Annotated in this window: 55 protein-coding genes (2 of these 55 running past the window's edge); 37 read left to right on the top strand and 18 right to left on the bottom strand. The window is 68.6% G+C overall.

Annotated elements, in window-relative coordinates; all coding sequences use genetic code 11:
• Positions 1 to 1,879, bottom strand: the 5' portion of a protein-coding gene (locus RCO38_RS12220) for a molybdopterin-containing oxidoreductase family protein (RefSeq protein WP_308328587.1). It extends 167 nt beyond the left edge of the window; the window shows 1,879 of its 2,046 coding nt (coding positions 1-1,879); its start codon is at positions 1,877 to 1,879; its stop codon lies off the left edge, out of view.
• Between the two features lie 126 nt (positions 1,880 to 2,005).
• On the opposite strand from RCO38_RS12220, the gene RCO38_RS12215 reads away from it, so the two are divergent.
• From RCO38_RS12215 to RCO38_RS12205, 3 genes are all read left to right on the top strand, one after another.
• Positions 2,006 to 3,151: an ABC transporter substrate-binding protein gene (locus RCO38_RS12215; protein ID WP_308328586.1), complete on the top strand. Its 1,146-nt coding sequence runs from the start codon at positions 2,006 to 2,008 to the stop codon at positions 3,149 to 3,151.
• A gap of 102 nt (positions 3,152 to 3,253) precedes the next feature.
• Positions 3,254 to 4,468, top strand: a complete 1,215-nt coding sequence (locus RCO38_RS12210) for a M20 aminoacylase family protein (RefSeq protein WP_308328585.1) — start codon at positions 3,254 to 3,256, stop codon at positions 4,466 to 4,468.
• On the top strand, positions 4,465 to 5,574 hold the full coding sequence (locus RCO38_RS12205; protein WP_308328584.1) for a M14 family metallopeptidase: 1,110 nt from the start codon (positions 4,465 to 4,467) through the stop codon (positions 5,572 to 5,574). Before RCO38_RS12210 ends, RCO38_RS12205 begins: the two co-directional genes overlap by 4 nt.
• 11 nt (positions 5,575 to 5,585) lie before the next feature.
• Here RCO38_RS12205 and RCO38_RS12200 read toward each other — a convergent pair whose 3' ends face one another.
• The 3 genes from RCO38_RS12200 to RCO38_RS12190 form a co-directional block, all read right to left on the bottom strand.
• Positions 5,586 to 6,245 (bottom strand): TetR/AcrR family transcriptional regulator, encoded by a 660-nt coding sequence (locus RCO38_RS12200; RefSeq protein ID WP_308328583.1) that lies wholly within the window; start codon positions 6,243 to 6,245, stop codon positions 5,586 to 5,588.
• A 1-nt stretch (position 6,246) separates the two neighbouring features.
• Positions 6,247 to 7,455 carry a patatin-like phospholipase family protein gene (locus tag RCO38_RS12195; RefSeq protein ID WP_308328582.1) on the bottom strand — a complete coding sequence of 403 codons (1,209 nt, stop codon included), beginning with the start codon at positions 7,453 to 7,455 and terminating at the stop codon, positions 6,247 to 6,249.
• Positions 7,456 to 7,576: 121 nt separating this feature from the next.
• On the bottom strand, positions 7,577 to 8,125 hold the full coding sequence (locus tag RCO38_RS12190; RefSeq protein ID WP_308328581.1) for a phasin family protein: 549 nt from the start codon (positions 8,123 to 8,125) through the stop codon (positions 7,577 to 7,579).
• A gap of 207 nt (positions 8,126 to 8,332) precedes the next feature.
• On the opposite strand from RCO38_RS12190, the gene RCO38_RS12185 reads away from it, so the two are divergent.
• The 11 genes from RCO38_RS12185 (at position 8,333) to RCO38_RS12135 (ending at position 21,873) form a co-directional block, all read left to right on the top strand.
• Entirely contained in the window at positions 8,333 to 10,318 is a 1,986-nt protein-coding gene (locus tag RCO38_RS12185; RefSeq protein WP_308328580.1) for an SDR family oxidoreductase, read from the top strand.
• A gap of 65 nt (positions 10,319 to 10,383) precedes the next feature.
• The gene (gene argB / locus RCO38_RS12180) at positions 10,384 to 11,295 is read left to right on the top strand and encodes an acetylglutamate kinase (RefSeq protein ID WP_308328579.1); all 912 of its coding nucleotides are present in this window, start codon (positions 10,384 to 10,386) and stop codon (positions 11,293 to 11,295) included.
• Positions 11,296 to 11,297: 2 nt separating this feature from the next.
• Positions 11,298 to 11,990 carry a response regulator transcription factor gene (locus tag RCO38_RS12175; protein WP_308328578.1) on the top strand — a complete coding sequence of 231 codons (693 nt, stop codon included), beginning with the start codon at positions 11,298 to 11,300 and terminating at the stop codon, positions 11,988 to 11,990.
• Positions 11,974 to 13,467, top strand: a complete 1,494-nt coding sequence (locus RCO38_RS12170) for an ATP-binding protein (RefSeq protein ID WP_308328577.1) — start codon at positions 11,974 to 11,976, stop codon at positions 13,465 to 13,467. Before RCO38_RS12175 ends, RCO38_RS12170 begins: the two co-directional genes overlap by 17 nt.
• A gap of 62 nt (positions 13,468 to 13,529) precedes the next feature.
• On the top strand, positions 13,530 to 14,207 hold the full coding sequence (gene slmA, locus RCO38_RS12165; RefSeq protein ID WP_308328576.1) for a nucleoid occlusion factor SlmA: 678 nt from the start codon (positions 13,530 to 13,532) through the stop codon (positions 14,205 to 14,207).
• A 180-nt stretch (positions 14,208 to 14,387) separates the two neighbouring features.
• Positions 14,388 to 15,089 (top strand): TetR/AcrR family transcriptional regulator, encoded by a 702-nt coding sequence (locus RCO38_RS12160; protein ID WP_308328575.1) that lies wholly within the window; start codon positions 14,388 to 14,390, stop codon positions 15,087 to 15,089.
• 39 nt (positions 15,090 to 15,128) lie between these two features.
• Complete coding sequence (locus tag RCO38_RS12155; RefSeq protein WP_308328574.1) at positions 15,129 to 16,925, top strand: acyl-CoA dehydrogenase C-terminal domain-containing protein; 1,797 nt, start codon at positions 15,129 to 15,131, stop codon at positions 16,923 to 16,925.
• Positions 16,926 to 16,968: 43 nt separating this feature from the next.
• Positions 16,969 to 17,400, top strand: a complete 432-nt coding sequence (locus RCO38_RS12150; RefSeq protein ID WP_374694538.1) for a DUF2147 domain-containing protein — start codon at positions 16,969 to 16,971, stop codon at positions 17,398 to 17,400.
• A 29-nt stretch (positions 17,401 to 17,429) separates the two neighbouring features.
• Positions 17,430 to 19,829, top strand: coding sequence for a 3-hydroxyacyl-CoA dehydrogenase/enoyl-CoA hydratase family protein (locus RCO38_RS12145; protein ID WP_308328573.1), 2,400 nt, complete (start codon positions 17,430 to 17,432; stop codon positions 19,827 to 19,829).
• Positions 19,830 to 19,838: 9 nt separating this feature from the next.
• Positions 19,839 to 21,047 (top strand): acetyl-CoA C-acyltransferase, encoded by a 1,209-nt coding sequence (locus tag RCO38_RS12140; RefSeq protein WP_308328572.1) that lies wholly within the window; start codon positions 19,839 to 19,841, stop codon positions 21,045 to 21,047.
• A gap of 4 nt (positions 21,048 to 21,051) precedes the next feature.
• Positions 21,052 to 21,873 (top strand): acyl-CoA thioesterase, encoded by an 822-nt coding sequence (locus RCO38_RS12135; protein WP_308328571.1) that lies wholly within the window; start codon positions 21,052 to 21,054, stop codon positions 21,871 to 21,873.
• Between the two features lie 90 nt (positions 21,874 to 21,963).
• Here the strand turns inward: RCO38_RS12135 and RCO38_RS12130 are convergent, their stop codons facing one another.
• On the bottom strand, positions 21,964 to 24,255 hold the full coding sequence (locus RCO38_RS12130; RefSeq protein WP_308328570.1) for a patatin-like phospholipase family protein: 2,292 nt from the start codon (positions 24,253 to 24,255) through the stop codon (positions 21,964 to 21,966).
• 145 nt (positions 24,256 to 24,400) lie between these two features.
• Between RCO38_RS12130 and RCO38_RS12125 the strand changes: the two genes are divergently transcribed.
• On the top strand, positions 24,401 to 25,165 hold the full coding sequence (locus RCO38_RS12125) for an enoyl-CoA hydratase (protein WP_308328569.1): 765 nt from the start codon (positions 24,401 to 24,403) through the stop codon (positions 25,163 to 25,165).
• Positions 25,166 to 25,250: 85 nt separating this feature from the next.
• Here the strand turns inward: RCO38_RS12125 and RCO38_RS12120 are convergent, their stop codons facing one another.
• Complete coding sequence (locus tag RCO38_RS12120; protein WP_308328568.1) at positions 25,251 to 25,526, bottom strand: AraC family ligand binding domain-containing protein; 276 nt, start codon at positions 25,524 to 25,526, stop codon at positions 25,251 to 25,253.
• Between the two features lie 129 nt (positions 25,527 to 25,655).
• Between RCO38_RS12120 and RCO38_RS12115 the strand changes: the two genes are divergently transcribed.
• The 6 genes from RCO38_RS12115 (at position 25,656) to RCO38_RS12090 (ending at position 29,246) form a co-directional block, all read left to right on the top strand.
• Positions 25,656 to 26,021 carry a YciI family protein gene (locus RCO38_RS12115; protein ID WP_308328567.1) on the top strand — a complete coding sequence of 122 codons (366 nt, stop codon included), beginning with the start codon at positions 25,656 to 25,658 and terminating at the stop codon, positions 26,019 to 26,021.
• An 82-nt stretch (positions 26,022 to 26,103) separates the two neighbouring features.
• Positions 26,104 to 26,547: an SRPBCC family protein gene (locus RCO38_RS12110; protein ID WP_308328565.1), complete on the top strand. Its 444-nt coding sequence runs from the start codon at positions 26,104 to 26,106 to the stop codon at positions 26,545 to 26,547.
• Positions 26,548 to 26,557: 10 nt separating this feature from the next.
• Positions 26,558 to 26,998: a VOC family protein gene (locus RCO38_RS12105; RefSeq protein WP_308328564.1), complete on the top strand. Its 441-nt coding sequence runs from the start codon at positions 26,558 to 26,560 to the stop codon at positions 26,996 to 26,998.
• Positions 26,999 to 27,103: 105 nt separating this feature from the next.
• The gene (locus RCO38_RS12100) at positions 27,104 to 27,529 is read left to right on the top strand and encodes a YciI family protein (RefSeq protein WP_308328563.1); all 426 of its coding nucleotides are present in this window, start codon (positions 27,104 to 27,106) and stop codon (positions 27,527 to 27,529) included.
• Positions 27,530 to 27,540: 11 nt separating this feature from the next.
• The gene (locus RCO38_RS12095) at positions 27,541 to 27,951 is read left to right on the top strand and encodes a VOC family protein (RefSeq protein ID WP_308328562.1); all 411 of its coding nucleotides are present in this window, start codon (positions 27,541 to 27,543) and stop codon (positions 27,949 to 27,951) included.
• 23 nt (positions 27,952 to 27,974) lie between these two features.
• Positions 27,975 to 29,246 (top strand): RNA polymerase sigma factor, encoded by a 1,272-nt coding sequence (locus tag RCO38_RS12090; RefSeq protein WP_308328561.1) that lies wholly within the window; start codon positions 27,975 to 27,977, stop codon positions 29,244 to 29,246.
• Here RCO38_RS12090 and RCO38_RS12085 read toward each other — a convergent pair.
• Complete coding sequence (locus RCO38_RS12085) at positions 29,237 to 29,722, bottom strand: hypothetical protein (protein WP_308328560.1); 486 nt, start codon at positions 29,720 to 29,722, stop codon at positions 29,237 to 29,239. The two genes, RCO38_RS12090 and RCO38_RS12085, sit on opposite strands and share 10 nt — an antisense overlap.
• Positions 29,722 to 30,114 (bottom strand): DUF6152 family protein, encoded by a 393-nt coding sequence (locus RCO38_RS12080; RefSeq protein WP_308328559.1) that lies wholly within the window; start codon positions 30,112 to 30,114, stop codon positions 29,722 to 29,724. Before RCO38_RS12080 ends, RCO38_RS12085 begins: the two co-directional genes overlap by 1 nt.
• Positions 30,115 to 30,326: 212 nt before the next feature.
• Between RCO38_RS12080 and RCO38_RS12075 the strand changes: the two genes are divergently transcribed.
• From RCO38_RS12075 to RCO38_RS12065, 3 genes are all read left to right on the top strand, one after another.
• Positions 30,327 to 31,289 (top strand): hypothetical protein, encoded by a 963-nt coding sequence (locus tag RCO38_RS12075; protein ID WP_308328558.1) that lies wholly within the window; start codon positions 30,327 to 30,329, stop codon positions 31,287 to 31,289.
• 154 nt (positions 31,290 to 31,443) lie between these two features.
• Entirely contained in the window at positions 31,444 to 32,721 is a 1,278-nt protein-coding gene (locus tag RCO38_RS12070) for a glycerophosphodiester phosphodiesterase family protein (RefSeq protein WP_308328557.1), read from the top strand.
• 123 nt (positions 32,722 to 32,844) lie between these two features.
• A complete protein-coding gene (locus RCO38_RS12065) occupies positions 32,845 to 33,243 on the top strand; it encodes an HD domain-containing protein (protein ID WP_308328556.1) in 399 nt (132 codons plus the stop codon).
• Between the two features lie 11 nt (positions 33,244 to 33,254).
• Here RCO38_RS12065 and RCO38_RS12060 read toward each other — a convergent pair whose 3' ends face one another.
• Positions 33,255 to 34,319, bottom strand: a complete 1,065-nt coding sequence (locus tag RCO38_RS12060) for a calcium:proton antiporter (RefSeq protein ID WP_308328555.1) — start codon at positions 34,317 to 34,319, stop codon at positions 33,255 to 33,257.
• Positions 34,320 to 34,337: 18 nt separating this feature from the next.
• Complete coding sequence (locus RCO38_RS12055; RefSeq protein WP_308328554.1) at positions 34,338 to 35,591, bottom strand: D-amino acid dehydrogenase; 1,254 nt, start codon at positions 35,589 to 35,591, stop codon at positions 34,338 to 34,340.
• Positions 35,592 to 35,801: 210 nt separating this feature from the next.
• Here RCO38_RS12055 and RCO38_RS12050 point away from each other — a divergent pair, with 210 nt between their 5' ends.
• On the top strand, positions 35,802 to 37,343 hold the full coding sequence (locus RCO38_RS12050) for a sigma 54-interacting transcriptional regulator (protein WP_308328553.1): 1,542 nt from the start codon (positions 35,802 to 35,804) through the stop codon (positions 37,341 to 37,343).
• Positions 37,344 to 37,408: 65 nt separating this feature from the next.
• Here the strand turns inward: RCO38_RS12050 and RCO38_RS12045 are convergent, their stop codons facing one another.
• Positions 37,409 to 38,308 (bottom strand): Tim44 domain-containing protein, encoded by a 900-nt coding sequence (locus RCO38_RS12045; RefSeq protein WP_308328552.1) that lies wholly within the window; start codon positions 38,306 to 38,308, stop codon positions 37,409 to 37,411.
• A gap of 179 nt (positions 38,309 to 38,487) precedes the next feature.
• Here RCO38_RS12045 and RCO38_RS12040 point away from each other — a divergent pair, with 179 nt between their 5' ends.
• From RCO38_RS12040 to RCO38_RS12000, 9 genes are read left to right on the top strand one after another with little or no spacing between them, the layout of a single operon-like run.
• On the top strand, positions 38,488 to 39,147 hold the full coding sequence (locus RCO38_RS12040) for a TetR/AcrR family transcriptional regulator (protein WP_308328551.1): 660 nt from the start codon (positions 38,488 to 38,490) through the stop codon (positions 39,145 to 39,147).
• Positions 39,144 to 40,034, top strand: a complete 891-nt coding sequence (locus RCO38_RS12035; RefSeq protein WP_308328550.1) for an SDR family oxidoreductase — start codon at positions 39,144 to 39,146, stop codon at positions 40,032 to 40,034. The genes RCO38_RS12040 and RCO38_RS12035 overlap by 4 nt, the downstream gene beginning before the upstream one ends.
• A complete protein-coding gene (locus RCO38_RS12030; protein ID WP_308328549.1) occupies positions 40,031 to 41,650 on the top strand; it encodes an acyl-CoA carboxylase subunit beta in 1,620 nt (539 codons plus the stop codon). Before RCO38_RS12035 ends, RCO38_RS12030 begins: the two co-directional genes overlap by 4 nt.
• Before the next feature lie 34 nt (positions 41,651 to 41,684).
• On the top strand, positions 41,685 to 42,857 hold the full coding sequence (locus tag RCO38_RS12025) for an acyl-CoA dehydrogenase family protein (RefSeq protein WP_308328548.1): 1,173 nt from the start codon (positions 41,685 to 41,687) through the stop codon (positions 42,855 to 42,857).
• A gap of 11 nt (positions 42,858 to 42,868) precedes the next feature.
• Positions 42,869 to 43,666, top strand: a complete 798-nt coding sequence (locus RCO38_RS12020) for an enoyl-CoA hydratase/isomerase family protein (RefSeq protein WP_308328547.1) — start codon at positions 42,869 to 42,871, stop codon at positions 43,664 to 43,666.
• The gene (locus RCO38_RS12015) at positions 43,663 to 45,585 is read left to right on the top strand and encodes an acetyl/propionyl/methylcrotonyl-CoA carboxylase subunit alpha (RefSeq protein ID WP_308328546.1); all 1,923 of its coding nucleotides are present in this window, start codon (positions 43,663 to 43,665) and stop codon (positions 45,583 to 45,585) included. Before RCO38_RS12020 ends, RCO38_RS12015 begins: the two co-directional genes overlap by 4 nt.
• The gene (locus RCO38_RS12010; protein ID WP_308328545.1) at positions 45,582 to 46,745 is read left to right on the top strand and encodes an acyl-CoA dehydrogenase family protein; all 1,164 of its coding nucleotides are present in this window, start codon (positions 45,582 to 45,584) and stop codon (positions 46,743 to 46,745) included. Before RCO38_RS12015 ends, RCO38_RS12010 begins: the two co-directional genes overlap by 4 nt.
• Positions 46,742 to 47,227 (top strand): thioesterase family protein, encoded by a 486-nt coding sequence (locus RCO38_RS12005; protein WP_308328544.1) that lies wholly within the window; start codon positions 46,742 to 46,744, stop codon positions 47,225 to 47,227. The genes RCO38_RS12010 and RCO38_RS12005 overlap by 4 nt, the downstream gene beginning before the upstream one ends.
• A gap of 4 nt (positions 47,228 to 47,231) precedes the next feature.
• Entirely contained in the window at positions 47,232 to 47,651 is a 420-nt protein-coding gene (locus RCO38_RS12000) for a signal peptide prediction (RefSeq protein ID WP_308328543.1), read from the top strand.
• 118 nt (positions 47,652 to 47,769) lie between these two features.
• Here RCO38_RS12000 and RCO38_RS11995 read toward each other — a convergent pair whose 3' ends face one another.
• The 5 genes from RCO38_RS11995 to RCO38_RS11975 all read right to left on the bottom strand — a co-directional run bounded on the left by RCO38_RS11995 (position 47,770) and on the right by RCO38_RS11975 (position 49,827).
• Positions 47,770 to 48,390 (bottom strand): YdeI/OmpD-associated family protein, encoded by a 621-nt coding sequence (locus RCO38_RS11995; RefSeq protein WP_308328542.1) that lies wholly within the window; start codon positions 48,388 to 48,390, stop codon positions 47,770 to 47,772.
• Complete coding sequence (locus RCO38_RS11990) at positions 48,387 to 48,779, bottom strand: DUF2784 domain-containing protein (RefSeq protein WP_308328541.1); 393 nt, start codon at positions 48,777 to 48,779, stop codon at positions 48,387 to 48,389. Before RCO38_RS11990 ends, RCO38_RS11995 begins: the two co-directional genes overlap by 4 nt.
• Positions 48,780 to 48,844: 65 nt before the next feature.
• Positions 48,845 to 49,066 carry a hypothetical protein gene (locus tag RCO38_RS11985; RefSeq protein ID WP_308328540.1) on the bottom strand — a complete coding sequence of 74 codons (222 nt, stop codon included), beginning with the start codon at positions 49,064 to 49,066 and terminating at the stop codon, positions 48,845 to 48,847.
• Positions 49,067 to 49,174: 108 nt separating this feature from the next.
• Positions 49,175 to 49,525 carry a hypothetical protein gene (locus RCO38_RS11980; RefSeq protein ID WP_308328539.1) on the bottom strand — a complete coding sequence of 117 codons (351 nt, stop codon included), beginning with the start codon at positions 49,523 to 49,525 and terminating at the stop codon, positions 49,175 to 49,177.
• A gap of 5 nt (positions 49,526 to 49,530) precedes the next feature.
• Complete coding sequence (locus RCO38_RS11975) at positions 49,531 to 49,827, bottom strand: hypothetical protein (RefSeq protein ID WP_308328538.1); 297 nt, start codon at positions 49,825 to 49,827, stop codon at positions 49,531 to 49,533.
• 106 nt (positions 49,828 to 49,933) lie between these two features.
• Here RCO38_RS11975 and RCO38_RS11970 point away from each other — a divergent pair, with 106 nt between their 5' ends.
• The gene (locus RCO38_RS11970) at positions 49,934 to 50,953 is read left to right on the top strand and encodes an extracellular catalytic domain type 1 short-chain-length polyhydroxyalkanoate depolymerase (protein WP_308328536.1); all 1,020 of its coding nucleotides are present in this window, start codon (positions 49,934 to 49,936) and stop codon (positions 50,951 to 50,953) included.
• Positions 50,954 to 50,991: 38 nt separating this feature from the next.
• On the opposite strand, the gene RCO38_RS11965 is transcribed toward RCO38_RS11970, so the two are convergent.
• Together RCO38_RS11965 and RCO38_RS11960 are read right to left on the bottom strand one after the other, a co-directional pair.
• Positions 50,992 to 51,570: an amino acid synthesis family protein gene (locus RCO38_RS11965; protein ID WP_308328535.1), complete on the bottom strand. Its 579-nt coding sequence runs from the start codon at positions 51,568 to 51,570 to the stop codon at positions 50,992 to 50,994.
• A gap of 41 nt (positions 51,571 to 51,611) precedes the next feature.
• On the bottom strand, positions 51,612 to 52,571 hold the full coding sequence (locus tag RCO38_RS11960; protein WP_308328534.1) for a LysR substrate-binding domain-containing protein: 960 nt from the start codon (positions 52,569 to 52,571) through the stop codon (positions 51,612 to 51,614).
• Between the two features lie 163 nt (positions 52,572 to 52,734).
• Here RCO38_RS11960 and RCO38_RS11955 point away from each other — a divergent pair, with 163 nt between their 5' ends.
• A complete protein-coding gene (locus RCO38_RS11955; RefSeq protein ID WP_308328533.1) occupies positions 52,735 to 54,465 on the top strand; it encodes a tannase/feruloyl esterase family alpha/beta hydrolase in 1,731 nt (576 codons plus the stop codon).
• A gap of 22 nt (positions 54,466 to 54,487) precedes the next feature.
• Positions 54,488 to 54,598, top strand: the 5' end (the start) of a protein-coding gene (locus RCO38_RS11950) for an acyl-CoA dehydrogenase (protein WP_308328532.1). 1,086 nt of this gene lie beyond the right edge of the window; the window shows 111 of its 1,197 coding nt (coding positions 1-111); its start codon is at positions 54,488 to 54,490; its stop codon lies off the right edge, out of view.

Raw genomic sequence — 54,598 nt, 5'->3', positions numbered from 1 at the left:
GCGCCTTGCAGCGGTGGCTGCCCCGTTCGTTGAACACGCGCACCACATCGCCGTCGGCGATGCCGCGCGGGGCGGCATCGGCCGCGCTGATTTCCAGCAGCGGCTCGCCCTCGATGTCGCGCAGGCTCTTCACGTTGACGAAGCTGGAGTTGAGGAAGTTGCGCGCGGGCGGTGAGATCATGGCCAGCGGGTGGCGGGGGTCGCTGCCAGCCGGCTCGTGGTTGGGCAGGTGGTCGGGCAGACCGTCCAGACCTTGCGCCGCGAGACGCGCGCTGAAGAACTCACACTTGCCAGATGGCGTCGGGAAGCCCCCCTCGGCGAACGGCGCCTCGGGCACCGGCAGCGTGACAAATCCTTGGTCGAGCAGTTGCTGGAAATCCACCCGGTCGCCGAAGGTCTGGCGGCACAGGGTTTGATCGTCGTCGGCGAAGCAGGGATCGCCGAAGCCCATGCGCCGCGCCAGCTGTCGGAACACCTCGGTGTTGGGGCGCGCCTGCCCAACCGGAGGGATGGCGGGGCGGTTGAGCAGCACGTCTGTGTGGCCGTAGCTGGTGTGGATGTCCCAGTGTTCGAGCTGGGTGGTGGCCGGCAGCACGATGTCGGCGTGGTCCGCGGTGTCGGTCATGAAGTGTTCAAGCACCACGGTGAACAGGTCCTCGCGCGCGAAGCCCTGCACCACCTTGGCCGACTCGGGTGCGACCGCCACCGGGTTGCTGTTGTAGACGATCAGCGCCTCGATCTTCGGGCCGAACGATGGCGAGGATTCGCGCAGCAGGTCGTCGCCGATGGTCACCATGTTGATGGTGCGCGGCGTGCGGCCGGCCAGCAGGTCGGGCCGGTGCAACGCTGCGCGGTCGACCGGGAAGTGGCCCGATGCCGAGAGCAGCAGGCCGCCGGCGCGATGGCGCCAGGCCCCGGTCAGCGCCGGCAGGCAGGCGACCGCGCGCACCGCGTTGCCACCGCCCCGCACGCGCTGCATGCCGTAGTTCAGGCGGATGGCCGCCGGCTGCGTGGTGCCATAGGCGCAGGCCAGGTCGGTGATCTGCTGCACCGGGATGCCGCAGACCTCGGCCGCGCGCTCAGGCGGCCACTGCAGTGCACGCTCGCGCAATGATTCCCATCCCACGGTGTGGCGGGCGATGTAGTCGTGGTCCAGCCAGTCGTTGACGATCAGTTCGTGCATCAGCGCCAGCGCCAGCGCCGCGTCGGTGCCGGGTCGCAGGGCGATGTGTTCGTGGCACTTGTCGGCGGTTTCGCTGCGGCGCGGGTCGATGCAGACCAGGCGAGCGCCCGCGCGCTTGGCTTGCTGCGCCAGGCGCCAGAAGTGCAGGTTGCTGGCGATGGAGTTGCTGCCCCAGATCAGGATCAGCTTCGCTTCGGCGAAGTGCTCGACCTTCATGCCCAGTTTGCCGCCCAAGGTTTGCACCAGGGCCTCGCCGCCGGCGGCGGCACAGATCGTGCGGTCCAGGAAGGACGCGCCGAGCTGGTGGAAGAAACGCGCGGCCATGCCCTCGCTTTGCACCTGGCCCATCGTGCCGGCGTAGCTGTAGGGCACGATGGCCTGCGGGTCGCGCGCGGCGATGTCTGTGAGCCGCGTCGCGATCTCGTCGAGCGCGGCGTCCCAGCCGATGGGCTCGAACCGGCCGCTGCCCTTGGGGCCGGTGCGTCGCAGGGGCGTGAGCAGACGCTCGGGGTGGTGGGTGCGCTCGGGGTAGCGCGAGACCTTGGTGCACAGCGCGCCGTCGGTGTGGCGGTGGGCCGGGTTGCCGGTCACGCGCACCGCTTTGCCATCCACCACGGTGGTCAGCAGGGCACAGGTGTCGGGGCAGTCGTGAGGGCAAGCGCCCCGAACCGTGAATTCGTTGGGGTTGTGGGCCATGAAATGCGGTGAATGGCGTATAGGCGGGGCGGAACCTATGTAGTAGGCTTCGCAAGTCTGGTGACGTCCTGTTACGAACGGGGTGACACCTTGGGCTGCTCAAAAAAGCATATCAGGAGTCTCTGGATGCAACGTCGTCGGGTTCTTTCTTCACTGGGCGCCTGTCTTGGGGCTTCCACCTTGGCCAGTGTTGCCGGTTCCGCGTGGGCCCAGGCGGCCGCCGGGTCGGGGGCCATCGTGCTGGGACAGTCGGCGCCCTTGACCGGGCCGTCCGCGCAACTGGGGCTGCAGTTCAATCTGGGGGCCCAGCTGTACTTCGACCAGGTCAATGCTGCCGGAGGTGTGAACGGGCGCCGCATCGAGCTCAGACGGCTGGACGATGGCTACGAGCCGGAGCGGTGCGTGGCCAACACCAAGCAGTTCATCGCCGACGGAGTGTTCGCCCTGTTCGGCTATGTCGGGACCGCCTCCAGCCTGGCGGCCCTGCCACTGGCCACGGAAGCCAAGATGCCGTTCTTTGCGCCGTTCACCGGCGCGCAGGCGCTGCGCGAGCCGTTCAACCGCTACGCCATTCATGTCAGGGCCTCGTACTTCGATGAGACCGCCGCCATCGTCAAGCAGGTCACCTCGATCGGTATCAAGCGGGTGGCGGTGTTCTACCAGAACGACGCCTATGGCAAGGCCGGACTCGAAGGTGTCCAGCGGGCCTTGAAGGCGCTCGGTATGGAGCCGGCCGCGGTGGGTACCGTGGAGCGCAACAGCACCGAGGTGGCGCAGGCACTCAAGGACGTTCTCGCGGTCAAGCCCGAGGCCATCGTGCAGATCGGCGCGTACAAGGCCTGTGCCACGTTCATCCGGCTGGCGCGCCAGCAGGGCTATGCGGGCAACTTCTACAACGTCTCCTTTGTCGGCACGCAGGCGCTGCTGGACGAGCTGGGGGCGGTGGCCAAGGGCGTGGCGGTCAGTCAGGTGATGCCTTTTCCCTATTCGCCGGCCACGCCGCTGTCGGGCGAGTACCTGGCGGCGCTCAAGGACCAGCGCGGTGTGTCTCCCAATTACTCCGGCATCGAGGGCTTCGTGGCTGCGAAGGTGTTGGTGGAAGGGCTCAAGCGCGCCCGCGGCGCCGGTCGCGAGGCCTTCATCGATGCCATCGCGGGCATGAAGGACGTGAGCATCGGCGGTTTCCCGCTCGACTTCGGACCGCAGAAACACACCGGTTCCCGTTTTGTCGAACTGACGCTGCTGACCGAAGACGGCCGGGTTCGCCGCTGAGGCGGGGGCGCGCACAACCCCCGGTCCGGTCCGGGTTGTCGCGGGCGGACCTGTGTCCATGGCGTTGCAGGGCTACCATGGCCTCTTGCAGACGAGGACACCATGCAGCTGATCGATTCCATCCTGACCCAGTCCGCGGCCATCGCCGCCGTGCGCCGCGACATCCACGCCCATCCCGAACTCTGTTTTGAAGAGGTGCGCACCGCCGAGGTGGTCGCGGCCAAGCTGACCGAGTGGGGCATCCCGGTGCACCGGGGCATGGGCACCACCGGTGTGGTGGGCATCGTGCACGGGCGCGACGGCGGGGCCTGCGGCCGCGCCATCGGCCTGCGCGCCGACATGGACGCGCTGCCCATGCAGGAGCACAACCAGTTCCCCCACGCGAGCCAGCACGCGGGCAAGATGCACGCCTGCGGCCACGACGGCCACACCGCCATGCTGCTGGCGGCGGCCCAGCACTTCGCGCAGCACCGCCACTTCGACGGCACGGTCTATCTGATCTTCCAGCCTGCCGAGGAGGGAGGCGGTGGCGCGCGCGAGATGATCAAGGACGGTCTGTTCGAGCGGTTCCCGGTCGAGGCGGTGTTCGGCATGCACAACTGGCCCGGCATGCCGGTGGGCAGTTTCGCCGCCAGCGCCGGACCGGTGATGGCCTCGAGCAACGAGTTCCACATCACCATCCGCGGCAAGGGCTCGCATGCCGCTCTGCCGCACAACGGCATCGACCCGGTGCCTGTGGCCTGCCAGATGGTGCAGGCCTTTCAGACCATCATCACGCGCAACAAGAAGCCGGTCGATGCCGGCGTGATCAGCGTGACCATGATCCACACCGGCGAAGCCACCAACGTGGTGCCCGACAGCTGCGAGATCCAGGGCACGGTGCGCACCTTCACCTACGAGGTGCTGGACCTGATCGAGCGGCGCATGCAGGAGATCGCCGAACACACCTGCGCCGCCTTTGGGGCCACTTGTGAGTTCCGGTTCCACCGCAACTACCCGCCAACGGTCAACCACGCGGCCGAGACCGCGTTCGTGCGCGAGGTGCTGACGGGCATCGTCGGTTCCGAGCAGGTGCTGGTGCAGGAGCCGACCATGGGGGCGGAAGACTTTGCCTACATGCTGCAGGCCCGGCCGGGCTGCTACCTCTTCATCGCCAACGGCGAGGGCGCGCACCGCGAAATCGGCCACGGGGGTGGCCCCTGCACGCTGCACAACCCGAGCTACGACTTCAATGACGACCTGATTCCGCTGGGCGCCACGTTCTGGGTGCGCCTGGCCGAGCAGTGGCTGTCGCAGCCGCGCAGGGACGCGGCATGATCAATCCGCAGTCCGCCTTCGCGCCGACCTACGCCCGGTCGCGCGTGCAGTTCCTGGAAGGCGCGGCCGCAGCGGGCATGGCCATCAGCAGCCACAACCACCCGCTGCCCGGGCGCGAACAGGAGACCCTGGCCATGGACGTGGCCCTGGACGGCCCGCCGGACGCCGAGCGCCTGCTGATCGTCAGCAGCGGCTGCCATGGCATCGAGGGCTTCTGCGGATCGGGCATCCAGGTGTTTGCGGCCCACGATGCCGACTGGCGGGCCCATGCCCGCGATGCCGGTGTGGCGGTGCTGTACATCCATGCGCTCAATCCCCATGGCTTCTCGCACCTGCGCCGGGTGACGGAAGACAACGTCGATCTCAACCGCAATTTCCAGGATTTCTCGCGCCCGCTGCCCGAAAACCCGGCCTACGACGAGTTGCATCCGTTCCTGCTGCCGGCGGTCTGGCCGCCGGCAGCCGAGAACGAGGCGGTCATCGCACGCTTCATCGGACGCAAGGGCCTGGGCGCGTACCAGAGCGCGGTCTCGCAGGGGCAGCACAGCCACCCCGACGGCCTGTTCTTCGGTGGCACCGAACCGACCTGGAGCCAGCGCACGCTGCGCGGGGTACTGCGCGAACACGGGCGCCGTGCCCATCACATCGCCTGGATCGACCTGCACACCGGGCTGGGCCCCAGCGGCCTGGGCGAGCGTATCTTCGCCTGCCGCGACGACGACGCGGCCCTGCAGCGCGCCCGGGCCTGGTGGGGCGGCGACGGCCAGACGCCGGTGACCTCGATCTACGACGGCAGTTCCGCCTCGGCGCGACTGACCGGGCTGATGTGGAGCGCGGTCTACGAGGAATGCCCGCAGGCCCGGTACACCGGGATCGCTCTGGAGTACGGCACCCTGCCGCTGCTGGACGTGCTCAATGCCCTGCGCGGCGACCATTGGATGCGGCTGCATCCGGACGCCCCGGCCGGCCTGCGGACCGTGATCCAGAAACGGATGCGGGATGCGTTCTATGTCGACTCCGACGACTGGCGCGCACAGGTGGTGTCACAGGCTCGCCAGGCCCTGTTCCAGGCCGTGGACGGACTGCGCCGCAGCCCGTTGCCTTAGCCCCGCGCCGGTCAGGGTGCCGTGTGGTAGGCGCCCGTGAGCTGCAGCAGGTGCTGGCGCTGGCCCGCTTCGAGGTAGGGCGCCAGCACATTGAGCACGTGTTGGGCCCCGCGCAGCAGCGCGGCCTGTGCGTTGTCCGGCTCCAGCGCATGGCGTGGGTCGCGCACGTATTCGAAGCTCAGCCAGTAGGTCAGCAGCACCACCATGCAGTTGGCGGTGGGTTCGAGTTCCCGTGCGTCGAGGTCGATGGCGCCGGCGCGCGACATGCTGCCGAGCAGGCTGCGCACCGAACGGATCTTGTTTTTGAGTACCGCCTGGAAGCGCGTTTCCAGCAGCCGGTTCTTGGACAGCAGGTCGTTGAGGTCGCGGTACAGGAAGCGGTACTCCCAGACGATCTCGAACAGCGAATGCAGGAAGAACCAGGCGTCCTCGACGTTGCGCACCCCGTCGCTGGCCTGCAGCAGCTCGTTGAGCGCCTTCTCGTAGCGCTCGAACAGCGAGTTGATCAGTTCGTCCTTGGCGGGGTAGTGGTAGTACAGGTTGCCCGGGCTGATGCCCAGTTCGGAAGAGATCAGCGTGGTGGAGACGTTGGGCTCGCCAAAGCGGTTGAACAGCGCGAGGGTGACTTCCAGGATGCGTTCGGCCGTGCGCCGGGGGGCTTTTCGGGTCATGTCAGGCGCGCTGCGTCTGCAGCCGTTGTTCGAGGGTGTCCAGGGTACTGCGCAGGCGTTCCACCGCCGTGTCGCGCCGCACCGGTTCGGCGGGCAGCAGCCGCCGCAGCGGGTCACTCAGGGCGGCGGCGTCCAGGGTGATGCCGTGCCGCGCCAGCGTCGGCCCCAGGTGGCCGGCGCGGTCGCGCAGCAGCTGGCGGGTCTGCTGGAAGGCGTGTTCGGCCAGCTCGCGGCGCTGGCGGTAGCTGAAGGTGTTGGCGAAGAACAGCTCGGCGTCGCGCTGGTCGGGTTCGATCAGCACGATGTCGGTGCCTGGGTAGGCCCGCTCGTAATGCTTGAAACCCAGCGCCAGGCGGGAGTGGATCATCGAGCGGAAGGTCTGGCTCATGACCGCCGGCAGCCCGCCCTCGACCAGCGAGGGAATGTGTTCGCTGCCGGCGCCGGCGTGGAACGGCACCAACGGGTTCAGGCACAGCAGCAGGTCCACCCCCTCATCCAGCGCGACCGTGGCGTGCACGGTTTTCTTGAGCGCGCCGTCCACATAGTGTCGACCGTCGATGACCACCGGCGGGAACAGGCCGGGCAGGGCGGCGCTGGCCTGGATGGCGCGCGAGATGGGCACATGGTCCCAGCCCGGGCGACCAAAAGGTGTGGCCTCGCCGGTGTCCAGCTCGGTGGCCACCAGGGTCAGGCGGGCGCGCAGCCGGCGGAAATCGTTGCTGCGGCCGGGCTTGTTGAACAGGCGTTGGATCTGTTCGTGGATGTCCTCGTTGTCGAGCACGCCGGTGGGCAGCGCTGCGCCCATTCGCTCAAAGGCGTTGGTGAAGCGCTTGCCCTGGGCGGCCCAGGCCCACAGCGCGCCACCCATCAGGGCGGGCACGCGCTGCGCGCGTTCGATGAACTCACGCCAGGCCGGGCGCATCAGCCACGCAGGGTCGAAGTGGTCGTCGCCCAGCCGGTCCTCGATGAAGGACTCGCACAGCTGGCGCGGCGTGATGCCGTTGACCAGACCCGCGGCGATGAAACCGCCGGCCGACACGCCGATGTAGTGGTCGCAACCGTTGAAGTCCAGTCCGCGCAGGCAGTCTTCCAGGGCGCACAGTGCACCGATCTCGTAGATCGCACCCAGCGGACCGCCGCCGGCGAAGGCCAGCGCGATGCGGGAAGCCGGGCGGGAACGCCGTGTCGAACGGGGGCGGGGAGGCGTCATGCGGTCGAGTGTAGACCGCCACAGTGGCGGTGGGTGTTGCGTTGCAGCAGTCCGGGCGGACGAAAAAAAGGGGCGCCTGGCGCCCCTGTGTGCTCAGCCGTGCGTCACACGGTCGCAGCGTTCATGCGGCCTTCCTGGCGCGCGCCGGGGCCTTGCGGGCGGGCTTGGCTCCGGCCTCTTTCGGGGCGGCCTTGGCCGCGGACTTCGGCGCTGCAGCCTTGCGCGGTGCAGCGGCCTTCACAGTCTTGCCACTGTCGCCGGCCACCGCGGCGCTGAGGGCGTCGATGCGCTCGATCAGCGCCTCGATGTCGCGGGCCGAGGGCACACCCAGCTTGTTCAGCGCCTTGGCCACGCGGTCCTCGAAGATGTTCTCGAGCTTGTCCCACTGGCCGGCGGCCTTGCTGCCGATGTCGCTGGCCATGTTGGTCATGCGCTGCGTGGCTTCGTTGATCCGTTCTTCGGCCACGGCCTGCGTCTTGCGCTGCATCGACAGGCCTTCCTTGACCAGGGTCTCGAAGGCCTTGCCGCCTTCGGCCTGTGCCTTGGAAAAGGCACCCAAACCGGCCAGCCAGATCTGCTGGGCGGAATCCTTGATCGCGCCGGACAGCGGCGATGCGGAGGCGGTGGCACCGGTGCTGGCGGTGCCGGATTTGCGAGTCTTGGTGACCATGGAAGCTCCGTGAACGGGGTGGATCGGGACGGAGGCTTGGCGTGCCTCTCGGTGACGGCACTGTACGGCCGCCGTGCCGTGGCTGTGTAGGGGCCTGCGACTAAAAACAGGGGGTGTGCGCCACGGGTTTCTGCTGAACCGGTGGCCCTGGCCGGTGGTGAACAATGCACGGCTGTCCCCGATACACACCACCGCAGGAGTACATTGATGCACTATTTCGTCACCGGCGCCACCGGCTTCATCGGCAAACGCCTTGTCAAGAAACTGCTGGAGCGCAAGGGGGCGGTGGTGCACTTCCTGCTGCGCAGGGAAAGTGAAGGCAAGGTCGCGGAGCTGCGCGAGTTCTGGGGCGTGGGCGCGACCCGCGCCGTCCCGGTGTTCGGCGACCTGACGGCGAAGAAGCTGGGCGTGAGCGCGGAGGACATCAAGGCGCTCAAGGGCCAGATCGACCACTTCCACCACCTGGCCGCGGTGTACGACCTGGAGGCCGACGCCGAGAGCCAGATCGCCGTCAACGTGGACGGCACGCGCAACACCGTGGAGTTCGCCAAGGCCATCGGCGCCGGGCACTTCCACCATGTGTCGTCGATCGCCGCGGCCGGCCTCTACGAAGGCGTGTTCCGCGAGGACATGTTCGAGGAGGCGGAAGGGCTCGACCACCCGTACTTCATGACCAAGCACGAGAGCGAGAAGATCGTGCGCCAGGAATGCAAGATCCCCTGGACGGTGTACCGGCCCGCCGCGGTGGTGGGCGACAGCCGAACCGGCGAGATGGACAAGATCGACGGCCCTTACTACTTCTTCAAACTGATCCAGCGCATGCGCCAGATCCTGCCGCCCTGGATGCCCAGCGTGGGCCTGGAAGGGGGGCGCATCAACATCGTGCCGGTGGACTTCGTGGTCAACGCGCTGGACCACATCAGCCACCAGAAACGCGGCAGCGGGGGCTGCTTCCACCTGGTGGACCCGATGGGCTACCGCGTCGGCGACGTGCTGGACATCCTGAGCAAGGCGGCCCATGCGCCCAAGATGAACCTGTTCGTCAACGCGGCGCTGCTGGGCTTCATCCCCAAGAGCGTGAAGAAGGGCTTGATGGCGCTGGCGCCGGTGCGCCGTGTCTACCGCGCGGTGATGCAGGACCTCGGGCTGCCGGAGGACATGATGACCTTCGTCAACTACCCCACGCGCTTCGACTGCCGCGAGACCACGGCCGCGCTCAAGGGCAGCGGCATCGCCTGCCCCGACCTCAAGGACTACGCCTGGCGCCTGTGGGATTACTGGGAGCGCCACCTCGACCCCGACCTGCACATCGACCGCAGCCTGCGTGGCACGGTGGGCGGCAAGGTGGTGCTGGTGACCGGTGGCAGCTCGGGCATCGGCCTGGCGGCGGCCCACAAGTTCGCCGAGGCGGGCGCGGTCACCATCATCTGCGGGCGGGACCAGGACAAGCTCGACGAGGCCTGTGCAGAAGCACGGGCCAGGGGCTACCAGTTCGTCGCCTACCCGGCCGACATCGCCGACATGGCCGACTGCGACCGGTTTGTGCAGTTGCTGATCCAGAACCACGGCGGCGTCGACTTCCTCGTCAACAACGCCGGCCGCTCCATCCGCCGCGCCATCGAGAGCAGCTACGACCGTTTCCACGACTTCGAGCGCACCATGCAGCTGAACTACTTCGGCTGCCTGCGTGTGACCATGGGCCTGTTGCCCGGCATGGTGGCCAAGCGCAAGGGCCACATCGTCAACATCAGCTCCATCGGCGTGCTGACCAACGCACCGCGCTTCTCGGCCTACGTGGCCAGCAAGGCCGCGCTGGATGCATGGACGCGCTGCGCCAGCAGCGAGTTCGCGGACCAGGGCGTGAGCTTCACCACCATCAACATGCCGCTGGTGCGCACGCCCATGATCGCGCCGACGCAGATCTACAAGAACGTGCCGACGCTGTCGCCCGAAGAAGCGGCCGACATGATCGCGCAGGCCTGCATCTTCAAGCCGGTGCGCATCGCCACGCGCCTGGGTGTGACGGGGCAGGTCATGCACGCCTTCGTGCCCCGCATCGCGCAGATCGTGATGAACACCAGCTTCCGCATGTTCCCCGACTCGTCGGCCGCCAAGGGCGAGAAGGGTGCCAAGCCGCAGCTCTCGCCCGAAGCCATCGCCATGCAGCAGATGATGCGCGGAATTCATTTCTGACCGCCAGGTCCGGGCGGGTGGGGGCCTAGAATTTCGCAGTTCCAGCTTTCTCCTACTCATCCGCCATGACCAGCCCGAACCACACCCCCGTCGACCTGTCCCACGTCCAGCCGCGCGAGAAGGCCGAGCTGCTCGCCCAGGCCCTGCCGTACATCCGTAAGTACCACGGCAAGACCATGGTCATCAAGTACGGCGGCAACGCCATGACCGACCCCGCCCTGCAGCAGGACTTTGCCGAAGACGTGGTGCTGCTGAAGCTGGTGGGTATCAACCCGGTGGTGGTGCACGGCGGGGGGCCGCAGATCGAGACCCTGCTGCAGCGCCTGGGCAAGAAGGGTGAGTTCATCCAGGGCATGCGCGTGACCGATGCCGAGACCATGGAGGTGGTCGAGTGGGTGCTCGGCGGCGAGGTGCAGCAGGACATCGTGGGCCTGATCAACGCCGCTGGTGGCAAGGCCGTGGGCCTGACGGGGCGCGACGGTGCCATGATCCGCGCGCAGAAACTGCGACTGGCCGATACGCAGGACCCCAGCCGCGAACACGATGTGGGCCAGGTCGGCGACATCGTCAGCATCGACCCCTCGGTGGTGAAGGCGCTGCAGGACGACCAGTTCATTCCCGTGGTCAGCCCGATCGGCTTCGGCGAGAAGAACGAGAGCTACAACATCAACGCCGACGTGGTGGCGGCCAAGCTGGCGACCGTGCTGCAGGCCGAGAAGCTGCTGATGCTGACCAACATCCGCGGCGTGCTGGACAAGGCCGGCAACCTGATGACCGAGCTGACGCCGCGCCGCATCGACGAGCTGTGCGAGGACGGCACCATCAGCGGCGGCATGATCCCCAAAATCGCCGGCGCGCTCGATGCCGCCAAGAGCGGCGTGAACGCGGTGCACATCATCGACGGCCGTGTGCCGCACGCCCTGTTGCTCGAAGTGCTGGGCGACCAGCCCTTCGGCACCATGATCAAAAGCCACTGACCATGAGACTGCTGCTGGTCGAAGACGACGTGATGGTCGCCAGCGGCATCAAGCTGGGGCTGAGCAATGCCGGCTACACGGTGGATTGGGTGGGCAGCGCCGAGCGTGCCGAACAGGCGCTCGACAAGGACAGCTTCGACTTGGCCATCGTCGACATCGGCCTGCCCGGCATCAACGGCCTGGAGCTGACGCAGCGCCTGCGCGCGCGGGGTCTGGCGATACCGGTGCTGATCCTCACCGCGCGCGACGCACTGCACGACCGGGTGCAGGGCCTGGACCTCGGCGCCGACGACTACATGCTCAAGCCCTTCGAGCTGCCCGAACTGCTGGCGCGCCTGCGGGCGCTGCTGCGGCGCTCGCAGGCCGCGACCACGGCCGTGCTCAGTCTGGGGCCGCTGGAGATGGACACGGCGCAGCGCCGTGTCTGCCTGGCCGGACAGGCCATGGAACTGGGGCCACGCGAATGGACGGTGCTGGAGTACCTGCTGCTGCAGGCGCCCAAGCCGGCGGCCAAGGACAAGCTGCTGGCGGCCCTCACCGGCTGGGACAAGGAAATCACACCCAACGCCATCGAGGTGTACGTCTCGCGTTTGCGCGCCAAGCTGGAGCCGGCCGGAGTGGCGCTGCGCTCGATCCGCGGCTTCGGCTACCGGCTCGAACTGCTGCCGCCCGCCTCCCATGCGCGTGAGCCCTGAAGGCCCGTCGTCCGACGGCCTGATCTGGGGGCTGCAGCGGCGCCTGCTGGTTTTGCTGTTCCTGCCGCTCGGCCTGGTCGGGCTGGCCAGCGTCTATTTCCACTACCAGAGCGCGGGCACCGCGGCCCTGCAGCAGGACCAGCAGCTGCTGAGGCTGGTGCCGATGCTGGCCGACTCGGTGGTGGTCACCCAGCCCAGGGATGCCCCCCGGCCCATCGACATCGACGCCGATCCGGGGCTGGCCCTCCTGCTGGCGCCGCCCGTGGACGAGTTCCTCAAGGAGCGCGAGGGTTACGCCGCCTACGGCGTGATGGATGCCAACGGGCGTCTGCTGGTGGGCGACCGCTGGCTGCCGACGGTGCTGCCCACCACCGACGACGCCGAGTTCCTCAGCGTGGTCGACGGCGGCATCACCTACCGGGTGGTGGCGCAGCGCAGCCCGACGGCGGCCGGTGAACTCATCATCATGCTGGCCGATGGCTCCGATGGTCGCCAGCAGTGGCTGGACACGGTGCTGCTGCGCGTGGTGCTGCCCAACCTGCTGCTCATGCTGGTGGCGGCGGTGGCGGTGACCTGGGCGGTGTCGCGCGCCTTGCGCCCGCTGATCGATCTCAAGGAGGCGGTCGAACGCCGCTCGCCGCGGGACCTCAGTCCCATCGACGCCGAGAGCGCCCCGGCCGAGGTGCGGCCGCTGGTGTCCTCGCTCAACCGCCTGTTCTCGCTGGTGAACGACCAGACGCAGGCACAGCGGCGCTTCGTGGCCGATGCTGCGCACCAGCTGCGCACGCCGCTCGCAGGCCTGCAGGCCCAGGTCGAGGCGTGGTCACAGGCGGCCCGTTCGATGGGCGGCGCAGAGACGCTCAGCCTGCGGGTCGAGCAGGTGCACCGCCTGCGCGACGCGACGCGGCGCACCTCGCAGCTGGCCAACCAGCTGCTGGCGCTGTCGCGCGCCGACAGCGTGAGCGCCGGCACCCACCCCCAGGAGCAGGTGGATTTGCAGGAGCTGTGCGAGAACATCCTGGCGCTCTATCTCGACGCAGCGGCCGACAAGCAGATGGACCTGGGACTGGAGGCCGAGCCGGCCCAGACCCGTGGCCACACCTGGCTGCTGCGCGAGCTGCTGATCAACATCGTGGACAACGCGGTCAAGTACACCCCGCCGGGTGGGCGCATCACGCTGCGCTGTGGTCAGGACCTGGCCGTGGAACCGCCGCAGGCGTGGATCGAGGTCGAGGACGATGGCCCCGGCATCGCGGAAGACGAACGGCGGCGGGTGCTGGAGCGCTTCTACCGCCTGCCCGGAACCCAGGCCGACGGCAGCGGGCTGGGGCTGGCCATTGCCGACGAAATCGCCCGCTCCCATCGCACCCAGCTGCAGTTGCTGACCGGTGGGAATGGGCGCGGGTTGCGCGTGCGCGTGGTGTTCGTGGCGGTCCGGTCCGGCGGCAGGCCTGTGCGAGAATCATTGGAGGGATGACACACCACGGGCCGGACACCTCGCCGGCCCGTCTGCTGAACACCAACGGACCCGAACCACCCATGAGCTCCAGCGCTTCCTCGTCCACGGCCGCCGCCTCTCCAGAAGCCGCCAACGAAGGCAACGAAAGCGCCGAGGCCGGTGGTCGCAAGCGGCCCAGGCCGGGTGAGCGCCGGGTCCAGATCCTGCAGGCACTGGCCACCATGCTGGAGCAGCCGGGTGCGGAGCGCGTGACGACCGCGGCGCTGGCCGCGCGGCTGGAGGTCAGCGAAGCCGCCCTCTACCGCCATTTCGCCAGCAAGGCCCAGATGTTCGAAGGCCTGATCGAGTTCATCGAACAGTCCGTGTTCGGGCTGGTCAACCAGCTGAGCGAGCGCGAGCCCGACCCGGTCCTGCGCTCGCGCAAGCTGGTCACTCTGCTGCTCCAGTTCGGCGAGAAGAACCCCGGCATGGCGCGCGTCATGGTGGGCGACGCGCTGGTGTACGAGAACGAGCGCCTGCAACAGCGCATGAACCTGTTCTTCGACAAGATCGAGTCGGCGCTGCGCCAGAACCTGCGCGAGATCGCGGTGCTCTCGTCGGTGTCCACGCCCACCGTCGACGCCCAGGCCGACGCCTCGGTGATCACGGCCTTCTGCATGGGGCGGTTGCAGCGCTTTGCGCGCAGTGGCTTCAAGCGCTCCCCCGGCGAGAACCTCGAGCACGGCCTGCGCCTCCTGCTGCCCGACGGCCGCCTGTGAGCGGGTGGGCCCGGGTCTGCGGGTAAACCCGTAGACGGTGGCGCCGCGCGCCGCCCATTAGGGCGCAGCCCCTAGACAAAGTCTCCGCCCTGCGCCAATCGCTGCGCGTGGGGTCATTCTTTTGCGGTAAAAATAGCACGACCGTTCGATTTGTGAGCGGTCTGCTTTTTTCTACACCGCATGAGTGCCACCACTTCCTCCAAACGCCCACGCAGCGACGCCGCCCTGACAAGGTCGCTGCAAAAAGGTCAGCTGACCAAGGCCGCCATCGTCGATGCGGCGCTGGGGCTGGCCACGCAGATCGGACTCGAAGGCCTGTCCATCGGCGCGCTGGCCGAGGTCATGCAGATGAGCAAGTCGGGCGTGTTCGCGCACTTCGGCTCGCGCGAAGAGCTGCAGATCTCGGTGGTGCGCGAGTACCACCAGCGATTCGAGGAAGAGGTGTTCTACCCCGCCATGTCGGTGCCGCGCGGCCTGCCGCGTCTGCGTGCGCTGTTCGACAACTGGATGAAGCGCACTTCGGTCGAGATCGATTCGGGCTGCCTCTACATCAGCGGCGCGGTGGAGTTCGACGACCGGCCCGGGCCGGTGCGCGACGCGCTGGCCAGCTCGGTCAGCACCTGGCTGGCGGCGATGAAGCGCGCCATCGATATCGCCATCGAAGAGGGCCATCTGCGCGGCGACACCGACGCCGACCAGATGCGCTTCGAGATCCATTCCCTGATCCTCGCGCTGCACTACGAGGCCCGCTTCCTGCGCACGCCCGACTCCCTGCAGCGCGCGGTCACTGCCTTCGAGGGCATCGTGCAGCGCTACAGCGCGGACGAGGCCCCCGGCAGCACCCCTGCGCGCAAGGCCGCCCGCAAGCCGCGCGCCGCCTGACCCTCCCTTTCTTCACAAGCCATCCTCAGGAGTCTCCCCATGCCCGTCTACAACCCGCCCCTGCGCGACATGCAGTTTGTGATGCACGAGGTGCTGAACGTCAGCGCCGACTTCCAGTCCATGCCCCAGCACGCCGAGATGGACGCCGACACCATCAACGCCGTGCTCGAAGAAGCCGGCAAGTTCGCCTCGCAGGTGATCTTCCCGCTCAACATCAGCGGCGACACCGAGGGCTGCACGCTGGACAAGGTCACGCACGAAGTGAAGACGCCCGCCGGCTTCAAGGACGCCTACAAGACCTACACCGACGGCGGCTGGTCGGCGCTGTCGTGCGACCCCGAGTACGGCGGCCAGGGCCTGCCGCTGGTGGTCAACCAGTGCCTGTACGAGATGATGAACTCGGCCAACCAGGCCTGGACCATGTACCCCGGCCTGAGCCACGGCGCCTACGCCGCGCTGCACCAACACGGCACGCCTGAGCAGAAAGCGCTGTACCTGCCCAGGCTGGTCAGCGGCGAGTGGACCGGCACCATGTGCCTGACCGAGCCGCACTGCGGCACCGACCTGGGCCTGATGCGCACCAAGGCCGAACCGCAGGGCGACGGTACCTACAAGATCACCGGCAACAAAATCTTCATCAGCGCCGGTGAACACGACATGGCCGCCAACATCGTGCACCTGGTGCTGGCCCGCCTGCCCGACGCGCCCCCCGGCATCAAGGGCATCAGCCTGTTCGTGGTGCCGAAGTTCCTGGCCAGTGCCGACGGCACGCTGGGCGCGCGCAACGGCATCCACTGTGGTGGCCTGGAGCACAAGATGGGCATCCACGGCAACGCCACGGCGCAGATCGTCATCGACGGCGCCATCGGCACCTTGGTCGGCCAGCCGCACAAGGGCATGCAAGCCATGTTCGTGATGATGAACGCCGCCCGCCTGGGTGTGGGCAACCAGTCGCTGGGCCTGACCGAAGTGGCCTACCAGAACGCCCTGGCCTACGCCAAGGACCGCATCCAGATGCGCAGCCTGAGCGGTGCCAAGGCCAAGGACAAGCCCGCCGACCCGATCATCGTGCACCCCGACGTGCGCAAGATGCTGCTGACCGCCAAAGCCTACGCCGAAGGCGGCCGGGCGCTCGCCATGTACAGCTCGGTGCTGCTGGAGAAGGTGCACCACCACCCCGACGAGAAGGTGCGCAAGGACAGCGACGAGATGCTGTCGCTGCTGACGCCCATCGTCAAAGCCTTCCTGACCGACAACGGCTACCAGGCCGCCACCATGTGCCAGCAGGTCTTCGGCGGCCACGGCTACATCAAGGAATGGGGCATGGAGCAGTTCGTGCGCGACGCGCGCATCAACATGATCTACGAAGGCACCAACACCATCCAGTCGCTGGACCTGCTGGGCCGCAAGGTGCTGGGCAACAACGGCGCCACGCTCAAGAAGTTCGGCAAGCTGGTCGGTGCGCTGGTGCAGGAAGAGGGCGTCAACGAGAAGATGGCCGAGTTCATCAACCCGCTGGCCGTGCTGGGCGAGCAGATCACCAAGTTCACCATGGAGATCGGCTTCAAGGGCCTGCAGAACCCCGACGAGGTGGGCGCTGCTGCGGTGGACTACCTGCGCGTGGCCGGCCACCTGGTGTTCGGCTACTTCTGGGCCCGCATGGCGCAGGTGTCGCTGCAGAAGATCGCTGAAGGCAGCACCGATCCGTTCTACACCGCCAAGCTGCAGACCGCGCGCTTCTACTTCGCCAAGCTGTTCCCCGAGACGGCGATGCTGATGCGCACCGCGCGCGCCGGCAGCAAGGCGCTGATGGACACAGACGCGGCGCTGGCCTGACGGGTCTTTGCCCTCCCGCCCACAAAGACACCAGGAGACACCCGTGAGCAAGTGCACCGTTGCATTCGTTCTGTCCATGGCCTCGACCATGGCCATGGCCCAGATGACCCCGGAGGGCCTCTGGCGCAACATCGACGACAAGACGGGCGAGGCCAAGGCCGAGATCCGCATTGCGCCAGCGGCCTCGGGCGCGCTGCACGGCCGGATCGAAAAGGCGCTCACGCAAAGTGGTGAACCCAACTGCACGGCGTGCACCGACGACCGCAAGGACAAGCCCAAGGTGGGCATGGAAATCATCCGTGGTGCGAAGAAGTCGGCCTCTGACGCGGTGTGGGAAGGCGGAAAGATCCTCGACCCCGAAAACGGCAAGGAATACACCTTGAAGATGACCCCGCTGGATGGCGGCAAGCAGCTGCAGATCCGCGGCTACATCGGCCCCTTCTACCGGACCCAGATCTGGCAACGCGTGCAGTGACGCTTGCCCCACTCCTTCATGGAACCCCAATGAAACGATTCCAAGTGAAAAAAGTCGCCGTGCTCGGCGCGGGCGTGATGGGCGCGCAGATCGCGGCGCACCTGGTCAACGTCAAGGTGCCGGTGGTGCTGTTCGACCTGCCGGCCAAGGAGGGCGCCAAGAACGGCATCGTCACCCGCGCCATCGAGAACCTCAAGAAGCTCAAGCCCTCGCCGCTGGGTGTGGCCGCGGACGCCGACCTGATCGGCCAGGCCAACTACGAGGAGCACCTGGAACAGCTGCGCGGCTGCGACCTCATCATCGAGGCCATCGCCGAGCGCATGGACTGGAAGCTCGATCTCTACAAGAAGATCGCGCCCTTCGTCGCCGAACACGCCATCGTCGCGTCCAACACCTCGGGCCTGTCGATCACCCAGCTCAGCGAAGGCCTGCCCGAGGCGATCAAGCCGCGTTTCTGTGGCATCCACTTCTTCAACCCGCCGCGCTACATGACGCTGGTGGAGCTGATCAATACCCCGACCACCGAAGCGAAGATCCTCGACGATCTGGAAGCCTTCGTCACCAGCGGCCTGGGCAAGGGGGTGGTGCGCGCCAAGGACACGCCCAACTTCGTGGCCAACCGCATCGGCATTGCCGGCATGCTGGCGACGATGAAGGAGGTGGAGAACTTCGGCCTCACCTACGACGTGGTGGACGACCTCACCGGCAAGCGCCTGGGCCGCGCGTCCAGCGGCACCTTCCGCACCGCCGACGTGGTGGGCCTGGACACCATGGCCCACGTCATCAGGACGCTGCAGGACAACCTGAACGAGCAGACCGACCCGTTCTACGGCCGCTTCGGCACGCCGCCGGTGCTGGCCAAGCTGATCAAGCTCGGCAACCTGGGCCAGAAGGCCAAGGCCGGCTTCTTCAAGAAGGTCGGCCGAGACATCCTGCGCTTCGATCTGGAGAGCGAGGACTACGTGCCCGCCGGCGAAAAGGCCGACGAGGTCTACGGCCGCATGCTCAAGCGCCCGGCCGCCGAGCGCCTGAAGCTGCTGCGCAACAGCGAAGGGCCGCAGGGCCAGTTCCTCTGGGCCATCCTGCGCAACGGTTTCCACTACGCCGCCGTGCATCTGGCCTCGATCGCCGAGACCGCGCGCGACGTCGACCAGGCCATGCGCTGGGGCTTCGGCATGAAGCAGGGCCCGTTCGAGCTGTGGCAGGAAGCCGGCTGGCTGGAGGTGGCGAAGATGGTCCAGGAGGACATCGACGCCGGCAAGGCGCTGAGCAAAGCCCCGCTGCCCGACTGGGTGTTCAAGGGTCCCGTCGCCGAGGCCGGCGGCGTGCACACCGCGCAAGGTTCCTGGAACCCGTCCAAGGGCGTGTTCGAGCCGCGCCGCAGCCTGCCGGTCTATGAGCGCCAGCACTTCCCCGAGCTGTTGCTGGGCGAAGCCGGACCGAAGTTCGAAACCGCCGGCACGACCATCGACGAGAACGACAGCCTGCGCACCTGGACGCTGGACGGCCAGGTGCTGATCGCCAGCATCAAGACGAAGATGCACGCCATCAGCCCCGAGGTCTGCGAAGGCCTGATGGCCGCCATCGACCTGGCCGAGGCCGAGTACCAGGGCCTGGTGATCTGGTCGGGCGACGAGCCTTTCAGCGCCGGCGCCGACCTGCAGGCCATGCTGCCGGCCTTTATGGCCGTGGGCGTGGCCGCCATCGAAGACGCCGAAGGCTTCATGCAGCAGATGATGCTGCGCCTGCGCTACGCCAGCGTGCCGGTGGTCAGCGCCGTGCGTGGCCTGGCGCTGGGCGGTGGCTGCGAGCTGGCGGTGCACAGCGCGCGCCGCGTGCTGCACATGGAAAGTTATGTCGGGTTGGTGGAGGTCGGTGTGGGCCTGGTGCCCGGTGCCGGTGGCCTGACCTACGTCGCCCGCCGCGCGGCCGAGAACGCCGAGACCTCGACCGGCAAGGACCTGCTGCCCTTCCTGACCGAAGGTTTCACCGCCGCGGCCATGGCCAAGGTCGGCACCAGCGCCATCGAGTCGAGGAAGCTCGGCTACGTGCTGCATTCCGACCTGATCGTGCCGCACAAGGACGAACTGCTGTTCGTCGCCATCAACGAGGCCAAGGCGATGTTCGCCGGTGGCTACCGCGCGCCGCACAAGCGCCTGTTCCCGGTCGCCGGCCGCGACGGCAAGGCCACCATCCTGGGCAGCCTGGTCAACATGCGCGACGGCGGCTTCATCAGCCAGCACGACTTCCACATCGCCAGCCTGATCGCGAACGTGGTCACCGGCGGCGACGTCGAGCCGGGCACGCTGGTGAGCGAGGAGTACCTGATGACGCTGGAGCGCCAGGCCTTCTGCTCGCTGATCGTTCACCCGAAAACGCAAGAGCGCATTCTGGGCATGCTGAACACCGGCAAGCCTGTCCGCAACTGAGGAAGCGACATGAGCAAACAGATCCAAGACGCCTACATCGTCGCCGCCACCCGCACGCCCATCGGCCGTTCGCACAAGGGTTCGTTCAAGCACCTGCGTCCGGACGACCTGCTGGCCCACGCACTGCGTGCCGCCATGGCCCAGGTGCCGAACCTGGATCCGAAGGCGGTGGAAGACGTGATCGCCGGCTGCGCGATTCCCGAAGCCCAGCAGGGCCTGAACGTGGCGCGCATCGGTGCCGTCCTGGCCGGTCTGCCCAACAGCGTGGGTGGCATCACCGTCAACCGCTTCTGCGCCTCGGGCCTGTCGGCCGTGGCCATGGCGGCCGACCGCATCCGCGTGGGCGAGGCCGACGTGATGATCGCCGCCGGCACCGAGAGCATGAGCATGGTGCCCATGATGGGCAACTCGCCCAGCCTCTCGCCCACCATCTTCCGCAACACCGACGACATCGAGAGCTACGGCATCGCCTACGGCATGGGCCTGACGGCCGAGAAGGTGGCGCAGCAATGGAAGGTGAGCCGCGACGCGCAGGACGCGTTTGCGGTGCAGTCGCACCAGCGCGCCGTGATCGCCATGAAGAACGGCGAGTTCACGGACGAGATCACGCCGGTGACGGTGCAGGAGCGCAGCGTGGACCTCGAATCGGCCGAAGTGTCGATCACCGAACGCACCGTGAGCCTGGACGAGGGCGCGCGTCCCGATACCTCGCTCGAAGGTCTGGCCAAGCTGCGCACCGTGTTCGCCGCGCGCGGCTCGGTGACCGCTGGCAACAGCTCGCAGACCAGCGACGGCGCGGGCGCGCTGATCCTGGTGAGCGAGGCTGCTCTCAAGCGCTACAACCTCACGCCGCTGGCCCGCTTCGTGAGCTACGCCAGCCGTGGCGTGCCGCCGCACCTCATGGGCATCGGCCCGGTCGAGGCGATCCCCGCCGCGCTGAAGAACGCCGGCCTCAAGCAGGACGACATCGACTGGTTCGAACTCAACGAAGCGTTTGCCGCGCAGTCGCTGGCGGTGGTGAACACCCTGGGCCTGGACCCGTCCAGGGTCAACCCCATGGGCGGCGCCATCGCGCTCGGCCACCCGCTGGGCGCGACCGGTGCCATTCGCTCGGCCACTGTGGTGCACGCGCTCAAGCGGCACAAACAGAAGTACGGCATGGTGACCATGTGCGTGGGCATGGGGCAGGGCGCGGCCGGCATCTTCGAGCGGGTGTGACGCCATGAGCGCGCATGTGTTTGACCAGGCCATTGCGCTGACCGCCACCGGTGAGGGCCAGTACACAGGCGCCACCTCGCCTTCCTACGCCAACATGGTCGGCCCGTTCGGCGGCATCACGGCCGCGACGGCGCTCAACGCGGTGATGCGGCACCCGGCGCTGCTGGGCGAGCCGCTGTCGCTGACGGTGAATTTCTGCGCGGCGCTGGCCGACGGGCCGTTCGCCGTGTCGGCGCAGCCGGTGCGCACCAACCGTTCGACCCAGCACTGGGTGGTGGGCATCACGCAGACCGGCGCGGGCGGCAAGGACGAGACCGTGGTCACCGCCTCGGTGGTCACGGCCGCGCGTCGCAGCACCTGGAGCGTGGACGACGAGCCCATGCCCGCCGTGCGCGGGCCCGACGAGGTCAAGCCCTACACCGTGCCCTCGCCGGTGGAGTGGATCAAACGCTACGAGATGCGGCCCATCGAAGGCGCGATTCCGCGCACCTGGGACGGCAGCGGCAGCGACAGCCGCTCGCGCCTGTGGATGCGCGACGCCGTGCCGCGCCCGCTGGACCTGTGCGGACTGGCCGCGCTGGCCGACGTGTTCTTCCCGCGCATCTGGCTGCGCCGCGCGACCCCTGTGCCCGCGGGAACGGTGTCAATGACGGTGTACTTCCACGCCGGCTCGGCGCAGCTGGCCGAGGTCGGCCATGGCTGGGTGCTGGGACAGGCGAGGGCCCAGGCTTTCCGCAATGGCTTCTTCGACCAGACCGCGCTGCTCTGGAGCGAGGCGGGACACCTGCTGTGCTCCAGCCACCAGGTCGTCTACTACAAGGAGTAGCGACGATTCGGCGCCGGGCCGCCCCAAGCCGAATCAGCCCCCTCGGGGGGCAGAGACCCGCGCAGCGGCGGAGCGTGGGGGTGTGGCCTTTCAGGGGCGACCAAGGAACAGGTAGAGACCGGTGTAGCCCTTGGGTGCGCTCACCACGCTCAGGTACAGCGGCCCCACGCCCGTGTCCGCACCGATGAACAGGCTGGAGCCGTAGCGCAGACCGTGGATGCTGATGTCGCGGCGACTGCCCCAGGCGTTGCCGGCCTCCAGCGAGCCGCCCGCGAACAGGGCGCGCGCCACACCCACGCTCCAGGGCAGGCGCTGGTAGTAGGTCAGGCGACCGAACAGCAGGTAGTTGCCCGCGACCTGACCCACGCGGTAGCCCGAGAGCTGCTGGAAACCGCCGAGCGAGAACTCGTCGATGGCGCCCACCGGTACGCGCGTGGCGCGGGCGAAGCGGGCGCCGATGTTCAGCGTGTGCACGCCCCATGAGTGCGCCGTGCTGCCGTTCATCTCCAGCCGGTTGAACGAGGCGTCGTCACCTCCTGAGACGATGCGCCGGCGGCCCGCGGCCAGCTCGCTCTGGAAGCGATAGCCCGACGAAGGGAAGTTGGCGAAGTCCAGCTGGTCCGAGATCAGCGCGGCGCGCACGCCGACGTCGCGCCACTTCTGCGTGGCGATGACTTCGCTCTCGTCAACCTCGCGCGAGACCAGCTCGGGCGTCGCCTTGTGCAGGCCCAGCTGAACGCCCAGGCGCAGGTCGCCGTAGCGGCCGAGCAGGCCGATCGGCCAGCCGTAGTCGGCGCCCAGCTTCAGGCCCTGTCGCGTGCCGGTGCCCAGCGCCTGGCCGTCGGTGCCGTACACCTCCAGCCGCCGCAGGCTGGCGTCCACATAGCCCGCCACGAAGCTGTCGTTGGCCCGGCCCAGCGGCTGGTAGAGCTCCGAGAGGGCCGCCAGCGAGGCGCCGATCTGCAGCCGGTTGCGCCACTCGGCACCGCTGTCGTTGAACCAGTGGCGGTTGTGGCCGATCAGCAGGTTGAAGTCGCCGCGGCCGTCGAAGTCGGTGCGCAGATCCATGCCCAGCCGCAGGTAGTTGGGGCCCCAGTCGTTCTCGCGCAGGCCGATCACCAGCGTCTCGTCGGTGTTGTCGCGCACCCGTTCCAGCCGGTAGTCGACGCGGTCGTAGTCGCCCGTGGCCGAGAGCTTCTGCAGGTCGGCCTCGATCTGCGGCACGTTGACCCGCTGCCCGGGGGTGGTGTCCAGCGCCAGCGCCAGCGGCTCAACGCGGCGCTCGGGCACGCCCTCGAAGCGCACCGCCTTGATCTGGCCCATGCGTTCGGCGTAGGCCTGGGCATTCATGCCGCGGCTGGCCTGCCACTGTGCGTAGCCGGCCGCGTCGGCCGAAAACCGCCGGAGCGCCTCGGACACGCTGCGCGCGTGGTCCAGGCCGATCTTCACCAGCTCCGGGGCCCGCTCGAAGTCGGCCGAAGTCAGCTTGCCCAGCGAGGGCTGGATCAGCAGGTCGGCAGGCGTGAGCGTGGCGATGCTGGCCTGCACGTTCTGCTCGGTCAGGATGTTGACCATCTGCGTGGTGATGCCCAGCAGGCTGCCCAGGGTCTCGCGCCCGGCCAGCGGCGTGCCGATGTTGACCGCGATGATCACGTCCGCGCCCATGCGGCGCGCCACGTCCACCGGCAGGTTGTTCACCAGCCCGCCGTCGCCCAGAATCTGCCCTTCCAGATCCAGCGGCGCGAACACGCCCGGCACCGACATGCTGGCGCGCATGGCCGCGGCCAGGTCGCCGTGGTCCAGCACCACCGCCTTGCCGGTCTCCATGTCGGTCGCCACGGCGCGGAACGGCGTGGGCAGGCCGTCGAAGGTGGCCAGCAGACGGGTCGAGAGCGTGTAGCGGCGCAGCAGCAGCTCCAGCGAACGCGTCGACACCGCGCCGGTGGGCAGGCGGAACTCGCCATCGCGAAAACCGATCTCCAGCACCGGCGAGAGCTCGAAGTCCTCCTCCTTGCGGCGCTGCGAGAGCAGCTGGCGGGGCGCGCGGCGCTCGAAGACGTCGCCCCAGTCCACCTTGAGCAGCTCGCGCTCCAGATCGTCGGCACTCATGCCGGCGGCGTAGAGGCCGCCGATGATCGCGCCCATCGAGGTGCCGACGATCATGTCCACCGGCACCTTCATTTCTTCGAGCACCTTGAGCACGCCCACGTGCGTGAGCCCCCGGGCGCCACCGCCCGATAGCACCAGGGCGACCCTGGGCTTCTGCATGGAAGCACCGGGTGCGGCCGGCGCCGGGGCCTGCGCGTTCGCTGCAGTGGCCGACAGCAGCCACAGCGCGGCCAGCAGGGCGCGCAGCCAGGAGAAGGGGGGCGGGTGGTGCATCGAAGGGCTCTCGGGCAGCGGGATGCGGCCGAGTGTAGAAGCGTGCTGCCGGCTTGTCGCCGATTGGGCAGGCCACCCCACGCCGGGCGGCGCTTTCGTGTTAACTTGCGCCGACTTTTTGCCACCCCAGAGCGAGCTCCACACCATGTCCGACATCCTCGTCCACACCGAAGCCGGCATCACCACGCTGACCTTCAACCGCCCCGACAAGAAGAACTCGATCACCGCCGCCATGTACGGCGCGCTGGCCGACGCGGTCGCTGCCGCAGCCGCCGACCCGGCCGTGCGCGTGTTGGTGTTCCAGGGCCACGAGACCACCTTCAGCGCCGGCAACGACATCGGCGACTTCCTGAACAACCCGCCCGCGACCGAAGACTCGCCGGTGTTCCGCTTCCTGCGCGGCATCGCGCAGTTTCCCAAGCCGCTGTTGGCAGCGGTTTGCGGCCCGGCCGTGGGCATCGGCACCACGCTGCTGTTCCACTGCGACCTGGTCTACGCGGGCGACAACGCCGCCTTCTCCATGCCTTTCGTGAACCTGGGCCTGTGTCCCGAGGCCGCGTCGAGCCTTCTGGTGCCGCAGATGCTGGGCTACCACCGCGCGGCCGAGGCGCTGCTGCTGGGCGAGCCCTTCATGGCCGAGGCCGCGCTGGAAGTGGGTCTGGTCAACCGCGTGCTGCCACCCAGCGAAGTGACCGGCTATGCGCAGTCGGTGGCGCGCAAGCTCGCGGCCAAGCCGCTGGCCTCGCTGGTCGAGACCAAGCGGCTCATGAAGAAGGGCAACGCCGCGCTGGTGATGGCGACCATGGCCGAAGAGGGCGCGAGCTTCGGCCGCATGCTCGGCGAGCCGGCCGCCAGGGAAGCCTTTGGCGCCTTCATGGAACGCCGCAAGCCGGACTTCTCGAAGCTCTGATCAGGCGATTCGCCGCTGGGCCGCGCCAAGGTGAATCAGCCCCCCTGGGGGGCAGCGACACGCGCAGCGGTGGAGCGTGGGGGCCTCAGTTCAGACGCGCCACCCAGTAGGTGGCGCCTTCGGGTCCGTAGCGCTCGGCGTGCGGCTCACCGTGCTCCAGCTCGAACAGCTCACCCGGCACCAGGTGCCGGGTCTCGCCGCCCGCGGTGAGCCACATCTCGCCCTGGACCACCAGCGCCTTCACGGCGAAAGGGTGTGTGTGTTCTTCCAGCGTCGTGTCCGGTGCCCACACCCGCTCCAGCACCTCGTCAAAGCCCTCGGCCAGGGCCACACTTTTGAAGGTTTCGAAGGTATTGGGCATGGTGGTCTCCTGGCTGCGCGGGGCTTCATTGCAGCATGGTGCTGTCGGCATGGCGCGTGTAGGGGTTTGCCGCGGGCCGCTCCTGTGTAGCATGCGCGGTTCAGCGTTCCGACCTCCGAAAGGCCCGCCATGTCCTACATGCTCCTGATCCACGAACCCGTCGGCCAGCGCGCCACCCGCACCGAAGCCGAGGGCCGCGCCGCCTACGCCGCCATGGTCGCGTTCGGCGAACGTCTGGCGGCCCAGGGCCGGCTCAAGGCCGTGGAGTCGCTGGCGGGGCTGGACGGGGCGGTGCGCGTGAGCCACGCCCACGGCCGGGCGCAGACCCTGGACGGGCCTTTTGCAGAGGCCAAGGAAATGATCGGTGGTTTCTTCCTGTTGCAGAACGTGACCCGCGAGCAGGCCATCGCACTGGCCCACGAATGTCCCGCCGCCCAGTGGTGCACGGTGGAGGTGCGGGCACTGGCCCCCTGTTTCGACGAGAGTCTGGCCTGATCCGGGTTTTCCCGTAGATCGGGCCTGTCGAAATCGCGCAGGCTGCTTCGTCGTGGTGTTGTAGCCACCAAGGAGTCCTGCCATGACCACCCTGCATTTCGACATCCACATCGCCGCGCCGCGCGAACGCGTCTGGCGCACCATGCTGTACACGCCCACCTACGAGCGCTGGACCGCTGTCTTCTGCGAAGGCTCGCGCTACGAAGGCAGCTGGGAGGCCGGCACCACCATCCGCTTCTGTGCGCCCAACGGCGACGGCATGGTCGCCGAGATCGCCGAGCACCGGCCGGCCGAGTTTGTCTCCATCCACCACCTGGGCATGATCCAAAACGGGGTGGAAGACACCACCAGCGAGGCGGCGCGCGCCTTGACACCCTGCTTCGAGAACTACACCTTCACCGACGACGCCGGCGGTACGCACCTGCGGGTCGATGTCGACGTGTTCGGCACCTACGAGGACTGGATGAACCAGACCTGGCCCAAGGCGCTGCAGGCGCTCAAGGAACTCTGTGAAACCCCCCGCTGAGGAGACTCCCATGACCACCACCACCGTGCCCATGTGCGCCGTCGTGCACTTCGAGATGCCCTACAGGGACCACGAGCGCGCCGCGCGCTTCTACGCCGCCGCCTTCGGCTGGACCCACCAGTTCCTCGGCCCCCAGATGGGCGACTACCTGCTGGTCAACACCGCGCCCGCAGGCGCCCGCCCGCCCATGCCGCCCGAGGCCGCGCTGGGCTCGATCAACGGCGGGCTGTTCCCCTTCAAGGCCGACTGGCCGATGCAGCATCCCTCGGTGGTGATCGGCGTGCCCGACATCGGCGCCGCCATGCAGCGCGTGCGCGACGCGGGCGGCGAGGTGATCGGCGAGCCGATGGCCATTCCTGGCGTGGGCGAGTACGTGGTCTTCCGCGACACCGAAGGCAACCACAACAGCATGCTTCAGCCGAACATGGAGCCGCCTGCCTGCAAAACATGATCACCCCCGCCGTGCTGCGCACGACCCCTCAAGGGGGCAACACCTGCGGCCCGGCAAAGCCAGTTCCGCGGTGTTCCCGAAACTGAAAACCGGAGGACCTTTCTCATGCGATTCATGATCATTGTCAAAAGCTGCCCGGAGTTCGAGGCCGAGCTCATGCCCGAGGCGCCCGAAGAACTCATGGCCGAGATGGCCGCCTACCACGAGGAGCTGGCACGCGCGGGCGTGCTGCTGGACGGCAGCGGTCTGCACCCCAGCCGCACCGGCTGGCGCATCCACTACGACGAGGCCGGCGGGCGGCGTGTGGTGGATGGCCCGTTCGCCGAAGCGAAAGAGCTGATTGCTGGCTACACCCTGATCCAGGTGCGCTCGCGCGAAGAGGCCATGGAGTGGAGCCGGCGCTTTCCCAACCCGGCCGGCCAAGGCAAGGCCGCGGTGATCGAGCTGCGCCAGCTGATCGAGCTCGACGAATTCCCGCCCAGCGCCGCGCTGGACCAGATGAAAGCCATCGACGGCATCGCCCAGGCCTGAAGGAGAACCCCATGTTTCGCCAGATGTTTGTCAACCTGCCCATCCAGGACATGGCCCGTTCGCAGGCCTTCTTCAAGGCCCTGGGCCTCACGTTCAACCCGCGCTTCACCAACGAGCAGGGGGCCTGCCTGGAGATCGGCGAGAACTTCTACGCCATGCTGCTGATCAAGCCCTTCTTCCAGGGCTTTGTCCAGAAGCCGATCTGCGACGCCCACCAGAGCACCGAAGTCATCCTGGCCCTGTCGGTCGACAGCCGTGCCGAGGTGGAGGAGGTGGTGCGCAAGGCCGTGGCCGCCGGGGCGACCCGCATTCCGGAGCCCAAGGACTATGGCTTCATGTTCCAGGACGGTTTCGCCGACCTCGACGGCCACCAGTGGGAGGTGTTCTGGATGGACGAATCGGCCGCGCCCGCGCAGATGTGACGGTCCGGGTGTAGAAACGGCGCGTGCACTCCTCGGTCCATGACACCATCGCCACCGTCTGGCGCCTCGAATCCGCCCGCATCGTGGCGGCGCTGGCGCGGCGCGTGCGCGATGTGGGCGTGGCCGAGGAACTGGCGCAGGACGCCCTGGTGGCCGCGCTGGAGCGCTGGCCGCAGGACGGACTGCCCGACCGGCCCGCGGCCTGGCTGATGACCACGGCGCTGAACCGCGCGCTCGATCACCTGCGCCACCGGCAGATGGCCGAGGCCCGGCACGGCGACATCGCCAGCGACCTCGAAGCGATGGAGGCCCACGTGGTGCCCGATTTCAGCGACGGCCTCGACCGCCAGCGCGAAGAGGCCGTGCTGGGCGACGACCTGCTGCGCCTGATCTTCACCGCCTGCCACCCGGTGCTGCCGCCGGAGTCGCGCGTGGCGCTCACGCTCAAGCTGCTGGGGGGCCTGACCACCGGCGAGATCGCCCGCGCCTACCTGGTGCCCGAGGCCACGCTGGCCCAGCGCCTGGTGCGCGCCAAGCGCACGCTGGCCGAGGCCCAGGTGCCGTTCGAGCTGCCGCCGCCCGAGCAGCTGGGCGAGCGCCTGGGCTCGGTGCTCCAAGTGGTGTACCTGGTCTTCAACGAGGGCTACACCGCCACCAGCGGCAGCGACTGGATGCGGCCCGCCCTGTGCGACGAGGCCCTGCGCCTGGGCCGCATGCTGGCCGAACTCGCGCCGCAGGAGGCCGAGGTGCACGGCCTGCTGGCGCTGATGGAAATCCAGGCCTCGCGCACCGCGGCGCGCACCGACCGCGACGGCCAGCCCGTGCTGCTGGCCGACCAGGACCGACGGCGCTGGGACCGTCTGCTGATCCGCCGCGGCCTGGCCGCACTCGACCGCGCGCAGACCCTCGGCCAGCCCGTCGGCCGCTACCGCCTGCAGGCGCAGATCGCGGCCTGCCACGCGCGCGCGGCGCGCGCCGACGACACCGACTGGAAACAGATCGCGGCGCTGTATGCGGAGCTCATGCGCACCGCGCCCTCTCCGGTGGTGGAACTCAACCGCGCGGTGGCGGTGGGCATGGCCGAAGGGCCGGCCGCGGGCCTGACCATCGTCGAGTCGCTGCTGCAGGACAAAGCGCTCGCACGCTACCACTGGCTGCCCGCCGTGCAGGGCGATCTGCTGGGCAAGCTCGGACGGGGTGAGGAGGCGAGGGCCGCGTTCCTCCGGGCCGCAGAGGCGGCTGGCAACGAGCGCGAACAGGCGCTGCTGCGCGCGCGCGCCGAAACCTACCGGTAGCCGATCAGCCGGCCTGCGGTGATCACCCCCAGCCAGAGCAGCAGCGACAGCGCACCGTGCACGCGCCAGCCCCGGCAGGTTGCCGCGCCGGGTGCGGCGCCCAGGCGCCGCCACTCCGGATCGAACCGCAGCCACAGTGCGTTGAGCACCGCCGCGCCCAGCAGCGCCAGCTTGATGCCGAACAGCGGCTCAACCACGTAGTCCAGCGGGCGCGTGGCGAAGAGCAGCGCGCCGCTGGCCAGCGCCAGCAGCAGCCCGGCGACGGACACGGGCACCAGGGTGCTGACCAGCGGCGCCAGCGGCACCGCCCGGAACACCCCGAGCAGCCGCAGGTCCAGCGGGACGATGGCGCCGAACAGCAGCGCGATGCCCACCACATGGCCGGTGTTCACCAGCGGGTAGAGCCAGACCGAGGCACGCAGCAGCTCCGACAGGCCGCTGGCCTGCAGTGCGGCGGCCAGCGACTCCAGCGGCATCAGTTGCGGTCGGGGTAGAGGTCGTAGGTCTTGCCGTCGATCACCAGGCGCTCGGCCTTGAAGACCTTCTTTTTCGGGTCGCTGTGTTTGTGGCCCGACACGGTGAGCTTCACGCCCTTGGCCAGCATCGCGTCCTTGAGTCCGGCCCGCTCGTTGCGCCAGGGCTGGCCGACCTCGACGATCCAGTTCGCCCCATCCACCGCCAGCGTCAGCTCGCCATGCGGGTTGCCCAGCTTGGCCGCGACGATGGTGCCCGTGAGTTCGGAGTTCACGTCTTCCGCCCAGACCCAGCCGTGGTGGGCGGCGGCGGGCAGGGACACCAACACCGCGAACGCTGCTGCGGCCAGCAGCCGAAAGACATGTGCTAAGAACGGTGTGGGAGTCGGGGTCATGAAGGGTCTCACAGGGAAGGAACGGGAGCCATCGGAAGTCGGCAGTGTGCGTCCCTCTCTTGGCCTGCGCAATGCTTTACCCTGTGCGGGCTGGGCAGTTTGCGGCGCCAGAAACGAGTGCGTATGGGGGCTCCGTATTGGCCTATGTCGTTGCCTGACCGAAAATCTGGGATCGCGTGAGGGGCCTTCGCGCCATTTGTAGGGAGACCGGCTTGGATTTTTATGTCATGGCGAAGTCGTACAACATGTACGGCGCTCACACCGCGCTGGCGCCCATTGCCCACTTTCTGATGATGGGTGCTGACGAGTTTGGCGGCGCGGTCAGGGAGTTGATCGTGACGCTCCATTTTCGGAACGTGGGTTCACCCCAAAAAAACCTGCAAACGCTGCTGCAGCAGCACGACAGCTACCGATCAACCCTTCCGAAGATCAACTACCGAAGAGCGAAGGGCCGGGTCGAGATTGAAGTGGCCAGCGAACTGGAGGAGGACCGGGGAGGGAAAACTTCTGATCGTCTGTCTCTGCCCGTGTTTGAGAGGGGTGTGGACGAGGTCTGTCGCGCACTGTCGTTGATGAGAAGTCGAATCAAGCCTGCTGATGATTTTGATCTCGATGCGTTTTTCGCTCATTGCGAAGCTGCGCGGCTCCGCATCCCAACCACCGATGCCGATCTCCAACGTCTTGCAGCAGCGTTGAGTGCAGCAGAAGAAGCCAAACGCGAAGCCATGTCTTCCTGGGAAAGGCTGTTCATTAACTGGGAGGATTTCCATCCGAAGGCGCGCAAGATCCTGGACGACCCATTCTTCTGGGACGTTGCTGATTCATTCGCCCCCAACGGAAGCGACACCGGCGCCGATCTGTTGAGTGCGTATCGACAATGGCTCGAAGCAGGTCGAGAAGTTGATCCGCTGCACTTCTTCAAGCAGCTCTGCGTGAGGTGGGGTTACGCGGGTATCGAGTCCATGGACAACGAGTTGCGCTACGACGCAACCGTTGGTTTGGCTTTTGCCGATCTCAAACTGCGGGGTGTGTGTGATGAGAGGGTGCTGACGCTGGCCATTGAATCCATTCGACTGCAACGCGTCCAGGCAGAGGCCTCTGCCAGTTGGCCGCATCGTGCCGAGCGACTCGAAGCACTCAGGAAGATCGAAAACAAGCTCAGACAATGCCGATGACCAGGTCGTGCCCGCTGCCCGCAAGGGGGGCGACATGAACTAGCCCCGTCATACCCACGTCACACCCCCTTCCGATGATCCGCCGGTCGGGCGCCTGTTGAAGGCGCACCGCTGCACCACCGATCATTCGTTCATCCCACCGGAGGGAATCCCCATGTCGTTCTTGCCCCGTGTCCTGGGTCTGGCCTTGCTCGGCCTGACCGCTTCCATGGCGCTGGCCCAGTCGCCTGCCGCCGCCCATCGCCACGCCTCGCATGGCGGCGCCGGGCGCCCGAGCCATGTGCAACTCGGCCCGCGGCCTTTCTTCCTGGTCGACGACATGGCCGACGGTCCGCTCAAGCGCGATCTGCAGCGCTGCGCCCAGCGAGGCGACTTCACGCCGCGCGACTTCTCCATCGGGCACCGCGGCGCCGCCATGCAGTTCCCCGAGCACACGGTGGAGTCGTACACGGCCGCCGCGCGCATGGGTGCCGGCATCGTGGAATGCGACGTCACCTTCACCAAGGACAAGGAACTAGTCTGCCGCCATGCGCAGAACGACCTGCACACGACCACCAACATCCTGGTCACGCCGCTGGCCGCCAAGTGCACCCAGCCCTTCGTGCCGGCCGTGCTCGACGCCGAGGGCAAGGTGGTGACGCCGGCCAAGGCCGAATGCCGCACCAGCGACATCACGCTGGCCGAGTTCAAGACACTGCGCGGCAAGATGGACGCCTTCAACCCCGCGGCGCGCACGCCCGAGCAGTACCTGGGTGGCACGGCCAACTGGCGCACCGACCTGTATTCGGGCCCCACCAGCGGCACGCTGATGACCCACGCCGAATCGATCGAGCTGTTCAAGCGGCTGGGCGTGAAGATGACGCCCGAACTCAAGAGCCCGAGCGTGGCCATGCCGTTCGACGGCTTCACCCAGCAGGCCTACGCGCAGAAGATGATCGACGAGTACAAGGCCGCGAAGGTGGCGCCGCGCGACGTGTTCCCGCAGTCCTTCGACATCGGCGACGTGCTGTACTGGGTGAACAACGAGGCCGCGTTCGGCAGGCAGGCGGTGTACCTGGACGACGCCAATTCGGTGGCCGATCTGCCCGACCTCAGGACCCTGTCGGGCTACAAGTCACAGGGCATCCACTTCTGGGCGCCTCCGACCTTCGCGCTGCTGGCGGCCGAGGGCGGGAAGATCGTGCCCTCGCAGGCCGCCAGGGACGCGAAGGCCGCCGGCCTCGGCCTGATCACCTGGACGCTGGAGCGCTCGGGCATCCTGGCCGACGGCAGCAACGGCTGGTACTACCAGACCTTCGACAGCGCGGTGAAGAACGAGGGCGACATGCTGCAGGCGCTGCACGTGCTGGCCAAGGACGTGGGCGTGGTCGGCGTGTTCTCCGACTGGCCCGCCACCACCACCTTCTACGCCAACTGCATGGGCCTGCGCTGACCGGCTGTACCGGCTGTCTGCCAGGTGACTGGTGTTCGGGAAACTGGTCTTGTGGGGGCTCGTGCTTTGGGGGACGATGGCCTGAGAAGCGACCTGTCAGACCGCCGATCCCAGGAGACACCGATGAACGCCAGAGCCACCTTCAGACGCATGGAAGAAAGCACCCGTGAAGACTGGGCCTGCATCCTTCCCGAGGCCATGGCGATGGCCAAAACCCTGCCCGACCGGGTGCTCGACCACCTGAAGCTGCTGGACGGTGACCACGGCGGTTTTCCGGTCGACCGGCTGACGCACAGCCTGCAGACCGCAACCCTCGCGCTGCGGGACGGGCGCGACGAGGAGTACGTGGTGTGCGCGCTGCTGCACGACATCGGCGATACGTTGGGTTCGTTCAACCATCCGGACCCGGCCAACGAAACCCTGCCGCTGAGCCACTTCGAGCCCATGCTGCGGCGGTTGATGGCCGTGCCGAAGAATTCGGTCTACAAGGCGGCGCTGCCGGTGGAGAAGGCGGGCGCCTGAGCGGCGCCACCTCAGGGCACGAAAGTCAGGAACAGGAAGGCTGCGAACACCACCAGGTGGATGGCCCCCTGCATCAGGTTGGTACGGCCCGTGCCCAGGGTGATCGCGCCGACGATGAAGGTCAGCGCCAGCAGGGCCATGTCCTTGGGTGTCACGCCCAGGGTCAGCGGCAGTTCCAGCCAGACCGCCGCCAGCACCACCACCGGGATGGTCAGACCGATGGAGGCCAGTGCCGACCCGATGGCCAGGTTCATGCTGGTCTGCAGGCGGTCGGCCCGGGCGGCGCGGATGGCGGCCCAGGTTTCGGGCGCGAGCACGATGATGGCGATCAACGTGCCGACGACGGCCGTCGGCGCGCGCCATGCCTGGACCAGGGCCTCCAGCGAAGGAGAGAGCAGTTTGGCCAGACCGACCACGCTGACCAGCGCCACCAGCAGCAGGGCAAAGCTGGCCAGCGCCGCGCGAGCGTCCGGCGGCGGTGCGTGCACCGACTCGTCCTCCGCACCCACCGCGGGCAGGAAGTAGTCGCGGTGGCGCACGGTCTGGATGAACACGAACACCAGCCACAGCACCAGCGACCCGGCCGCCACGAACAGCAGTTGCGAGGCGGTGTAGCTGGCGCCGGGCGCGCTGGTGGTCAGCGAGGGCATGACCATCACCAGCGTCGACATCACCACCAGCGCGGCCAGGCCCGAGCCCGTGCCCTCGATGCGGAACAGCTGTTCGCGGTGCTGCAGGCCACCCAGCAGCAGGCAGATGCCGACCACGCCGTTGCAGATGATCATGACCGCGGAGTAGATGGTGTCGCGCGGCACGGTGGCGGCGTTGGCGCCGCCGGCCAGCATCATCGAGAGCACCAGGGCCACCTCGATCACGGTGACGGCCAGCGCCAGCACCAGGGTACCGAAGGGTTCACCCACCTTGTGGGCAATCACCTCGGCGTGGTGCACGGCGCTGACGACCGCCACCACCAGGGCGGACACGCTGGCCAGCAGCAGCACGGCGCCCATGGGCAGGGCGAGGCCGGCGCCCAGCACGGCGGCGGCCAACAGGGGGAAGAGCACAAATCGGTCCATCGACCGATTGTGCGGGGCTCAGCGGTAGCGTGCGACCGTGAGGCCTTCCATGCCGATCTCGGGCGTGCGGCCGGCGATCAGGTCGGCCATCACGCGGCCGGTGCCGGTGGCCATGGTCCAGCCCAGCGTGCCGTGGCCGGTGGACAGCAGCAGGTTGTCGTACTGGCAGCCGCCGACGATGGGCGTGCCGTCCGGTGTCATCGGGCGCAGGCCGGTCCAGAACTCGGCCTTGGCCACGTCGCCGCCCTTGGGGAACAGGTCGGTGACGACAAACTCCAGCGTCTTGCGCCGGCTCTCGTTGAGTTCCAGATCAAAGCCCGAGAGCTGCGCCGTGCCGCCGACCCGGATGCGGTCGCCCAGGCGCGTGACGGCGACTTTGTGGGTCTCGTCCATGATGGTCGACTCGGGAGCCTTGGCCGCGTTGGTGATGGGCACGGTGATCGAGAAGCCCTTGACCGGGTAAACCGGGATGTCGATGCCCAATGGCGCGAGCATCGCGGTGGAATAGCTGCCCAGTGCCAGCACGTAGCGGTCGGCGGTCTTGAGGCCTTCGCTGGTGCGCACGCCGGTGATCTTGTTGCCCTTGCTCTCCAGTGCGTCAATGCTCACGCCGAAGCGGAATGTCACGCCCAGCGCCTTGGCCTTTTCCGCCAGCGCGTTGGTGAACTTGAAGCAGTCGCCGGTCTCGTCGCCGGGCAGGCGCAGCGCGCCGACGAACTTCTCCTGCACGTCGGCCAGCGCGGGCTCGTACTGCAGGTAGCCGGCGCGGTCGAGCACCTGGTAGGGCACGCCGTACTCCTTGAGGATCTCGATGTCCTTGCCGGTGCCGTCGAGCTGCTTCTGGGTGCGAAACAGCTGAAGCGTGCCTTGCTCGCGGTGGTCGTACTGGATACCGATGTCGTCGCGCAACTCCTTGAGGCAGTCGCGGCTGTATTCGGCCAGCCGCACCATGCGGCCCTTGTTGACCTGGTAGCGCGCCTCGGTGCAGTTGCGCAGCATCTGCAGGCCCCAGCGCCACATGGCCGGGTCGAGCATGGGCTTGATGACCAGTGGGCTGTGGTGCATCAGCAGCCACTTGATCGCCTTGACCGGCACGCCCGGGCCGGCCCAGGGCGCGGAATAGCCGGGCGAGACCTCGCCGGCGTTGGCGTAGCTGGTTTCCAGCGCCGGGCCGGGCTGGCGCTCGATCACCTCGACCTCGTGGCCGTCGCGCGCCAGGTAGTACGCGATGGTGGTGCCGATGACACCGCTGCCCAGAACCAGAACCTTCATTGTTTTTCTCCGACGGGGCCTGCGGCGCGATGGCGACGCTTGTGGCCCGATGCGGCGGTTTGCAAGCGTCGTGCCATGGCGCCGGGCACCGCAAGTACCTGATTTGAAAAGAAAAGTGACCGGCATGCCGCCGGTGTGTATTGATCTCGATACGTTGATTGGTCAAGTCTGGATTGAAATCGATACAATGGATCGAAATCGGTACAAATCATGCGCATCGACGTCCACTTCACCGACCGCGTCGGCATCGCCCAGGAAATCCTCGCCGCGCTTGCCAGCCGCGCGCTCAACGTGTCGGCGGTCGAGGTCGATCCGCCGCACATCTACATCGAAGCGCCCGCGCTCGGCGCCGACGACCTGGCCGCGCTGCGCGAGCCGCTGCTGCGGGTGGCGGGCGTGCTCTCGGTGGCGGAGCTGGAGATGCTGCCCGGCGCCCGGCGGCGGCTGTATCTGGACGCGCTCATGACCTCGCTCACCGACCCCGTGCTGGCGGTCGACGGTCGCGGGGTGGTGGTGCTGGCGAACGCGGCCGCGGTGGCGGTGTGCGGCATGCCCGAGGCCGAGCTGGCCGGCCGCTCGTTGCGCGAACTGACGGGCGACGCGGCGCTGGTGGACGCGCTGGTGGCGCAGGGTGCGCGCCTGCCGGTAAGCGAGGTGCAGGTCGGTGGGCAGCGTTTCCTCATGGAAACCGTGGCGCTGCACGACGCGGGCGGCAGCGTGGCCGGCGCGGTGCTCACGCTGCACGCGCCGCAGCGCCTGGGCGAGCGCATCAGCGCGCTGCAGAACCACGGCGCCGGGGGCTTCGAGGCCATCCTCGGCCAGTCGCCCGCGATCCGAGCGCTCAAGCAACGCGCCATGCGCATGGCCCAGGTCGACGCGCCGCTGCTGATCCGCGGCGAGACCGGCACCGGCAAGGAGCTGGTGGCGCAGGCCTGCCACGCCGGCAGTCCTCGCCGCGACCAGCCCTTCTTCGCGCTCAACTGCGCGGCTCTGCCCGAGAGCCTGGCCGAGAGCGAGCTGTTCGGCTACGCCAGCGGCGCCTTCACAGGTGCGCTGCGCGGTGGCCGGCCCGGCCTGCTGGAACTGACCGACGGCGGCACCCTGTTCCTCGACGAGGTGGGCGAGATGTCGCCCTACCTGCAGGCCAAGCTGCTGCGCTTCCTCAACGACGGGAGTTTCCGCCGCGTCGGCGGGGAGCGCGACCTCAGGGTCAATGTGCGCATCATCAGCGCGACCCACCGCGCGCTGGAGGACATGGTCGCCAGCGGCGCGTTCCGCCAGGACCTGTTGTTCCGGCTCGACGTGCTGCAGCTGAACCTGCCGCCGCTGCGCGAGCGCACCGAGGACATCCTGCCGCTGGCCCAGGTGTTCCTCGAACGCGCCTGCGCGCAGATCGGCCGACCCAGGGCGCGGCTCAGCCGTGCCGCCGGCGAGGCCCTGCTGGCCAGCCCCTGGCACGGCAACGTGCGGCAGCTGCAGAACGTGGTGTTTCGTGCGGTCACGCTCAGCGATGCGGCAGTGATCGATGTGGCGGCATTGGAGCTGGCAGGGGCCGATGTGCGCGCGGCCCTGCCGGCTTCTGTGCGGGAGGAGATCACGACACTGGACGCGGCGGTGGCCGGCTTCGAGCGCGAGCTGCTGCAGCGCCTGCTGCCCGATTACCCCAGCACCCGCAAGCTGGCCGAGCGCCTGGGCACCTCGCACTCGGCCATCGCCGCGCGCCTGCGACGCTACGGACTCAAAGCCGCCTGACGGGCAAAAAAAAGCCCCGGCGGTCAGCCAGGGCAAGCGAGGAGTACTCGTGGAACAACAATCGGTCAGGCGCCTTGCTGGATGCCCGCGAGGATCCAGCCGCCGTTGCCCTGGCGCGGCTTGGTCAGGTGCCAGATCTCGTCGACCGGGCCGGTCACACCGTCTTCGCGCAGTTCGCCGGTAAAGCGCACGCTGACGACATACAGGGCGCCGTCTTCGGCCACTTCCAGCACCTGGGCGTTCAGGCTCAGCACGTCGGTGTGCTGGGTGGCGCCGTTGCGGTCGCGGATGTCCATCTGCAGCTCGGCGAACATCTCTGGCGAGGTGAACTGGCGGATGTCGTCCAGGTTGCCGGTGTCGTTGGCCGCCTGCAGGCGGATGTAGTTGACCTTGGCGTTGCGTTCGAAGGCGGCCACGTCGAAGTCGGCCGGAATGCGCGGCTGAGCGCCTTGCAGGTTGGCGCCGATCATCGAGCCGCCGGCCGCTGCGCCACCGGTCTGGGCCGGACTGGCAGGCATGCGGAAGGCGTTGTTCGGCGCACCGGCGCCGGCACCCGCACCGGCGTAGGCCATGCCACCGTTCTGCGACGCGGCGCGGCGGGCCATGAAGAAGCGGAACGCGGCGAACGCGATCATCACCAGCAGGGCGATCATCAGCATGTTGGCGAACCCTTCACCGAAGCCCAGGTGAGAGGCCAGTGCGGCCAGGCCCAGGCCCGCGGCCAGACCGGCGACCGGACCCAGCCAGTTGCGCTTGGGGGCCGCAGCCGCGGCACCGGCGCCCGCAGCGGCGCCAGCCGCCGGAGCGGCATTCGGCGTGACGTCCGGGGTCTTGGCGGGGGGCGTGGCCTGACGCTGCATGCCCAGCGACTTGCCGCCGCCGATGCGCTTGGCTTCGGCGTCCATGTGAGCGGTGCCCAGGCCCAGTGTCAGCACGACGGCCAACAGGGACAACAGTTTTTTCATGAGGGTCTCCTTCGTGGATGAATGGAACGTGACGCGCGATGTTAGAAGGATCGTGACTTCCGAAAAATCAGTAAATAGCTAAACATCCATCAGTTTTTAAGAGCTTATTGAGGGCGGCGCCATATTTTCACAAAGCATATGCTTGCTAAAAATAAGGTGCTCTGCTAGGGTGTGGCCTCATGAATGCAATCACCCTTCCGCCCGACGCGGTCAAGCGCGCCCGTGGGCGCCCCCGCAAGACCGCCGACGAGCGCGACGATGGCAATCGCCGCCAGGACCTGCTGCGCGCTGCGGCCCGCCTGTTCCGCCAGCAGGGCTTTGCGGCCACCAGCACCCGCGACATCGCCGCTGCGGCCGGCATGCGCTCGGGCTCGCCGTTCTATCACTTCGAGAACAAGGAGGCGCTGCTTGCGGCCGTGATGCTCGAAGGCATGCAGCGCGCCAGCGGGCGCCAGGCCGGCGCCATGCACGCCGCGGCCAGCCATGGCCAGGCGCTGAGCGCGCGCGACTGCCTGCGGGTGCTGGTGCGCAACCACCTGGAGGTGCTGCTGGGCGCCGAGAGCGACTTCATCCCCGTGATGCTCTACGAGTGGCGTTCGCTGTCGGACGTGCAGCGCCAGGCGGTCAACGAATTGCGGCGCGAGTACGAGGCGGTCTGGGTGCCGGTGCTGCAGGCGCTGCACGACAGCGGTGAGCTGCAGGGCGACCCGAGCCTGGCGCGGCTGATGATCTTCGGTGCGCTGAACTGGGCGGTGCAGTGGTTCGAACCGGGACGGCGCTCGTCGCTCGACGACCTGACGGAGGCGGCGTTGCAACTTTTCCTGAAGGAGCCCGCATGAAGGACTCGTACCGGTCGGCGTTCCGCGACGGCCTGTTCGCGGGCCGTGTGGTGATGGTCACCGGCGGCGGCTCGGGCATCGGCCGCTGCACCGCGCACGAGCTGGCGCGGCTGGGGGCCATGGTGGTGCTGGTGGGGCGCAACCCCGAGAAGCTGCAGGCCACGGCCATCGAGATCGCCGACGACGGCGGACGCGCCAGCTTCCACGTCTGCGACATCCGCAACGAAGCCGGTGTGCAGGCCATGGTGGCCGACGCGGTGCAGGCGCACGGCCGCATCGACGGCCTGGTCAACAACGCGGGCGGCCAGTACATCACGCCGCTGGAAAAAATCAGCGCCAAGGGCTGGCAGGCGGTGATCGACACCAACCTCACCGGCGGCTTCCTGGTGGCACGCGAGTGTTATCTGCAGAGCATGGCGGCGCACGGGGGCGCGGTGGTCAACATCGTGGCCGACATGTGGGGTTCCATGCCGGGCATGGGCCACAGCGGCGCGGCGCGCATGGGCATGGTGAGCTTCACCGAGACCGCCGCGATGGAGTGGGCAAAAAGCGGTGTGCGCGTGAACGCGGTGGCGCCGGGCTACATCGCCTCCAGCGGCATGGACCACTACCCGCCCGAAGCCGGGCCGATGCTGCGCGAGATGCGCAGCACCGTGCCGCTGGGCCGCTTCGGCAACGAGGCCGAAACCTCGGCCACCATCGTCTTCCTGCTCTCGCCGGCGGCCAGCTTCATCAGCGGCACGGTGCTGCGCGTGGACGGCGCGCGGCCCCAGGTGCGCATGGGCTGGGGCCAGGTCGCGGCGCCCGAAGATGTGCAGCAGCGCGACGCCGTCAAACCCTTCGATGGCTTCCACCGCGCGGTCGTGCCCAAGGTGTTCCAGTCATGAGCTTCGCGTCCAGTTTCAACCCACACAGCGAACAGGTTGCGCAACGGCGCGACGCGATGCGGGCGCGCATCGCCCAGCTGCGGGCGCTGGAGGAACGCGCCGCTGCCGCATCGGCCCAGTCGGCGCCCGTGTTCCACAAGCGCGGGCAGCTGCTGCCACGTGAGCGCGTGGGCCTGTTGCTGGACCCCGGCGCGCCATACCTGCCGCTGTGTTCGCTGGCCGGCTTTCTGCAGGACACCAGAGACCCGGAGAAGTCCGTGCCCGGCGGCGGCATGCTGGCCGGCATCGGCTTCATTGGCGGAGTGCGCTGCATGGTGGTGGCCAGCGACTCGGGCATCGAGGCCGGTGCCATCCAGCCGCGGGGTCTGGAGAAGATTCTGCGTGTGCAGGAGATTGCACTGGAGAACCGGCTGCCCTTCGTGCACCTGGTGGAGAGCGCGGGCGCCAACCTGATGAAGTACCAGGTCGAGGGCTTCGTGCTCGGCGGCGGCCTGTTCCGCAACCTGGCTCGGCTCTCGGCCGCCGGCCTGCCGGTCATCACCGTGCAGCACGGTTCCGGAACGGCCGGTGGCGCCTACATGCCCGGGCTGAGCGACATCGTGATCATGGTACGGGGCCGATCACGCGCCTTCCTGGCCGGTCCGCCGCTGCTCAAGGCCGCGACCGGCGAGATCGCGACCGAGGAAGAACTGGGTGGCGCCGAAATGCACACAGGCATTTCGGGCCTGGGCGAACACCTGGCCGAGGATGACCGCGAGGCGCTGGGCCTGGCGCGCGACATCGTGGCGCGCACCGGCTGGCAGGCGCCGGCCCGGCCGGCAGCGCCCGCGCCGCGCTTCGATGCGGAAGACCTGCTCTCGCTGATGCCCGCACACCACCGAGAGCCGGTCGACATGCGCGAGATCATGGCCCGCCTCACCGACGCCTCCGGGATCCTCGAGTTCAAGGCCCTCCACGGTGCCGCCACGGTCTGCGCCCAGGCCCACATCGGTGGCCACGCAGTGGGGCTCATCAGCAACAACGGCCCCATCGACGTGGCCGGCGCCAACAAGGCCACGCACTTCATCCAGTGGATGTGCCAGCTCGGTCACCCGCTCATCTACCTGCAGAACACCACCGGCTACATGGTCGGCAAGGACAGCGAGCAGGCCGGGATGATCAAACACGGCAGCAAGATGATCCAGGCGGTGACCAATGCCACCGTGCCGCAGATCACCATCCAGTGCGGCGCCAGCTTCGGCGCCGGCAACTACGGCATGTGCGGGCGCGGCTACGCGCCGCGCTTCCTGTTCAGCTGGCCCGGCGCGCGCACGGCGGTCATGGGCGGCGAGCAGGCTGCGAAGACCATGCAGATCGTGGCCGAGGCGGGCATGGCGCGCAAAGGCATTGCCACCGACACGCCCGAGGTGCAGGCGCAGATGACGGCGCAGTACGACGCCATCGTGCAGAAGTTCGAGTCGCAGGCCGACGCCTTCTACACGAGCGGCCTGGTGCTGGACGACGGTGTGATCGACCCGCGCGACACGCGCGCGGTGCTCAGCTTCTGCCTCGACACGGTGGCCGAGGCGGCGCAGCGGCAGACCCGGCGGATGCAGTTCGGCGTCGCGCGCATGTGACCAGCATCCAGAACAACCCGACAGGAGACACACCATGCAGTTCACACACGAACACCGCGAGATCCAGAAGACGCTCAAGCGCTTCATCGACGAGCAGATCAACCCGCACGTGGACGAGTGGGAGGCGGCGGAGATGTTCCCGGCGCACGAGGTGTTCAAGCAGATGGGGCGACTGGGCCTGCTGGGCCTGACCAAACCCGAGGCCTACGGTGGCATGGGGCTGGACTATTCCTACAGCGTGGCCATGGCCGAGACGCTGGGCCACGTCCACTGTGGCGGTGTGCCCATGGCCATCGGCGTGCAGACCGACATGTGCACGCCCGCGCTGGCGCGTTTCGGCAGCGAAGACCTCAAGGCGCAGTTCCTGGCGCCGGCCATCGCGGGCGACGCGGTGGGCTGCATCGGCGTGAGCGAACCGGGCGCGGGCAGCGACGTCTCGGCCATCAGGACCGTGGCGCGCAAGGACGGTGACGACTACGTCATCAGCGGACAGAAGATGTGGATCACCAACAGCCTGCAGGCCGACTGGATGTGCATGCTGGTCAACACCAGCGAGGGCCCTGCGCACAAGAACAAGAGCCTGGTGATGGTGCCGCTGCGCGAGAACGGCAAGGCCGTCAAGGGCTTCGAGGTCGGCCAGAAGATCAAAAAGATCGGCATGAACAGCAGCGACACCGGCCTGCTGTTCTTCGACGAAGTGCGCGTGCCGCAGCGCTACCGCATCGGCGCCGAAGGTGCCGGCTTCATCTACCAGATGCAACAGTTCCAGGAGGAGCGCCTGTGGTGTGCGGCCAGTACGTTGCAAAGCCTGACCAACTGCATCCAGTGGACGGTGGACTACGCGCAGGAGCGCCGGTTGTTCGGCAGCACCCTGGCTGACCAGCAGTGGGTGCAGTTCAAGCTGGCCGAGCTCAAGACCGAGGTCGAGAGCCTGCGCGCGCTGACCTACCAGGCCTGCGAGCACTACGTGGCCGGCGAGGACGTGACCGAATGGGCCACCATGGCCAAGTTGAAAGCCGGCCGGCTCAATCGCCTGGTGCCCGACACCTGCCTGCAGTTCTGGGGCGGCATGGGTTTCACCTGGGACAACAAGGTCTCGCGCATGTACCGCGACGGGCGCCTGGCCTCGATCGGCGGCGGGGCCGACGAGGTGATGCTGGGCATCCTCACGAAGATGATGGGCATCGCCAAGCGCCCGGCGCATTGAAGGGGCGCGGCATGAGCAACTTTCTGGTGGTGCGCCAGGGCGACACCGAGCGCTGGACGCTCAACGACCCCGCTGCGCGCAACGCGCTGTCGGACGCGATGGTGGTCGCCCTGTTCGAGGCCTGTCTGCGGGCCAAGAGCGACGACAGCCTGCGCACCGTGGTGCTCGCCGGCGCGGGCGGCGCCTTCTGCGCGGGTGGCAGCCTGGGCCATTTCGCGAGCGCCATCGGACAGCCGCTGGCCGAAGGCGCTCGCGATCCGCTGATCGACGCCAACCGCGGCTTCGGCGATGTGCTGCACGCGCTGACCGAGCTGCCCCAGCTGCTGGTGGTGGCGGTGGACGGGCCGGCCATGGGCGGTGGCTTCGGCCTGGTCTGCTGCGGAGACCTGGTTCTGGCCACGCAGCGCTCGGTGTTTGCCACGCCCGAGGTCACGCTGGGCCTGCCGCCGGCGCAGATCGCACCCTTGGTCTGGCGCCGTCTGGGCGACCGCGCCGCGCGCGACTGCCTGCTCTCGGGGCGGCATTTCAGCGCCAGCGAAGCGCGGGACCTCGGGCTGGTCAACGACGTGGTGGCCGATGGCGAGATGGAGGCCGCGCTGGCCGACACGCTGGCGCGCCACCGCGTGGCGGCCCCCGGTGCCCTGGCCGCCACCAAACAGCTGCTGCGCCGCCTGCACGGTCCGCTGCCCGACCTGCGCGACGAAGCCGCCATCGCCTTCGCCTCGGCCCTGCGCGGACCGGAGGCCGCGGCCGGGCTCACGGCCTTTGCGCGCAAGCAGCCCGCACCGTGGGTGGAAGGCGGCGCATGAAGCGGCTGCTGATCGCCAACCGCGGCGAGATCGCGCGCCGCATCCTCCGCACCGCGCGCAGCATGGGCATCGCCACGGTGGCCGTGTACTCCGACGCCGACCGCGGTGCGCTGCACGTGCGCGAAGCCGACACGGCCGTGGCGCTGGGTGGCACGACCTCGGTCGACAGCTACCTGCGCATCGACAAACTCATCGCGGCCGCACGCGCCAGCGGCGCCGACGCGGTGCACCCGGGCTACGGCTTCCTGAGCGAGAACGCCGACTTCGCGCAGGCCGTGGTGGATGCGGGCCTCACCTGGGTCGGCCCGCCGCCCGCCGCCATCCACGCGCTGGGCAGCAAGTCCGCGGCCAAGGCGGTGGCGCTGCGGCAGGGTGTGCCGGTGCTGCCGGGCTACTTCGGCGCCGACCAGTCCGAGGCCACCTTTGCTGCCGAGGCGTTGCGCATCGGCTACCCCGTCATGGTCAAGGCCGTGGCCGGTGGGGGCGGGCGCGGCATGCGACTCGTGCACAGAGCCGAGCAACTGCCCGCCGCGCTGCGGAGCGCGCGCTCCGAAGCGCTGGCCGGCTTCGGCAACGGCGACCTGCTGATCGAACGCGCTCTGCTCAATCCGCGCCACGTGGAGGTGCAGGTGTTCGCTGATTCGCACGGCCACTGCATCCACCTGGGCGAGCGCGACTGCTCGGTGCAGCGCCGCCATCAGAAGATCATCGAAGAGTCGCCCAGCCCGGCCGTGTCGTCCGAGGTGCGTGCCGAACTCGGCCGCTGCGCGGTGGCGCTGGCCCAGGGCGCGGGCTATGTGGGCGCGGGCACGGTGGAGTTTCTGCTGGAGGGGGATTCCTTCTTTCTGATGGAGATGAACACGCGGCTGCAGGTGGAGCATCCGGTCACCGAGATGTTGACGGGACTGGATCTCGTGGAGTGGCAACTCCGTGTGGCGCGTGGCGAGCCGCTGCCCTTGACGCAAGAGCGGGTGAGGCTTCAGGGACATGCCATCGAGGTCCGCCTGTGCGCCGAAGATCCACACTTCACACCCCACGCGGGCACGGTGCAGAAGTTTGCCGAGCCTCCGCTGAGCGGCGGCCTGCGCTTCGACCACGCGCTCGAAGATGGCAGCGTCGTCACGCCGCACTACGACGCGATGCTCGGCAAGCTGATCGCCCACGCGCCGACCCGCGCCGAGGCCATCGCGAAGCTCGCGCGGTCGCTGGACGACACGGTGCTGCTCGGCCTGCCCAGCAACCGCGCCTTCCTCGCGGCCTGCCTGCGCCACCCGGTGTTCGCGGGTGGTGGGGCGACCATTCCCTTCCTGGCCGACCACGGCCAGAGCATCCGCGAGGCGCTGGACCCGCCGCACGAAGCGAAGCTGGCAGCGGCACTGGCTGCCGTCTGGCTGGGCCGGGGTGCCACGGCGCTGCCCAGCCCCTTTGCGCGCCCGCTGCGGGTGAAGCTGGGCCAGACCACGCTGGACCTCAGCGTCCGGGAACTGGGCCATGGCGCGCTGCAGGTGCAGGCCGGCGAGCGCCTGCACGCGGCGCACATCGACACGAACACCATCGCAGTGGACGGCCTGGCACAAGCCGCCGAAGTGGTGCGGCAGCCCGACGGCCAGAGCCATGTGCGCTGGGGCGCCCACGATCTGTGGCTGCAGGACCTGAGCCTCGCGGCGGCCCTGAGCGCGGGCCAAGGCCCTGCCGCGCGCGAGCTGCGGGCCCCGTTCAACGGCAAGCTGGTGTCCCTGTCGGTGCAGCCCGGCCAGCGCGTCGCGCGCGGGCAGGTGCTGCTGACCATCGAGAGCATGAAGATCGAACACCAGATCAGCGCACCGCGCGATGCGACCGTGTCCGGCGTGACCGTGGTGGCGGGGCAGCAGCTGGTGCCGGGACAGGTTCTGGCCGTCTTCGCGGAGGAAGCCGCATGAGCACCGCCGCCACCGATTTCGACGCCGCCGATCTGCAAGCGCTGGTCGACACCGTGCGCCGCTTCGCACTGGAGCGCGTGCGCCCTCACCTCGACGCCTGGGAGGCCGCGGGCGAGATTCCGCGCGACCTGTACCGCGAAGCCGCCGACCTGGGCCTGCTTGGCCTGGGCTACCCCGAGCACCTGGGTGGCACGCCCGCGCCCTGGCGCGCGCGCAACGCGCTGTCGCAGACCCTGGCGCGCCACGGCACCAGCGGCGGCCTCATGGCCAGCCTGTTTTCGCTCAACATCGGCCTGCCGCCCGTGCTCGCGCACGGCTCGACCGAACTGCAGGCTGAGGTGGTGCCACCCGTGCTGCGTGGCGAGCGCATCGCGGCCTTGGGCATCACCGAACCCGGCGGCGGCTCGGACGTGGCCGCGCTGCGCACCACCGCGCGGCGCGAGGGCGACGACTATGTGATCGACGGCGAGAAGGTCTTCATCACTTCGGGCGTGCGCGCCGACTGGGTGACCCTCGCCGTCCGCACCGACCTCCAGAGCAAAGGCGCCAGCGGCATCAGCATGGTCGTGGCGCCCATGGACCGGCCCGGCGTCTCGCGCAGTGCGCTGCAGAAGATGGGCTGGCACTGTTCCGACACCGCGCACCTTCGATTCGACGGCGTGCGCGTGCCGGTGCATTACCGGCTGGGCGAGGAGGGCGCGGGTTTTCGCATGGTCATGGGCAACTTCAACGGCGAGCGCCTGGCCCTGAGCGCGATGGCGCTCGGCTTTGCGCAGGCCTGCTACGACGAAGCGCTGGACTGGGCGCGCCAGCGCCAGACCTTCGGCGCCGCGCTCATCGAACGCCAGGTCATCCGCCACCGGCTCATGGACATGCGCACGCGCATCGAATCCACCCAGGCCTGGCTGGACGCCGTCACCGCGCGCGCCGACGCGGGCGACCAGGGCGCCGACTGGGTCAGCCATGTGTGCCTGCTCAAGAACCACGCCACGCAGGCCATGCAGTTCTGCGCCGACGCGGCGGTGCAGATCCTCGGCGGCATGGGCTTCATGCGCGGCACCGCCAGCGAACGCATCTACCGCGAGGTCAAGGTCATGATGATCGGCGGCGGCGCCGAAGAGATCATGAAAGAACTGGCCGCACGACAATCCGGACTATGAGCAAAACCCCACCGACGCTGCCCACCGAGTTCGAGCCCGAGTTCATCGCAGGGCTCAAGGCCATCTTCGAAGAGAAGATCGTGTTCAACCAGGTGCTGGGCCTGAAGATCACCAGCCTCAAGCCCGAGCGCGTGACCGCGCGCATCGACATGCGCCACGAACTGATCGGTCACTACAGCCACAACCGCGTGCACGGCGGCGTCATCAGCGCCGGGCTCGACGCCATGGGCGGTCTGGCCTGCATGGCCGCGATCGGCGCGCGCCACATGGACGAAACGCCCGAGCAACGCCTGCACCGCTTCGGCAAGCTCGGCACCATCGACCTGCGCATCGACTACCTGCGCCCCGGCATCGGCGAACACTTCGAACTCAGCGCCGAGGTGCTGCGCCTGGGCTCGCGCGTGGCGTCCACGCGCATGGAGTTCCGCGGCGCGGACGGCAAGCTGCTGTCCTGCGGATCGGGCGCGTACATCGTGTCCTGAAGCGATGGCACGAAGGGGCCGCCGCACCGGCCGCCCGACCGGCCTGTTCGGGCGCTGGGCGCTGCGGTTCTGGGCCTCACCCACCACGCTCATCGGTCTGGCGCTCGGCCTGCTGCTGATGCCGTTCGGCGCGCGCATGCGCATCGTGGACGGTGTGATCGAGATCGCCGCGCGCCGCACACCACCCCGGCGTCGCTGGCCATTCGCCGCCATCACCTTCGGCCACGTCGTGCTCGGCACCCATGCGCAGGAACTTCAGCGCCTGCGCGCACATGAGCGGGTGCATGTGCGCCAGTGCGAACGCTGGGGGCCGTTGTTCCTGCCGGCCTACCTGCTGGCCGGGGCGTGGCAGTGGCTGCGCGGGCGGGATGCCTATTGGGACAACCCGTTTGAGGTGGAGGCGCGGAGGTTGGGTGGGGGGTGAGTGGCAGAAGTCGACCCGGAGCGGTCGGTCGGCGAAAGCCCCCTACTCACGCGAAAACTGCGCTGCTGCCGGTTCCGTTGACACGTTCAACGACGGACCTCGAAGACTACTCCGGCCTTCACCGCTCATTCGCCCCCTTGCCCGCCAGGATCTGCGGTCGCGCCTTCTCGATGCGCGCCACACGCGTGGCCGAGGTCTTGGCCGAGCTGAGGTGGATCGCGTAGCTGCGCTGGCGGCCTGGGGTGAGCGCGTGAAACGCCTCCGCCAGCTCGGGGTCGGCGTCCATCGCGTCCACCAGTTCGTCGGGCAGGTCCAGCGCCCGCGTTTCTTTCGGCGGGCGGATGCCGGCCTCGGCGTAGCCCATGGCTTCCCGGAGGTAGGCGCTGATGGCAGCGGCCCGTTCATGCACCTGTCCGGTGGCGGTGAACCGGATCGAGTCGGGGTGTTGCGTGTTGGGCCCCTGCCGCTCCATCAGTCCCTCGGGGTCTTTCATCAGCGCGGCGTTGAAGAAGTTGAGCCGGAAGTCGCCCTGCAGCGCGCCGATCAGCGCGATGTTGCGCCCGGCGTGCATGTAGCAGGGGTGGCCCCACTTCACCGTCTCCACCAGGCCCGCCGAGCGGCAGAGGTCGCGCAGCGCGCTCAGGCCGGCGTGCCATTTGTTGGCCGAACAGGCGGGGGTGTCGAAGCGCTCGCAGCGGCCACAACCCTTGGAGAAAAAGTCTTCGATGTCCGTGATCATTTTTCGGTCCTCACCCACCACCAGGCGCCCACCACCAGGCCGGCGAAACCGGTGTAGGTTGCCACAAACACCCACCAGGGCAGGTCCCAATAGAGCAGACGCGAGAGCCAGTGTTCGATGAAGCTTCCGCCGTAGGCGCCGTGCCCCGCCGTCCGGCGCAGGTCCTGTTCCCACACGGTCAGCGGGCACAGCCGCCCGAGCCAGGCCTGGGCGGCGATGAAGAGCATCAGGCCCAGGTGCGCGAGCCGCAAGCCGCGATGACGCACCCAGCGCCAGCCGAACATCCCACCCGCCAGCACCAGCGGCAGCAGACCCACCACAAAGAGCACGACGCCCACGTGCAGCGCCAGCAGGGCGTCGGCGAGCAGGGCGGCGGTGGCGGGTGTCATGCCCGCCAGTCTGCCCCTTCAGGCGGTTCTGTCAAAGGCCCGGGGTGGCGGCACGCCGGCCGCCGTCATTTGCGGGCGCTGCCCAACAGCACCAGTCCGCCGGACACGACGGCGGCCACGCCCACCCACACGGGGATGTTGACCTGGTTTTCTTCCTTCACCTTGAGTTCCAGCGGGCCGAGTTTGGCCGCGGTGCTTTCCGTGGTGTAGGAAAAACCGCCGTAGACCAGGGCGACGACCCCGGCGGCGATGACGATCAAAGCGGCGATGCGTGCGGTTCTTTTCATGATGGTGCCTCCTGAAGCATGGGCTGGTGGGGCCATTGGATGCGCGCGCGTGGTCCATGCCTGTAGGACAGGGCCGACGCGCCGCGTAGGCCGGGGCCGCAGCGGTGTTCAGCGTCGCGGCCGGGTGCGGGAAGCGGCGGACTCGTCGGGCGGGTTGGCGATGCTGCCGGCCGCACCGCCGCCCAGCGCGCCGGCCACGGCCCCCGCCGTGCCACCCACCAGGGCGCCCACGGGGCCGCCGACCGCGGTGCCGATGGCGGCGCCCGCGGCCGCGCCGACCATCATCCCGCCGCCGGCCAGCACCGACTGGGCTTCCCGTTCCGCTTCCCAGGGTTCTAGGGGCATCTGCGCCTCGATGTCGGGGTCCTGCGACGGGATGCCGTGGCCGGGCCGGGCCTGTTCGGCAAGGTCCGGGTCCGTGGTGGCGGGCTTGGGTGGGGAGGTGTGCTTCGGCTTCATGTCGTTCACCGGGCGGTGCCCAATGGGGCGGAGTGGTCGTTGTTCTGACCGGGCAGGAGCTTGGTGTCGGACTCCTGAGCGGGCTTTCGGTTGCCGTCCGTCTGGCCGAGCGCGGGGTCTTCCTTGGCCACGCTGCCGGGTGGAATCACCGACGCGGCGGGCGGCACCGACGGATCGGTGGTCGCCGGGGCGCTGGCGGGTGGGGGCGCCGTGGACACCGGCGGTGTGGGCGTGGTCCGGTCGCAGGCCGTCAACAGCGACCCGCCAGCGACGAGCGCGATCAATACCGACGACGTTTTCATGGAGTGCCTCCTGAGATGTGCTCAAACGAACCGTACGGATCTGGCCCGTGGCGGTCTGTACGCTTTCGCACGTTGGGGGCTTTGGCCGATGCGCAGAATGAGCCGGATGAAAAAGCGACCGCGCCCGACCGCCTGGGCCAATAGCCTCGAGCGCAGTTTCCTGAACCTCGCGCGCCAGGCCACCGCGTCCGGGTCCCGGGCACTCGCCACCGGCCTCAAGCCCGCCAGGGCCGCTCGCACGCCGCCGCCCGGTGCGGGGGCGTGGCTGCCTGGCGTCGTGATGGGCGCACAGGGCGTTCGGCGCTTCCGGCTCTACCGGCCGCCCGGCATCCTGTTCGGCGAGCGCCTGCCGCTGATGGTGATGCTGCATGGCTGCGGCCAGGATGCCCGCAGCTTCGCGCTGAGCACGCGCATGAACCGCCTGGCGCTGCGCGAGCGCTTTCTGGTGCTCTACCCCGAGCAGGACCGTCTGGCCAACCCACAAGGCTGCTGGAACTGGTACGACACCGAATCCGGCCGCGCTTTCGGCGAAGCGGCCCTGATCATGCAGGCGGTGGACCAGGTCTGCCTGCTGCATCCGGTGGACCGGGCGCGGGTGGCCGTTGCCGGGCTGTCGGCTGGCGCCAGCATGGCCGCCTTGCTGGTCACCCGCTCGCCGGAGCGGTTCAAGGCGGTGGTGATGCACTCGGGCATTCCGCCGGGCACCGCGCACTCCACGATGTCGGCGCTGGGCGCCATGCACGGTCGGCGCACGACGAGCCCGCTGGCGGTCACGCCGGAGGTGATGGCGGCCCACTGGCCGCCCTTGCTGGTGATCCACGGTGACGCGGACTCCGTGGTGTCGCTGCGCAACGGCGAGGCCGCCGTCCAGGTCTGGGCGCAGGCGGCCGGTGCCCGGGCCGGCCAGGTGCGCACCGTGCAGAGGGGCCAGCGCTACCCGATGTCGGTCACCGACTTCAAGCGCAAGGGCCGGACCGTGGCCTCCCTGGTTGCCGTGAGCGGCCTCGCGCACAGCTGGAGCGGTGGTGCGGCCAGCCAGGCGTACAGCGACCGGCGCGGGCCGGACGCCTCGCGCATGGCCTGGACGTTTGCGGCCCGGCAGTTCCGGTCCGCCCTGAACGCCTGAGCCCGCGCCCTGTGCCGATCGGCCAGGGCCGCCTTCTTTCAGCGCTGCCCGTCGTGCACCGCGATCTGGGCCGCCGTGAGGCCTCCGAGGCGCGAATGGACGCGCCCTCCGTCGGCCATGGCCAGGCCGAACACGATCTCGTCGGGCCGCGGCCCGTCCTGGATGCCCACCTCCATGGTGTTGAAGTGGCTGCGCACGTAGGCTGCGTGAATGTGGTGCAGCGGCATCATCAGCCGGTAGCCGGCGCTGGCCACGGCCTTGGCGGCGGGGACGATGGCCTTGGGCTCGCCCAGCACCGCCCGCATGGCCCAGCCCCCGGCCTCGTGCCACACGGCGCCGTGTTCGAGTTCGCCGTTCACGCCCACGATGGCGGCTTTGCCGTAGGCCTGCACATGCTCGCGCCCGAGCACCTGCACGAGCTCCTCGGCCAGCGCGCGTCCGAGCGACCTCAGCTCGGCCATGAAGGGCAGGAGGTCGGGTTCGTAGCGCCCCGCGTAGGGGTTGCGCACCACGGCCAGCGCGGCGGCCATGCGCAGTGGCACAGCGGGTGGTGGCCCGCCTTCATGGAAGACGGTTTCGATCAGCAACTGGCGTTTGCGAACCTGTATCAGTGACATGGCGGGAAGACCTGGTGGGTTGAAGAACGGTTGAAGCGGCGTCAGGCGGCGCGGGTGCGGGGCCGGGGCTTGGCGCGCAGCAGGCGTTCCTGCTCGGCCGTGGCGTTGTAGGTGGCCATCTCTTCGATGAGCCAGGCCTTGAACACCTCCAGCACCGGGTTGTCGGCCTTGCGTTCGGGGATCGACAGGTAGTACGCGCGGTCGCTGGGGCAGAAGTGCTGCACCGGGATCACCAGGCGGCCCGAGGTCAGGTCGTCGCCGATGTCGTACTCGGGCACCAGGGCCACACCCAGTCCCACCGCGGCGGCCTGCAGGGACATGAAGAACAGCTCGTAGCGCGGGCCCGCGAGTTCGTTGCCCGGCACGTAGCCGATGGACTCGAACCACTGGCGCCAGGCGTAGGGCCGCGTGCTCTGCTGCAGCAGGGGCAGTTCGGCCAGCTGTTGCGGCGTGATTTTTTTGCGCGGGGCGATCAGGGCCGGGCTGCACACCGGCACCAGGGTTTCTGCCATGAGGTGGGTGGTCACCGCACCGGGCCAGTGGCCGTCGCCGGCGTAGATCGCAGCGTCCATGGTGGTGTCGTCGAACAGGAAGGGGCGCGTGCGGCTGGAGAGATTGAGCGTGATGTCGGGATGCAGCTGGGCGAAGCCGGCCAGCCGCGGCAGCAGCCAGCGTGTGCCGAAGGTGGGCACCACCGCGAGTTCCAGCCGGCCGCCACGGCCGCCGCGGGTCATGAGGTTGAGCGTGTCGAGTTCGATCTGTTCGAGGTGCCGCGACACCTGCCGGTGGTAAGCGACGCCGGCTTCGGTGAGCAGCACGCCGCGGCGCGAGCGCCGGAACAGGTTCACGCCCAGGAACTGCTCCAGCCCCGCGATCTGGCGGCAGATCGCGCTCTGTGTGAGGGAGAGTTCTTCGGCCGCCTCGGTGAAGCTCGCGTGCCGTGCGGCGGCCTCGAACGCGCTCAGGGCGGCGGTGCTGGGAATCTTGCGGCGGGAGGTCATGATGGGCTTTCGAAGTGCGTTTTATGCACTACTGATTGCAAACAAATCGTTTGATTCGCCTTATTCTGGCCCGTACATTTCGGAAAAGTCAAACACGAAGTTCGTTATTCGCACTTCAAAACAAGGCGCCCGCCGAGACGGGACAGCCGACGGAGACCCACACATGCACCGACCCCTTGCCTTGCCGAGCCTTGCGCTCGCCGCCCTGACCCTGGTGGCGGGTTGCGCCACCACCGCGCAGCCGGCGCGGCTGGGCGCGGCCACACCCGCACCGCTGCAACGGTGCAGCGAGCTCATCGGTGCGTTCAGCTTCGCTGGCGCCCGGTTTACCGCCGCCACGCTGGAGCCGGCAGGGCGGCTGAGCAATGCCGGCCAGCCGGTGGGCGAGCACTGCCGCGTGACTGGCCGGATGAACGAGCGTGTGAGCCCGGTCGACGGCCAGGCCTACGCCATCGGCTTCGAGATGCGCCTGCCCCGCGACTGGAACGGCCGCTTCCTCTACCAGGGCAATGGCGGCACCGACGGCAACGTTGTCACCGCGGACGGCGGCAACTCGCTGGGCAGCGGTGGCCTGCTGCGCAACGCCTTGCAGAAGGGCTTTGCGGTGATCAGCTCCGACGCCGGCCACAGCAGTACCCAGAACCCGCTGTTCGGTCTGGACCCACAGGCGCGCCGCGACTACGGCCACCACGCCATCGGCGCGCTCACGCCCATGGCCAGGGCGCTGATCCAGCGGGCCTACGGCAAGGCGCCCGACCGCTCCTACATCGGCGGCACGTCCAACGGTGGCCGCCAGGCGCTGGTGGCGGCCACCCGCTATGCGGACCAGTTCGACGGCGTGCTGGCGCAGTCGCCCGGCATCCACCTGCCGCGCGCGTCGGTGGCCAACCTCTCCAACGTCAAGCGCTGGGACACCGTGGTCACCACCCGCGAGGTCAATGGACGGCCCGACTACGAATCGGCGCTGCCCCGGCCGGAGCGCGAACTCGTGGCGCGCGCCATCCTGGCGCGCTGCGATGCGCTCGACGGACTGGGGGATGGCCTGGTGAACGATGTGGAAGCCTGTCGCTCGGCCTTCGATCCGCAGCGCGATGTGCCCACCTGTGTCGCGGGGCGCGACGGCCGTTGCCTGACGGCGGCGCAGAAAGCGGTGCTGGCGGCGGTGCACGCGCCAGCCCGCAACGGTGCCGGCGGGGTGGTCTACAGCGGCTTCCCGTTCGACCCTGGCATCGAGCACCCCGGCTGGGCCGAATGGAAGTTCCGCAGTTCCCTGCTCACCGCGCGCAACCCGGTGTCCGTCGGGTTCATCTTCTCGTCACCGCCGGTGGCCGACCTGACCATGGCCACCGATCCGCGCAGGAGTGCCGCCTTCGCTCTGGCCTTCGACATCGACCGCGACGGCGGCAAGATCTTCGCCACCAGCGGGGTCTACACCGACCAGGCCCTGGACTTCATGGGCACGCTGGAAGCGCCCGAGTTCGACCGGTTGCGCCAGCGCGGCGGCAAGGTGCTGGTGTTCCACGGCACGGCCGACCCCATCTTCTCCAGCGACCACACGCAGGCCTGGTACCGCGCGCTCGACGCCCATCAGCAGGGTCGCGCCGCCGAATTCGCCCGCCTGTTCCTGGTACCGGGCCAGGGCCACTCCCGCGGCGGACCGGCCACCGACCAGTACGACGGCCTGGATGCGCTGGTCGACTGGGTCGAACACGGCCGCGCGCCCGAACGCATCGTGGCCGGTGCACGCGGCGCGGGCAACCCCGGTGGTGCGAACGCCGACCTGCCCGCCGGCTGGTCGCCCACGCGCACCCGCCCGCTGTGTCCCTGGCCGCTGCTGGCGCGCTACACCGCGGGCGACACCGAGTCCGCCGCCAGCTTCGCCTGCCTGCGCTGATCCATCCTTGAGGTTCTCTTCCATGCCCGCTTCCCCCTTTCTCTGGGACGACCCCTTTCTCCTGGAGCAGCAGCTCGACGCCGACGAGCGCGCGGTGCGCGACGCCGCTGCGGCGTATGCGCAGTCCGAGCTG

The sequence above is a fragment of the Hydrogenophaga pseudoflava genome (assembly GCF_031020795.1).
Taxonomy (GTDB): Bacteria; Pseudomonadota; Gammaproteobacteria; order Burkholderiales; family Burkholderiaceae_C; genus Hydrogenophaga; species Hydrogenophaga pseudoflava_A.
Note: the sequence above shows the minus strand (reverse complement) of the source record. Positions and strands in the feature narration are given on the sequence as shown.

Coding starts and splice junctions, on each gene's coding strand:
- RCO38_RS12190 (WP_308328581.1), bottom strand. CDS start 8,125: ATGGTCACCAAGACTCGCAAATCCGGCACCGCCAGCACCGGTGCCACC.
- RCO38_RS12110 (WP_308328565.1), top strand. CDS start 26,104: ATGACCACCCTGCATTTCGACATCCACATCGCCGCGCCGCGCGAACGC.
- RCO38_RS11985 (WP_308328540.1), bottom strand. CDS start 49,066: ATGAAAAGAACCGCACGCATCGCCGCTTTGATCGTCATCGCCGCCGGG.
- RCO38_RS11990 (WP_308328541.1), bottom strand. CDS start 48,779: ATGACACCCGCCACCGCCGCCCTGCTCGCCGACGCCCTGCTGGCGCTG.
- RCO38_RS12125 (WP_308328569.1), top strand. CDS start 24,401: ATGTCCGACATCCTCGTCCACACCGAAGCCGGCATCACCACGCTGACC.
- RCO38_RS12060 (WP_308328555.1), bottom strand. CDS start 34,319: ATGGACCGATTTGTGCTCTTCCCCCTGTTGGCCGCCGCCGTGCTGGGC.
- RCO38_RS12115 (WP_308328567.1), top strand. CDS start 25,656: ATGTCCTACATGCTCCTGATCCACGAACCCGTCGGCCAGCGCGCCACC.
- RCO38_RS12070 (WP_308328557.1), top strand. CDS start 31,444: ATGTCGTTCTTGCCCCGTGTCCTGGGTCTGGCCTTGCTCGGCCTGACC.
- RCO38_RS12010 (WP_308328545.1), top strand. CDS start 45,582: ATGAGCACCGCCGCCACCGATTTCGACGCCGCCGATCTGCAAGCGCTG.
- RCO38_RS12160 (WP_308328575.1), top strand. CDS start 14,388: ATGAGTGCCACCACTTCCTCCAAACGCCCACGCAGCGACGCCGCCCTG.
- RCO38_RS12065 (WP_308328556.1), top strand. CDS start 32,845: ATGAACGCCAGAGCCACCTTCAGACGCATGGAAGAAAGCACCCGTGAA.
- RCO38_RS12020 (WP_308328547.1), top strand. CDS start 42,869: ATGAGCAACTTTCTGGTGGTGCGCCAGGGCGACACCGAGCGCTGGACG.
- RCO38_RS12050 (WP_308328553.1), top strand. CDS start 35,802: ATGCGCATCGACGTCCACTTCACCGACCGCGTCGGCATCGCCCAGGAA.
- RCO38_RS12025 (WP_308328548.1), top strand. CDS start 41,685: ATGCAGTTCACACACGAACACCGCGAGATCCAGAAGACGCTCAAGCGC.
- RCO38_RS12200 (WP_308328583.1), bottom strand. CDS start 6,245: ATGACCCGAAAAGCCCCCCGGCGCACGGCCGAACGCATCCTGGAAGTC.
- RCO38_RS12135 (WP_308328571.1), top strand. CDS start 21,052: ATGAGCGCGCATGTGTTTGACCAGGCCATTGCGCTGACCGCCACCGGT.
- RCO38_RS12000 (WP_308328543.1), top strand. CDS start 47,232: ATGGCACGAAGGGGCCGCCGCACCGGCCGCCCGACCGGCCTGTTCGGG.
- RCO38_RS11965 (WP_308328535.1), bottom strand. CDS start 51,570: ATGTCACTGATACAGGTTCGCAAACGCCAGTTGCTGATCGAAACCGTC.
- RCO38_RS12155 (WP_308328574.1), top strand. CDS start 15,129: ATGCCCGTCTACAACCCGCCCCTGCGCGACATGCAGTTTGTGATGCAC.
- slmA (WP_308328576.1), top strand. CDS start 13,530: ATGAGCTCCAGCGCTTCCTCGTCCACGGCCGCCGCCTCTCCAGAAGCC.
- RCO38_RS12170 (WP_308328577.1), top strand. CDS start 11,974: ATGCGCGTGAGCCCTGAAGGCCCGTCGTCCGACGGCCTGATCTGGGGG.
- RCO38_RS12120 (WP_308328568.1), bottom strand. CDS start 25,526: ATGCCCAATACCTTCGAAACCTTCAAAAGTGTGGCCCTGGCCGAGGGC.
- RCO38_RS12040 (WP_308328551.1), top strand. CDS start 38,488: ATGAATGCAATCACCCTTCCGCCCGACGCGGTCAAGCGCGCCCGTGGG.
- RCO38_RS12035 (WP_308328550.1), top strand. CDS start 39,144: ATGAAGGACTCGTACCGGTCGGCGTTCCGCGACGGCCTGTTCGCGGGC.
- RCO38_RS12015 (WP_308328546.1), top strand. CDS start 43,663: ATGAAGCGGCTGCTGATCGCCAACCGCGGCGAGATCGCGCGCCGCATC.
- RCO38_RS12055 (WP_308328554.1), bottom strand. CDS start 35,591: ATGAAGGTTCTGGTTCTGGGCAGCGGTGTCATCGGCACCACCATCGCG.
- RCO38_RS12045 (WP_308328552.1), bottom strand. CDS start 38,308: ATGAAAAAACTGTTGTCCCTGTTGGCCGTCGTGCTGACACTGGGCCTG.
- RCO38_RS11975 (WP_308328538.1), bottom strand. CDS start 49,827: ATGAAAACGTCGTCGGTATTGATCGCGCTCGTCGCTGGCGGGTCGCTG.
- RCO38_RS12130 (WP_308328570.1), bottom strand. CDS start 24,255: ATGCACCACCCGCCCCCCTTCTCCTGGCTGCGCGCCCTGCTGGCCGCG.
- RCO38_RS12210 (WP_308328585.1), top strand. CDS start 3,254: ATGCAGCTGATCGATTCCATCCTGACCCAGTCCGCGGCCATCGCCGCC.
- RCO38_RS11955 (WP_308328533.1), top strand. CDS start 52,735: ATGCACCGACCCCTTGCCTTGCCGAGCCTTGCGCTCGCCGCCCTGACC.
- RCO38_RS12195 (WP_308328582.1), bottom strand. CDS start 7,455: ATGACGCCTCCCCGCCCCCGTTCGACACGGCGTTCCCGCCCGGCTTCC.
- RCO38_RS11980 (WP_308328539.1), bottom strand. CDS start 49,525: ATGAAGCCGAAGCACACCTCCCCACCCAAGCCCGCCACCACGGACCCG.
- RCO38_RS12100 (WP_308328563.1), top strand. CDS start 27,104: ATGCGATTCATGATCATTGTCAAAAGCTGCCCGGAGTTCGAGGCCGAG.
- RCO38_RS12095 (WP_308328562.1), top strand. CDS start 27,541: ATGTTTCGCCAGATGTTTGTCAACCTGCCCATCCAGGACATGGCCCGT.
- RCO38_RS11995 (WP_308328542.1), bottom strand. CDS start 48,390: ATGATCACGGACATCGAAGACTTTTTCTCCAAGGGTTGTGGCCGCTGC.
- RCO38_RS12030 (WP_308328549.1), top strand. CDS start 40,031: ATGAGCTTCGCGTCCAGTTTCAACCCACACAGCGAACAGGTTGCGCAA.
- RCO38_RS12215 (WP_308328586.1), top strand. CDS start 2,006: ATGCAACGTCGTCGGGTTCTTTCTTCACTGGGCGCCTGTCTTGGGGCT.
- RCO38_RS12105 (WP_308328564.1), top strand. CDS start 26,558: ATGACCACCACCACCGTGCCCATGTGCGCCGTCGTGCACTTCGAGATG.
- RCO38_RS11960 (WP_308328534.1), bottom strand. CDS start 52,571: ATGACCTCCCGCCGCAAGATTCCCAGCACCGCCGCCCTGAGCGCGTTC.
- RCO38_RS12205 (WP_308328584.1), top strand. CDS start 4,465: ATGATCAATCCGCAGTCCGCCTTCGCGCCGACCTACGCCCGGTCGCGC.
- RCO38_RS12145 (WP_308328573.1), top strand. CDS start 17,430: ATGAAACGATTCCAAGTGAAAAAAGTCGCCGTGCTCGGCGCGGGCGTG.
- RCO38_RS12140 (WP_308328572.1), top strand. CDS start 19,839: ATGAGCAAACAGATCCAAGACGCCTACATCGTCGCCGCCACCCGCACG.
- argB (WP_308328579.1), top strand. CDS start 10,384: ATGACCAGCCCGAACCACACCCCCGTCGACCTGTCCCACGTCCAGCCG.
- RCO38_RS12005 (WP_308328544.1), top strand. CDS start 46,742: ATGAGCAAAACCCCACCGACGCTGCCCACCGAGTTCGAGCCCGAGTTC.
- RCO38_RS12175 (WP_308328578.1), top strand. CDS start 11,298: ATGAGACTGCTGCTGGTCGAAGACGACGTGATGGTCGCCAGCGGCATC.
- RCO38_RS12185 (WP_308328580.1), top strand. CDS start 8,333: ATGCACTATTTCGTCACCGGCGCCACCGGCTTCATCGGCAAACGCCTT.
- RCO38_RS12080 (WP_308328559.1), bottom strand. CDS start 30,114: ATGACCCCGACTCCCACACCGTTCTTAGCACATGTCTTTCGGCTGCTG.
- RCO38_RS12085 (WP_308328560.1), bottom strand. CDS start 29,722: ATGCCGCTGGAGTCGCTGGCCGCCGCACTGCAGGCCAGCGGCCTGTCG.
- RCO38_RS11970 (WP_308328536.1), top strand. CDS start 49,934: ATGAAAAAGCGACCGCGCCCGACCGCCTGGGCCAATAGCCTCGAGCGC.